This is a genomic window from Celeribacter sp. (assembly GCF_048261515.1).
Lineage (GTDB): Bacteria > Pseudomonadota > Alphaproteobacteria > Rhodobacterales > Rhodobacteraceae > Celeribacter.
In genome coordinates, this window is the sequence record NZ_JBLXFZ010000003.1 from 56,641 (window position 1) to 112,865 (window position 56,225).

The 56,225-nt window shown below is 60.8% G+C and carries 51 protein-coding genes, 1 tRNA gene and 1 pseudogene (2 of these 53 only partly in view); 28 read left to right on the forward strand and 25 right to left on the reverse strand.

What is annotated here, in order from left to right; genetic code table 11:
* The 5 genes from hydA to ACN0SC_RS07325 form a co-directional block, all read left to right on the forward strand.
* Positions 1-534 carry the 3' end of a dihydropyrimidinase gene (hydA, locus tag ACN0SC_RS07305; protein WP_417249010.1) on the forward strand. The gene continues 921 nt to the left of window position 1, outside the view, so the window shows 534 of its 1,455 coding nt (coding positions 922-1,455); the start codon falls outside the window, past its left edge; its stop codon occupies positions 532-534.
* 69 nt (positions 535-603) lie between these two features.
* Positions 604-1,380, forward strand: coding sequence for an ABC transporter ATP-binding protein (locus ACN0SC_RS07310; protein WP_417249011.1), 777 nt, complete (start codon positions 604-606; stop codon positions 1,378-1,380).
* A 79-nt stretch (positions 1,381-1,459) separates the two neighbouring features.
* Positions 1,460-2,323, forward strand: a complete 864-nt coding sequence (locus ACN0SC_RS07315; protein ID WP_417249012.1) for an ABC transporter permease — start codon at positions 1,460-1,462, stop codon at positions 2,321-2,323.
* The gene (locus ACN0SC_RS07320; RefSeq protein ID WP_417249013.1) at positions 2,320-3,156 is read left to right on the forward strand and encodes an ABC transporter permease; all 837 of its coding nucleotides are present in this window, start codon (positions 2,320-2,322) and stop codon (positions 3,154-3,156) included. The genes ACN0SC_RS07315 and ACN0SC_RS07320 overlap by 4 nt, the downstream gene beginning before the upstream one ends.
* An 82-nt stretch (positions 3,157-3,238) precedes the next feature.
* Positions 3,239-4,231, forward strand: coding sequence for an ABC transporter substrate-binding protein (locus ACN0SC_RS07325; RefSeq protein WP_417249014.1), 993 nt, complete (start codon positions 3,239-3,241; stop codon positions 4,229-4,231).
* 154 nt (positions 4,232-4,385) lie between these two features.
* On the opposite strand, the gene ACN0SC_RS07330 is transcribed toward ACN0SC_RS07325, so the two are convergent.
* From ACN0SC_RS07330 to ACN0SC_RS07350, 5 genes are all read right to left on the reverse strand, one after another.
* Positions 4,386-5,138: an ABC transporter ATP-binding protein gene (locus tag ACN0SC_RS07330; RefSeq protein ID WP_417249015.1), complete on the reverse strand. Its 753-nt coding sequence runs from the start codon at positions 5,136-5,138 to the stop codon at positions 4,386-4,388.
* Positions 5,139-5,152: 14 nt separating this feature from the next.
* Positions 5,153-5,914: an ABC transporter ATP-binding protein gene (locus ACN0SC_RS07335; RefSeq protein ID WP_417249016.1), complete on the reverse strand. Its 762-nt coding sequence runs from the start codon at positions 5,912-5,914 to the stop codon at positions 5,153-5,155.
* Between the two features lie 23 nt (positions 5,915-5,937).
* Positions 5,938-7,161, reverse strand: a complete 1,224-nt coding sequence (locus ACN0SC_RS07340) for a branched-chain amino acid ABC transporter permease (protein WP_417249017.1) — start codon at positions 7,159-7,161, stop codon at positions 5,938-5,940.
* 3 nt (positions 7,162-7,164) lie between these two features.
* Complete coding sequence (locus tag ACN0SC_RS07345; RefSeq protein WP_417249018.1) at positions 7,165-8,196, reverse strand: branched-chain amino acid ABC transporter permease; 1,032 nt, start codon at positions 8,194-8,196, stop codon at positions 7,165-7,167.
* A gap of 184 nt (positions 8,197-8,380) precedes the next feature.
* Positions 8,381-9,724: a substrate-binding protein gene (locus ACN0SC_RS07350; RefSeq protein ID WP_417249019.1), complete on the reverse strand. Its 1,344-nt coding sequence runs from the start codon at positions 9,722-9,724 to the stop codon at positions 8,381-8,383.
* A gap of 279 nt (positions 9,725-10,003) precedes the next feature.
* Between ACN0SC_RS07350 and ACN0SC_RS07355 the strand changes: the two genes are divergently transcribed.
* The 11 genes from ACN0SC_RS07355 to ACN0SC_RS07405 all read left to right on the forward strand — a co-directional run bounded on the left by ACN0SC_RS07355 (position 10,004) and on the right by ACN0SC_RS07405 (position 21,863).
* Positions 10,004-11,446 carry a short-chain fatty acyl-CoA regulator family protein gene (locus ACN0SC_RS07355; RefSeq protein ID WP_417249020.1) on the forward strand — a complete coding sequence of 481 codons (1,443 nt, stop codon included), beginning with the start codon at positions 10,004-10,006 and terminating at the stop codon, positions 11,444-11,446.
* 72 nt (positions 11,447-11,518) lie between these two features.
* A complete protein-coding gene (locus ACN0SC_RS07360) occupies positions 11,519-11,899 on the forward strand; it encodes a response regulator transcription factor (protein ID WP_417249021.1) in 381 nt (126 codons plus the stop codon).
* Complete coding sequence (locus ACN0SC_RS07365; protein WP_417249022.1) at positions 11,892-12,314, forward strand: hypothetical protein; 423 nt, start codon at positions 11,892-11,894, stop codon at positions 12,312-12,314. Before ACN0SC_RS07360 ends, ACN0SC_RS07365 begins: the two co-directional genes overlap by 8 nt.
* A 3-nt stretch (positions 12,315-12,317) precedes the next feature.
* Entirely contained in the window at positions 12,318-15,056 is a 2,739-nt protein-coding gene (locus tag ACN0SC_RS07370; protein ID WP_417249023.1) for an ATP-binding protein, read from the forward strand.
* A gap of 158 nt (positions 15,057-15,214) precedes the next feature.
* The gene (locus ACN0SC_RS07375) at positions 15,215-16,459 is read left to right on the forward strand and encodes a FliM/FliN family flagellar motor C-terminal domain-containing protein (RefSeq protein WP_417249024.1); all 1,245 of its coding nucleotides are present in this window, start codon (positions 15,215-15,217) and stop codon (positions 16,457-16,459) included.
* Positions 16,460-16,544: 85 nt separating this feature from the next.
* Positions 16,545-16,670: a hypothetical protein gene (locus ACN0SC_RS07380; RefSeq protein WP_417249025.1), complete on the forward strand. Its 126-nt coding sequence runs from the start codon at positions 16,545-16,547 to the stop codon at positions 16,668-16,670.
* Positions 16,671-16,731: 61 nt separating this feature from the next.
* Positions 16,732-16,938 carry a hypothetical protein gene (locus tag ACN0SC_RS07385; protein WP_417249026.1) on the forward strand — a complete coding sequence of 69 codons (207 nt, stop codon included), beginning with the start codon at positions 16,732-16,734 and terminating at the stop codon, positions 16,936-16,938.
* A gap of 171 nt (positions 16,939-17,109) precedes the next feature.
* A complete protein-coding gene (locus ACN0SC_RS07390) occupies positions 17,110-19,098 on the forward strand; it encodes an enoyl-CoA hydratase-related protein (RefSeq protein WP_417249027.1) in 1,989 nt (662 codons plus the stop codon).
* Positions 19,099-19,521: 423 nt separating this feature from the next.
* Positions 19,522-20,511, forward strand: a complete 990-nt coding sequence (locus ACN0SC_RS07395; protein WP_417249028.1) for an XdhC family protein — start codon at positions 19,522-19,524, stop codon at positions 20,509-20,511.
* A gap of 68 nt (positions 20,512-20,579) precedes the next feature.
* The gene (locus ACN0SC_RS07400) at positions 20,580-21,059 is read left to right on the forward strand and encodes a (2Fe-2S)-binding protein (protein ID WP_417249029.1); all 480 of its coding nucleotides are present in this window, start codon (positions 20,580-20,582) and stop codon (positions 21,057-21,059) included.
* Between the two features lie 9 nt (positions 21,060-21,068).
* Positions 21,069-21,863 (forward strand): FAD binding domain-containing protein, encoded by a 795-nt coding sequence (locus ACN0SC_RS07405; protein ID WP_417249030.1) that lies wholly within the window; start codon positions 21,069-21,071, stop codon positions 21,861-21,863.
* 112 nt (positions 21,864-21,975) lie between these two features.
* On the opposite strand, the gene infC is transcribed toward ACN0SC_RS07405, so the two are convergent.
* Positions 21,976-22,521, reverse strand: a complete 546-nt coding sequence (gene infC / locus ACN0SC_RS07410; RefSeq protein WP_417249237.1) for a translation initiation factor IF-3 — start codon at positions 22,519-22,521, stop codon at positions 21,976-21,978.
* 192 nt (positions 22,522-22,713) lie between these two features.
* Here infC and ACN0SC_RS07415 point away from each other — a divergent pair, with 192 nt between their 5' ends.
* Positions 22,714-23,487 (forward strand): hypothetical protein, encoded by a 774-nt coding sequence (locus tag ACN0SC_RS07415; RefSeq protein WP_417249031.1) that lies wholly within the window; start codon positions 22,714-22,716, stop codon positions 23,485-23,487.
* Positions 23,488-23,617: 130 nt separating this feature from the next.
* On the opposite strand, the gene ACN0SC_RS07420 is transcribed toward ACN0SC_RS07415, so the two are convergent.
* The 5 genes and pseudogenes from ACN0SC_RS07420 to ACN0SC_RS07440 all read right to left on the reverse strand — a co-directional run bounded on the left by ACN0SC_RS07420 (position 23,618) and on the right by ACN0SC_RS07440 (position 27,731).
* Complete coding sequence (locus tag ACN0SC_RS07420) at positions 23,618-24,454, reverse strand: ferredoxin--NADP reductase (RefSeq protein WP_417249032.1); 837 nt, start codon at positions 24,452-24,454, stop codon at positions 23,618-23,620.
* Between the two features lie 113 nt (positions 24,455-24,567).
* Positions 24,568-24,942: a DUF934 domain-containing protein gene (locus ACN0SC_RS07425; RefSeq protein WP_417249238.1), complete on the reverse strand. Its 375-nt coding sequence runs from the start codon at positions 24,940-24,942 to the stop codon at positions 24,568-24,570.
* A gap of 75 nt (positions 24,943-25,017) precedes the next feature.
* Positions 25,018-25,767: pseudogene (locus tag ACN0SC_RS07430) on the reverse strand (phosphoadenylyl-sulfate reductase); the annotation flags it as partial.
* Positions 25,757-27,427, reverse strand: coding sequence for a nitrite/sulfite reductase (locus ACN0SC_RS07435; RefSeq protein WP_417249033.1), 1,671 nt, complete (start codon positions 27,425-27,427; stop codon positions 25,757-25,759). The gene ACN0SC_RS07435 and the pseudogene ACN0SC_RS07430, both read right to left, overlap by 11 nt.
* Positions 27,420-27,731, reverse strand: a complete 312-nt coding sequence (locus ACN0SC_RS07440; RefSeq protein ID WP_417249034.1) for a DUF2849 domain-containing protein — start codon at positions 27,729-27,731, stop codon at positions 27,420-27,422. Before ACN0SC_RS07440 ends, ACN0SC_RS07435 begins: the two co-directional genes overlap by 8 nt.
* A gap of 147 nt (positions 27,732-27,878) precedes the next feature.
* On the opposite strand from ACN0SC_RS07440, the gene ACN0SC_RS07445 reads away from it, so the two are divergent.
* Entirely contained in the window at positions 27,879-28,340 is a 462-nt protein-coding gene (locus ACN0SC_RS07445) for an Lrp/AsnC family transcriptional regulator (protein ID WP_417249035.1), read from the forward strand.
* A 27-nt stretch (positions 28,341-28,367) separates the two neighbouring features.
* On the opposite strand, the gene trpE is transcribed toward ACN0SC_RS07445, so the two are convergent.
* The 6 genes from trpE to fabI all read right to left on the reverse strand — a co-directional run bounded on the left by trpE (position 28,368) and on the right by fabI (position 35,219).
* Positions 28,368-29,882 (reverse strand): anthranilate synthase component I, encoded by a 1,515-nt coding sequence (gene trpE, locus ACN0SC_RS07450; RefSeq protein ID WP_417249036.1) that lies wholly within the window; start codon positions 29,880-29,882, stop codon positions 28,368-28,370.
* A gap of 31 nt (positions 29,883-29,913) precedes the next feature.
* The gene (locus ACN0SC_RS07455; RefSeq protein ID WP_417249037.1) at positions 29,914-31,764 is read right to left on the reverse strand and encodes a peptidyl-prolyl cis-trans isomerase; all 1,851 of its coding nucleotides are present in this window, start codon (positions 31,762-31,764) and stop codon (positions 29,914-29,916) included.
* A 142-nt stretch (positions 31,765-31,906) separates the two neighbouring features.
* Positions 31,907-33,103 (reverse strand): aminotransferase, encoded by a 1,197-nt coding sequence (locus ACN0SC_RS07460; RefSeq protein ID WP_417249038.1) that lies wholly within the window; start codon positions 33,101-33,103, stop codon positions 31,907-31,909.
* 170 nt (positions 33,104-33,273) lie between these two features.
* Positions 33,274-33,777, reverse strand: a complete 504-nt coding sequence (gene gpt, locus ACN0SC_RS07465) for a xanthine phosphoribosyltransferase (RefSeq protein WP_417249039.1) — start codon at positions 33,775-33,777, stop codon at positions 33,274-33,276.
* Positions 33,778-33,789: 12 nt separating this feature from the next.
* Complete coding sequence (locus tag ACN0SC_RS07470) at positions 33,790-34,407, reverse strand: LysE family translocator (RefSeq protein WP_417249040.1); 618 nt, start codon at positions 34,405-34,407, stop codon at positions 33,790-33,792.
* A gap of 8 nt (positions 34,408-34,415) precedes the next feature.
* On the reverse strand, positions 34,416-35,219 hold the full coding sequence (gene fabI / locus ACN0SC_RS07475) for an enoyl-ACP reductase FabI (RefSeq protein ID WP_417249041.1): 804 nt from the start codon (positions 35,217-35,219) through the stop codon (positions 34,416-34,418).
* A gap of 206 nt (positions 35,220-35,425) precedes the next feature.
* Between fabI and pdxH the strand changes: the two genes are divergently transcribed.
* The 5 genes from pdxH to ACN0SC_RS07500 all read left to right on the forward strand — a co-directional run bounded on the left by pdxH (position 35,426) and on the right by ACN0SC_RS07500 (position 41,986).
* Positions 35,426-36,043 (forward strand): pyridoxamine 5'-phosphate oxidase, encoded by a 618-nt coding sequence (gene pdxH, locus ACN0SC_RS07480; protein ID WP_417249042.1) that lies wholly within the window; start codon positions 35,426-35,428, stop codon positions 36,041-36,043.
* 153 nt (positions 36,044-36,196) lie between these two features.
* Positions 36,197-36,760, forward strand: a complete 564-nt coding sequence (locus ACN0SC_RS07485; RefSeq protein ID WP_417249043.1) for a cold-shock protein — start codon at positions 36,197-36,199, stop codon at positions 36,758-36,760.
* 76 nt (positions 36,761-36,836) lie between these two features.
* Positions 36,837-37,274, forward strand: a complete 438-nt coding sequence (locus tag ACN0SC_RS07490) for a DUF192 domain-containing protein (protein WP_417249044.1) — start codon at positions 36,837-36,839, stop codon at positions 37,272-37,274.
* Between the two features lie 54 nt (positions 37,275-37,328).
* A tRNA-Pro gene (locus ACN0SC_RS07495) sits at positions 37,329-37,405 on the forward strand.
* Between the two features lie 906 nt (positions 37,406-38,311).
* Entirely contained in the window at positions 38,312-41,986 is a 3,675-nt protein-coding gene (locus ACN0SC_RS07500) for a vitamin B12-dependent ribonucleotide reductase (RefSeq protein ID WP_417249045.1), read from the forward strand.
* Between the two features lie 297 nt (positions 41,987-42,283).
* Here ACN0SC_RS07500 and ACN0SC_RS07505 read toward each other — a convergent pair whose 3' ends face one another.
* Positions 42,284-43,093, reverse strand: a complete 810-nt coding sequence (locus ACN0SC_RS07505) for a hypothetical protein (RefSeq protein ID WP_417249046.1) — start codon at positions 43,091-43,093, stop codon at positions 42,284-42,286.
* A 211-nt stretch (positions 43,094-43,304) separates the two neighbouring features.
* Between ACN0SC_RS07505 and ACN0SC_RS07510 the strand changes: the two genes are divergently transcribed.
* Entirely contained in the window at positions 43,305-43,688 is a 384-nt protein-coding gene (locus ACN0SC_RS07510; protein WP_417249047.1) for a hypothetical protein, read from the forward strand.
* Between the two features lie 95 nt (positions 43,689-43,783).
* On the opposite strand, the gene ilvN is transcribed toward ACN0SC_RS07510, so the two are convergent.
* The 4 genes from ilvN to ACN0SC_RS07530 form a co-directional block, all read right to left on the reverse strand.
* The gene (gene ilvN / locus ACN0SC_RS07515) at positions 43,784-44,353 is read right to left on the reverse strand and encodes an acetolactate synthase small subunit (RefSeq protein ID WP_417249048.1); all 570 of its coding nucleotides are present in this window, start codon (positions 44,351-44,353) and stop codon (positions 43,784-43,786) included.
* 14 nt (positions 44,354-44,367) lie between these two features.
* Positions 44,368-46,116 (reverse strand): acetolactate synthase 3 large subunit, encoded by a 1,749-nt coding sequence (locus tag ACN0SC_RS07520; RefSeq protein ID WP_417249049.1) that lies wholly within the window; start codon positions 46,114-46,116, stop codon positions 44,368-44,370.
* A gap of 385 nt (positions 46,117-46,501) precedes the next feature.
* Positions 46,502-47,149 (reverse strand): response regulator transcription factor, encoded by a 648-nt coding sequence (locus ACN0SC_RS07525; protein WP_417249050.1) that lies wholly within the window; start codon positions 47,147-47,149, stop codon positions 46,502-46,504.
* Positions 47,146-48,594 (reverse strand): cache domain-containing protein, encoded by a 1,449-nt coding sequence (locus ACN0SC_RS07530; RefSeq protein WP_417249051.1) that lies wholly within the window; start codon positions 48,592-48,594, stop codon positions 47,146-47,148. The genes ACN0SC_RS07525 and ACN0SC_RS07530 overlap by 4 nt, the downstream gene beginning before the upstream one ends.
* A 482-nt stretch (positions 48,595-49,076) precedes the next feature.
* On the opposite strand from ACN0SC_RS07530, the gene ACN0SC_RS07535 reads away from it, so the two are divergent.
* The 4 genes from ACN0SC_RS07535 to ACN0SC_RS07550 all read left to right on the forward strand — a co-directional run bounded on the left by ACN0SC_RS07535 (position 49,077) and on the right by ACN0SC_RS07550 (position 54,217).
* Positions 49,077-50,174, forward strand: coding sequence for a TRAP transporter substrate-binding protein (locus ACN0SC_RS07535; RefSeq protein ID WP_417249052.1), 1,098 nt, complete (start codon positions 49,077-49,079; stop codon positions 50,172-50,174).
* A gap of 156 nt (positions 50,175-50,330) precedes the next feature.
* The gene (locus ACN0SC_RS07540; RefSeq protein ID WP_417249053.1) at positions 50,331-51,260 is read left to right on the forward strand and encodes a TRAP transporter small permease subunit; all 930 of its coding nucleotides are present in this window, start codon (positions 50,331-50,333) and stop codon (positions 51,258-51,260) included.
* Positions 51,261-51,281: 21 nt separating this feature from the next.
* On the forward strand, positions 51,282-53,636 hold the full coding sequence (locus ACN0SC_RS07545) for a TRAP transporter large permease (RefSeq protein ID WP_417249054.1): 2,355 nt from the start codon (positions 51,282-51,284) through the stop codon (positions 53,634-53,636).
* A gap of 173 nt (positions 53,637-53,809) precedes the next feature.
* Positions 53,810-54,217: a hypothetical protein gene (locus ACN0SC_RS07550; RefSeq protein WP_417249055.1), complete on the forward strand. Its 408-nt coding sequence runs from the start codon at positions 53,810-53,812 to the stop codon at positions 54,215-54,217.
* Positions 54,218-54,256: 39 nt separating this feature from the next.
* Here ACN0SC_RS07550 and ACN0SC_RS07555 read toward each other — a convergent pair whose 3' ends face one another.
* The 3 genes from ACN0SC_RS07555 to ACN0SC_RS07565 form a co-directional block, all read right to left on the reverse strand.
* Positions 54,257-55,075 carry an arginyltransferase gene (locus ACN0SC_RS07555; RefSeq protein ID WP_417249056.1) on the reverse strand — a complete coding sequence of 273 codons (819 nt, stop codon included), beginning with the start codon at positions 55,073-55,075 and terminating at the stop codon, positions 54,257-54,259.
* Between the two features lie 225 nt (positions 55,076-55,300).
* Positions 55,301-55,777: an RDD family protein gene (locus tag ACN0SC_RS07560; RefSeq protein WP_417249057.1), complete on the reverse strand. Its 477-nt coding sequence runs from the start codon at positions 55,775-55,777 to the stop codon at positions 55,301-55,303.
* A gap of 229 nt (positions 55,778-56,006) precedes the next feature.
* On the reverse strand, positions 56,007-56,225 hold the 3' end of the coding sequence (locus ACN0SC_RS07565; RefSeq protein WP_417249058.1) for a DUF2852 domain-containing protein. 234 nt of this gene lie beyond the right edge of the window; 219 of the gene's 453 nt are visible here — the last part of the coding sequence; the start codon falls outside the window, past its right edge; its stop codon occupies positions 56,007-56,009.

Here is a 56,225-nt window from a genome sequence, read left to right on the forward strand (position 1 = left end):
TCCTGCGTGGCGACCGACCACTGTGCCTTTACCACCGATCAGAAACGCTACGGCGTTGGCGACTTCTCGAAGATCCCGAACGGGACGGGCGGTCTAGAAGACCGCTTGCCTGTGCTGTGGACCAAGGGTGTCGAGACAGGGCGGATCACGATGAACGAATTTGTCGCCGTGACCTCCACCAACATTGCCAAGATCCTGAACTGTTACCCGAAAAAAGGCGCGATCCTTGTCGGCTCCGATGCAGATATCGTGGTGATGGACCCCAATGCGAGCAAGGTGATTTCCGCCGATACACAGGCCTCCGCGATTGACTATAATGTCTTTGAGGGGATCGAAGTGACCGCGACACCGCGCTACGTTCTGACACGCGGCTATGTGGCTGTTGATAAAGGGGAATTGAAGGCCAAAGAGGGTCACGGGAAGTTCGTGGCGCGTGAGGCCAATGCAACGGTCAACACGGCGCTGTCGAAGTGGAAAGACCTCACTGCACCGCGCCCTGTGGAGCGCACTGGCATTCCTGCAACGGGCGTATAAGCCTGAGTAACCAACGGGACAAACCGCGGCCTGTGAAACATGCAGGCCGCGACAGGGACGGGACAACTCATGAAAAAACCAGTGATCGACGCAAAGGGCGTTGACCTCACATTCCAGACGAACGACGGGCCGGTTCACGCGCTCAAGGGGGTCGATCTGGAGATCAACAAGGGGGACTTTGTCTCCTTCATCGGGCCTTCGGGTTGTGGCAAGACGACCTTTCTGCGCTGTATCGCGGCGCTGGAAACGCCCACAGGCGGGACGCTCACGGTCAACGGGATGAGCCCCGACGAGGCGCGAAAGTCACGCGCATACGGCTATGTCTTTCAGGCGGCGGGTCTCTATCCGTGGCGCACAATTGCGGGAAATGTGAAACTTCCGCTCGAAATTATGGGGTATTCCAAAGCTGAGCAGGAAGAACGTGTTCGAAAAGTGCTAGAACTCGTGGACCTCGACGGCTTTGGCAAGAAGTTCCCTTGGCAGCTTTCAGGCGGGATGCAGCAACGTGCCTCCATCGCCCGTGCGCTGGCTTTCGACGCCGATATCCTGCTGATGGACGAGCCTTTCGGGGCGCTCGACGAGATCGTGCGCGACAAGCTCAACGAGGAAGTTCTCGACCTCTGGGCGCGCACGGAAAAGACCATTGCCTTCGTCACCCACTCCATTCCCGAAGCGGTGTATCTCTCCACGAAGATCGTGGTGATGAGCCCGCGTCCGGGGCGGATTACGGATGTGATCGAAAGCCCTCTGCCCAAGGAACGCCCGCTCGAAATTCGCGACACACCCGAATTCATCGAGATCGCGCACCGCGTGCGTGAGGGCCTCAGAGCGGGGCACGAAGAATGAGATTTGAGCGGTCGGATATGCGTCTGACATGCGTCGGACATCTGTCGGGCACCTGTCGGGCAAAGCGGGGAGGGGTCGTATGAAGAACATCCTTCCCATTCTCACCGTCGTCGCGGCCATCGTCGCGCTTTGGTATGCGGCGGCCGTCTGGATGAACAGCCAGTGGACCTATGACCAAGCGGAACGGGCGGAGATTGAAGTGACCTTCTCGGAGCTTGTGAGCGACACGCTCACGCAGGAGCGTCCGAAACTGCCCGCGCCGCATCAGGTGATCGCGGAACTGTGGGACACCACGGTTGAGAAAAAGATCACCTCGAAACGCAGCCTCGTCTATCACGGCTGGATCACGCTTTCGGCCACGCTTGCGGGCTTCGGGATCGGCACGTTGGCGGGGATCGCGCTGGCTGTGGGGATCGTCCACAACCGCGCGATGGACCTTGGTGTGATGCCTTGGGCCATTGCCTCGCAAACGGTGCCCATCCTCGCAATCGCGCCGATGATCATTGTGGTGCTCAATTCGATGGGGATTTCGGGGTTGATCCCGAAGGCGATTATCGCCGCCTATCTCTCCTTCTTCCCCGTGGTCGTGGGCATGGTGAAGGGGCTGCGTGCGCCTGACGCGATGCAGCTTGACCTGCTCAAGACCTATCACGCCAGCGGCGGCGAGACCTTCCGCAAACTGCGTCTGCCTTCGTCGATGCCCTATCTCTTCGCTTCTCTGAAGGTGGGGATCGCGGCGGCGCTTGTGGGGACGATTGTTGCCGAACTGCCTTCGGGTGCGGTGCGTGGCCTTGGTGCGCGTCTGCTTTCGGGCAGCTACTATGGCCAGACGATCCAGATCTGGTCGGCGCTCTTTGCCGCCGCCATACTCGCCGCGGTGCTGGTGATTATCGTGGGCGTGATAGAACGTGTGGTGCTTAAACGGATGGGGATGGCGCAATGACAGCGATGAAAGTTCTCCTTGTTCTGGCCATCTGGCTCGGCCTTTGGTGGTTCAACACGTGGCTGGCCAAGCGCGGACGCGGGGCGTGGATCGTGCCTGTAATCTTTGGCCTGACCCTGCTGGTGCTGTGGGAAATGGTGGTGCGGCTCTTCGGCGTCTCGTCCGTTATCCTGCCTGCGCCGAGTGCCATCTGGCTCAAGCTGATCTCGGAAGTGCCCACACTTTGGGAGGACTTTGTCCAGACCATCGTGAAGGGGGCGCTGACGGGTTACATCATCGGTTGCAGCGCGGCTTTCGTGACTGCCGTTCTTATCGACCGCTCGCCGTTCTTGCAGCGCGGCCTTCTGCCCGTGGGCAATTTCGTCGCCGCCCTTCCGATTGTGGGGATCGCACCGATCCTCGTGATGTGGTTCGGCTTTGACTGGCAGTCGAAGGCGGCAGTGGTCGTGATCATGGTCTTCTTCCCCGTTCTGGTGAACACGGTTGCGGGGCTACAGGCCACAAGCGCGATGCAGCGCGACCTGATGCGCACCTATAGCGCGGGCTACGGGCAGACATTGATGAAACTGCGTCTGCCTGCGGCCATGCCCTTTGTTTTCAACGGGCTTAAAATTGCGACAACACTGGCGCTTATCGGTGCAATTGTCGCAGAATTTTTCGGATCGCCCATCAAGGGGATGGGCTTTCGCATCTCTACCGAGGTCGGACGTCTGGGACTTGATATGGTCTGGGCAGAGATCGCGGTGGCAGCCGTCACGGGATCGGCCTTTTACGGGGCGGTGTCGCTGATCGAAAAAGGGGTGACCTTCTGGCATCCGTCACAGCGGGGATAGCACCCGCGCAATCAAAGCGGGGAGAACACCCGCGCAATCTATAAGGCGCAAAGACGCCGCAACAACAGTGGAGACGACAGACATGAAAAAGCTACTGACAAGCGCATTGGCGCTGGCAGCCATGACCGCAGGAGCCAATGCGGCCGACGAGCTGACGCTACAACTCAAGTGGGTGACGCAGGCGCAATTCGGCGGCTACTATGTGGCACTGGACAAGGGCTTCTACGACGAGGTTGATCTCGACGTGACGATCAAGCCGGGTGGCCCTGATATCGCGCCCGAACAGGTCATCGCAGGTGGTGGCGCCGATGTCATTACCACATGGATGGCAGCGGGTCTGGCGGCGCGTGAACGTGGTGTTCCGCTCGTCAATATCGCGCAGCCGTTCAAAGACGGCGGGCTTCAGCTGGCCTGTCTGAAATCGACAGGTATTGAGACCCCCGAAGATTTCAGAGGCCGCACACTCGGTGTCTGGTTCTACGGCAACGAATATCCGTTCTACGCATGGATGGCCAAACTCGGCATCCCGACCGATGGTAGCGAGGAAGGTGTCGAGGTTCTCAAGCAGGGCTTCAACGTTGATCCGCTCCTGCAAAAGCAGGCCGATTGTATCAGCGTGATGACCTACAACGAATATGGTCAGATCCTTGATGCGGGTATTTCGGAAGATGAACTCGTGACCTTCAACTACCTCGAACAAGGCGTCGGGATGTTGGAAGACGGTCTTTACGTGCTTGAAGAGTCCCTTGAAGATCCCGAAATGGTCGACAAGCTGGAGCGTTTCGTTGCCGCCTCGATGAAGGGTTGGAAATACGCGGAAGAGCATCCTGAAGAAGCCGCCGAGATCATTATCGACAACGACGAAACCGGCGCGCAGACGCTCAGCCACCAAGTCTACATGGCGAAAGAGGTTGCCAAGCTGACCGCACGCACTAACGGCGCGCTTGATCCGGCTGACTACGAACAAACCGTGGCTACGCTGCTTTCGGCCGTTTCCGACGACAACCCGGCGATCACCAAGGAGCCGGAAGGCATGGCCTACACGCTGGACATTTCGAACGCAGCGCTCGACTGATCCTTCTTTCGGATAAATGACATGGGAAGCCCCGCCGATCTGGCGGGGCTTTCGCGTTTGCTTTGGTCTGGTTTCGGGGGCAGGGGCGGGCGGCTCACATGAAAAAGGCCACGCGCGGGGCGTGGCCTTTTGGATGTTGTTTTGGGTGGTGGCGTCAGATCGCGAGGTATTCCGCGCGCAGTTGCTCGTTTTCCAACACTTCCTTTGCCGAGCCGTCATAGACCACGGTGCCCGTATCAAGGATCACAGCGCGATCAGCGAGGTTGAGCGCGCGCACGGCGTTTTGCTCGACCAGCACGGTTGTGATGCCCTGTTCCTTGATGATTCGCAGGGTCTTTTCGATCTCGTCAACGATCACGGGGGCGAGACCCTCGTAAGGTTCGTCGAGCAAGAGCACCTTGATGTCGCGGGCCAGAGCGCGGGCGATCGCCAGCATTTGCTGCTCCCCGCCAGACAGGGTGATGCCCTCCTGCTTGCGACGTTCGCGCAGGCGCGGGAAGAGGTCGTAGATGCGGTCGAGCGACCAGCCAATGGGCTCCACGATCTGCGCCAGTTGCAGGTTCTCCTCCACCGTCAGACCCGCGATGATGCGGCGGTCTTCGGGCACCAGTGCCACGCCTGCGACAGCGGCCTGATAGGAGGTCTTGTCATGCAGGTGTTCGTGGTCGAGCCAGACCTCGCCGTGGGTCAGTTGCGGCTCGTCGAGGCGGGCCAACGCGCGCAGGGTCGAGGTCTTGCCTGCCCCGTTGCGGCCCAGAAGGGCGAGGATTTCGCCCTCGTGGATGTTGAAGGAAACGCCCTGCACGATGTAGCTCTCGCCGTAATAGGCGTGGATGTCCCATGCCGAAAAGAACGCGGGCGCGGTTTCGGCGTGGTTGACGTTCGGGTTGAACTGTTTTTCTGCCATGTCTCTCGCGCTCCTCAGACCTGTTGGGTCTCACCCAGATAGGCCTCTTTGACCTTCGGGTTGCCTTTAATGTTATCGGGCGTGTCCTCGACGAGGGGGGTGCCCTGTGCAAGCACGGTGATGCGGTCGGCCAGTGAGAAGACCACGTGCATATCGTGCTCGATGATGGCGATGGTGATGTCGCGTTCTTCCTTGATCTGCTTGAGCAGGGCGATGGTGTTGTTGGTGTCCGCCCGTGCCATGCCCGCCGTGGGTTCGTCGAGCAGCAGAAGTTTCGGCTCCTGCACCAGACACATGGCAATCTCCAGCCGCCGCTTGTCACCGCGCGACATGGAGGAGGCGAGCATGTCGGTTTTGGAGGCCATGCCCATCTCGTCGAGCATGTCCTTGGCCTTCTGGATCAGTTCGGCTTCGTCCTCCATATGCTCCATCGCGTGCATTCTGAACGCCCCGTCGCGCTTGGCGAAGCAGGGGATCATCATGTTTTCCATCACGGTCAGATCACCGAAAATCTCGGGGGTCTGGAACACGCGGGAGATGCCCATCTGGTTGATTTCGTGGGGGGCGCGGCCCAGCACGCTTTCCCCGTTGAACATGACCGAACCCGTGTCGGGGATGAGCTTGCCCACGAGGCAGTTGAGCAGGGTGGATTTGCCCGCCCCGTTGGGGCCGATGATGGCGTGGACGGTGTTTTCCTCGACCGAGAGGTTCACATCGCCGAGCGCTTGCAGACCGCCGAAACGTTTGCCCACGCCTTTGACTTCAAGAATACCCATTCTTTTTCTCCTTTAGGCGGTGGTTACACGACGTGTTTTTCAGGGTCGGGGTGATGTTCGGGATCAGGATCGTCGAGCTTGTCCTTCGACTTCTTCCCGTTACGCAGGCGGTGCGACACGCGGGTAAGACCCTCGACCAGACCACCAGGAAGGAAGGTCACGACGAGCATGAAGGTAACACCCAGAGTGAGGTGCCAGCCCTCGCCTGTGAAGCGGGCAAAGATCCAAACCACCACGTCCTCCAGACCGTCGGGCAGCCAGTGGAACCAGCTGTGCAGGACGCTCTCGTTGATCTTGGAGAAGATGTTTTCGAGATACTTGATCACACCTGCGCCCAGAACCGGCCCCATGAGGGTGCCCGCGCCGCCGAGGATGGTCATGATGACGACCTCGCCTGAGGCGGTCCACAGCATGCGGTCGGCACCTGCCAGTGGGTCCATTGCCGCCAGAAGTCCGCCCGCGAGACCCGCATACATGCCCGAGATCACGAAGGCCGCGAGCGTGTAGGGTTTGGGGTCCAGACCCGTGTAGGTCATGCGTTGCTGGTTCGATTTCACCGCGCGCAGCATCATGCCGAAGGGCGAGCGGAAAATGCGGATCGCGATGTAGAAGGCGATGATCGCAACGATGGCGCAGAAGTAGTAACCTGTGTTGAAGGTGAACACGTGGCTGCCCAGTTCGAGCTTCGTGGAGGCGTTCATCGGGATGCCGAAGAAGTGCGTCACGGGCAGGGAACTTGTCTCGGGCGCGCCATCAAGGATGCGCGGATCGTTCAGGGTGAGCTGAAGGCCCGTCTCGCCGTTGGTCAGTGGGGTCAGCACCGAGTAGGCGAGTTTGTAGGACATCTGCGCGAAGGCCAGCGTGAGGATCGAGAAGTAGATCCCCGAGCGCCGCAAGCTGACATAGCCGATGAGTAGCGAGAAGAGCCCCGCCACGACGATGGCCAGCAGGATCGCGGGCACCACGTTCATGGTCAGCAATTTCATCATCCACACGGCAGCATAGGAGCCGACACCGAGGAAGGCCGCGTGGCCAAACGACAGGTAGCCCGTGAGGCCGAAGAGGATGTTGAAGCCCACGGCAAAGATGCCGAAGATCGCGATTTTCTGCATCAGGTCGGGATAGCCGCCGTTGAACTGGGCGAGCCCCGAACCTTCAGGGAAGGGCTGCATCATGAAGGGCGTGAGCAAGGTCAGCGCAATCACGATGAGCAGGAAGGAGGTGTCTTTCTTGTTTAGTCCGAGCATGTTTTAGTCCTCCATCACGCCTTTTTTGCCCATCAGACCGCGCGGACGGGTCAGAAGGATCACAATGGCGACGAGGTAGATGATGATTTGGTCGATGCCGGGGAAGATGGATTTGATCTCGTTCATCGACGAGAAGCTCTCCAAAATCCCGAGCAGGAAGCCAGCCGCGACAGCACCGGGCAGGGAGCCCATGCCGCCGACCACGACCACCACGAAACACAGCACGAGGAAGTCCATCCCCATGTGATAGTTGGGCGACAGGATCGGCGCATACATCACACCCGCCACACCCGCAACGGCGGCAGCGAGGCCGAACATCAGGGTAAAGCGGCGGTCGATGTTGATGCCGAGCAGCCCCACCGTTTCGCGGTCGGCCATGCCAGCGCGCACGACCATCCCGAAGGTGGTGAACCGCAGGAAGCTGAACACGCCGCCAATGACCACGGCTGCAAAGAGGAAATAGATCAGACGCCAGTAGGGGTAGATGATCTGATTGGCCTCGAAGCCGAGCATCGCGCCGAAGTCGAACGATCCCTTGAATGCCTCAGGGGCGGGGGTCGAGATCGGGTTGGCGCCGAAGAAATACTTGATGACCTCTTGCAACACGATGGCCAGGCCGAAGGTCACGAGGATCTGGTCGGCGTGGGGGCGTTTGTAGAAGTGCTTGATCAACCCGCGTTCCATGATGAAGCCCACGGCAATCATGATCGGGATCGAAAACAGGATGGCCAGTGGCACCGCCCAGTCGATTATCGCGTGGCCGAAATCATGGCCGAACCACGCCTCCACATAGGGGGTTTTGACCACGGCGGGGTTGCCGAGGAAGTCGGTTTTGTCTGGATCAACCGTCTCGAAGGACAGGTTGAGCAGGTGCGACAGCGTCACGGCACAAAAGGCGCCAATCATGAAGATCGCGCCATGGGCAAAGTTCACCACGCCGAGCGTGCCGAAGATCAGCGTCAGCCCGAGTGCGATCAGTGCATAAGCCGAGCCCTTGTCGAGCCCGTTGAGCAATTGAAGAAGGATCGTCTCCATTGTCCCCACCTAACGGTTTGAGGTTGTTTTTATGGTCGAAACCCCTGTTGCCGTCGCCGTTTTCGGCGCGGGGGAAGGGGGTGCTGGAACCGCGTTTGGCGCGGCTCCAGCGGTATTTTGCCTGATTGCGTGATGCGCGTGATCCGTAGACGGGCCGCGCGCATCCCTTTGCAGGCGGAGCGGATTAGGCCCCGTCGTTGCACTCGCCCAGAGCACCACCCGCAAACATCGGGTGCTCGGGGTCATAGGTCACCTGAGCAGCAGGGGTGACTTCGACAACTTCGAGAAGGTCATACTCGGAGGTCGGGTTCTCTTTCCCGCGCACAACCAGCACGTCTTTGAAGCACTGGTGATCTTCGGCGCGGTAGAGCGTCTTGCCGTTGCCCAGACCGTCGAATTCGAAGCCTTCGAGCGCTTCGACAACCGCGCAGGGGTTGAAGGAGCCCGCACGTGCCACGGCGTCTGCGTAGAGCAGGGTCTGGCAATAGGTGGTGTGAGCGGCCTGCGACGGCGGGAAGCCGTATTTGGTGCCGAAGGATTTGACGAAGGCTTTGGACGCATCGTCTTGCAGCGACCAGTGCCAGTTGGTGGAGCCAAGGATGCCCTTGATGTTCTCACCAGCACCACGAGCCATCAGACGCGAGAAGAGCGGCACGACGATTTCGAAGTTCTTGTTGTTGACCATTTTCTCGCGCAGACCGAACTGAACGGCGTTGGTCAGCGAGTTCACCATGTCCCCACCGTAGTGGTTGAGTACGAGAACATCGGCGTCTGTTTGCAGAACGGGGGTGATGTAGGACGAGAAGTCACCCGCGCCGAGCGGCGTGCGGACGGTTTTGACCGTTTCCCAACCGAGGGCTTCGGTTGCGGCGACGATCGACTCTTCCTGTGTCCAGCCCCAAGTGTAGTCGGCGGTCAGGTGATAGGCCTTGCGATCCGCGCCATAGCGGGCGGCAAGCACGGGCGCGAGAGCCGCACCGGACATGTAGGCGTTGAAGAAGTGACGGAAGCCGTTGGCTTTCTTGTCTTTACCCGTGGTGTCGTTGGAGTGGGTCAGGCCAGACATGAAGATGATGCCAGCTTCCTGACACAGGCTCTGCACAGCCACAGCCACACCGGAGCTTGAGCCGCCAGTGATCATGATGGCGCCGTCTTTTTCGATCATGGATTTCGCAGAGGCGCGGGCCGCATCCGATTTGGTCTGCGTGTCGCCCGTGACGTATTCGACCTTGTGGCCCATGATGCCGTTACCTTCGAGCGCCTTGGAGCTGAAGGTGTTGAGCATGCCGCCGTCGCCTTCGCCGTTGAGGTGCTCGACTGCCAGCTCATATGCGCGCAGCTCGTCGGCACCCTCGTCGGCGTAGGCGCCAGACTGGGGAACGTTGAAGCCGAGTGTGACCGAGCCGCCATCGGGTTCATTGGTGAACGCTTGGGCGCCGGACGTGAAAATCGTGGGCAGCGCGAGACCAGCGCCAGCGACGGCACCGGTTCTTAGGACGCCGCGACGCGTGAGGTTGGTTTTGGACATATTTATCCTCCCTAGTGGTTTTATTTCGCATCCTCCCGCCTCCTCCGCGGTGGGTGCGAACCCTGAGCGACCCGTTGGACGGGCTTTTACAGGATGGGAAGAGTATGCGGGGGATCGGGAAAACTTCTCAACAACCCGCTTGGACTAAATGATTTTTTTGTTAACAATTACACAATGCAACGGTATGCATTGTAAAAAGCTTTTCGCGCAGTTGCAGCAATTTGCCTTTGCTAATGCAGAAAGGCGCTGAAAACACTTGATAATGGAGGGCCGCCCGACATGCCCCGCACATCGTTAACAGGAAGCCGTATCCGCGAACGCCGCACCCTCAAGGCGATCAAGCAGGCCGATCTGGCGCGTCGCGTGGGAATTTCGCCCGCCTATCTCAATTTGATCGAACACAATCGCCGCAGAATCGGGGGCAAATTGCTTGTCGATCTGGCGCGCGAGTTGGAAACGGATGTGTTGTCGCTGACCGAGGGGGCGCAGGCACCGCTGGTTGAGGGGCTGCGTGCGGCGGCGGCTGAAGCGGTTGGCGTGAGTGAGGCGCCCGAGACCGACCGCACGGAGGAGTTCGCAGGCCGCTTCCCTGGATGGGCGGCGCTCTTGGTACATCAACGCGGGCGGCTGGAGGCGCTGGAGAGGCGTGTCGAGGCTTTGAGTGACCGTTTGGCACATGACCCGTTTCTCTCGGATGCGTTGCACGACCTGTTGTCGACGGTGACGGCGGTGCGTTCGACGGCGGGCATTCTGAACACGGGTGACGATATTGACCCCGAGTGGCGCGCGCGGTTCCATCGGAACCTCTATGAAGACAGTCAACGCCTCGCCGAAGGGGCGCAATCGCTTGTGACCTATCTCGACACCATAGGGGAGAGCGAGATCAGCGCATCGACACCGCTTGACGAGGTGGAGGCGTGGTTGGCGGCGCGGGGATATGCGCTTGAAGCGGAGCGGGCGGCAGCATCGAAAGGCGGCACCGCTAAAGGGAGCGTGACGAAAGGGAGTGCCGCGACGGGGGAGAAGGGCGGCGCGGACGCACCGTCGCTCGGCGCGGCTTCCACGGAGAAACCCTCTCCCGCGCTCACGACCCAAGCGGCCCGCGAGTTGGCAGCACTTTGGGAGGAGCGCGCGCGTCAGGATGCGGCGGCCTTGCCTTTGCCGTTGATCGAGGACGCCTTGGGCGCGCAGGGGCTCGACCCGCTTGCTCTGGCGCGTGCGGGGGATGTGCCATTGGACGTGGCGATGCGGCGGCTGGCCACCCTGCCGCCTGACGGGGTGCGTGCCAACGTGGGGCTTGTCCAATGCGATGGCTCGGGAATGCTGACCTTCCGCAAGCCGCTCGACGGTTTCTCTCTGCCGCGCTTCGGGGCGGCCTGTCCGCTCTGGCCGCTCTATCAGGCGCTTCTGCGTCCTATGGTGCCGCTGCGCCGTGTGCTTGAAGTGCCTGGCCAGCCCGCGCGGCGTTTTCTCACTTATGCCATCTGTCGTCCGCGCGAGGGGGGCGGGTTCGACGCGCCGCAGATCGTCGAGGCCACGATGATGTTCGTGCCAATCGAGGCGGTGGACGAGCGTGAACGAGCCGCCGCGGGTGAAGCGGCGTTGGAGGTCGGTTCGACCTGCCGTGTGTGTCCGCGCAGCGATTGCGCCGCGCGCCGCGAGCCGTCGATGGTGGTGGGCGAGGGGCCGCAACCCGTGGGGCAGGGCGGCATAGAGGGGTGAGATGGCGGGAGTCTTTGACAACAGGGGCGCTTCGGCGCGATAAGGTAGGCGAGTAGGGAGAGAGGAACACCGATGGGCAAACGCGTTCTGCTGATCGAGGATGAGCCGAACATCATCGAGGCGATCCGGTTTATTCTGTCGCGTGACGGATGGACGGTAGAGACCCATTCCGATGGGGGCACCGCCGTGGATGCGGTGAATGCGAAAGCACCCGACATCGTCATTCTCGACGTCATGTTGCCCAATAAATCGGGGTTCGACATTCTTCGGGAATTGCGCAATTCGCCCGACCATGCGGCGCGCCCTGTGATGATGCTCACTGCACGTGGCCAGCAAAAGGACCGCGATATGGCCGAGGCGTCGGGTGTGTCCGTGTTCATGACCAAACCGTTTTCAAACTCCGATATGCTGGAGGCCGTGCGCGCACTTGCGGGCCAGACGGGCGATGCCTGAGAGCCGTGTTCCGCTCTATCTGGCGCGCGAGGGATATCGCCTGCGTCGCCTGATTGACGCGCAACGCTTCTTGCCTGCCGTGATCTTCGTGCTGTTCGTGCTGCCTTTGTTGTGGGGCGGCACGGAGACGGGGCGCCCCGTTGGTGACGGGCTGCGGGCGACGATCCATGTCTTCGTCGTCTGGGCCATTGGCATTGTTATCATGGTGGGGCTTTCGATTGCCCTGCGCAGGAAGGAAGCGCTCGCCCCCGAGATCACCGCCGCGCGCGCCTATGATGTTTTCGAGAGCGATGTGGATGTAATAGCGGGCGGCGCAGGCCTCTCGGGTCTAGCGGGCAGTGCGGGCACGTCGCCCCCACCGAACACATCGGACACCAGTCCAGACACGCCCGACACCGCACGCGACGAGGGTTGATCCATGCTGACCTTCAACGTCCTTGTGCTCGTCTGTTTCAGCTATGCCAGCTTTCTGTTCATTGTGGCATTCTGGGCGGAGAAGCGGGCCGAACGGGGACGTTTGGGCTGGCTGCGCTCGCCCGTGGTCTACACGCTGTCTCTGTCGATCTATTGCACGGCGTGGACCTTTTACGGCGCGGTGGGCTATGCGGCGCGGTCTGGGTTGGAGTTCGTGACGATCTACCTTGGCCCCTCTGTGGTGATGTTCGGTTGGTGGTGGGTGCTGCGCAAGCTGGTGCGGATTGGCCGCACGCAGCGGATCACCTCCGTGGCCGACCTGATTTCCTCGCGCTATGGCAAGTCCAATACCTTGGGCGTTTTGGTGACGCTGCTCGCGGTGGTTGGCACTACGCCCTATATTGCGCTGCAACTTCAATCGGTTGCTCTGTCGTTCGCGGTCTTTGGCCTGCATGAACCCGACGGGATGATCGTGCCCGACCTCGACAAGACCGCGCTATGGGTGGCGGGGGGGCTGACGCTTTTCACCATCCTTTTCGGCACGCGCAACCTCGACGCCAACGAGCGCCATCACGGGGTGGTCACGGCCATCGCGCTGGAAGCCGTGGTCAAGTTCATCGCCTTGATCGCTGTGGGCATATTCGTCGTCTGGGGGATTGGCGGGGGAATGGGCGAGACACTGGCGAAAATCGACGCCTCACCGCTGGCGCAGCAGAGCATCGACGGGACGCGCTGGGTCACGCTGACGCTTCTGTCAGGGGCGGCTTTTCTGACCCTGCCTCGGATGTTTCAGGTGCTTGTGGTTGAGAACCCCGACGAAAGCCACCTTTTCACCGCAGGCTGGGCCTTTCCGCTCTACGTCTTCGGCATGTCGCTCTTTGTCATCCCGATTGCGGTGATGGGGCTCAATGTGCTGCCTGCTGGATCGAACCCCGATATGTTCGTGCTGACCCTTCCACTGAATTACGACAAGCAGGCTCTGGCCGCGCTGTCGTTTCTTGGCGGGTTTTCCTCGGCCACCTCGATGGTGATTGTCGCGGCGATTGCGCTGTCCACGATGGTGTCGAACCACATTGTCATGCCGATCTGGCTGTCGAGCCGCATGGACGGTGCGACGGTCTCGGGCGATGTGCGTTCGGTTGTGCTGCTGTCGCGGCGGCTGTCTATCGCGGGGGTGCTGGGGCTTGGCTATCTCTACTTCAAGTTCTCTGGCGGCTCCGAGGCGCTGGCCTCCATCGGTATGATTTCGTTTACGGGCGTTGCACAGGTGTTGCCCGCGATGATCGGTGGAATTTTCTGGCGCGGGGCGACGCGGGTTGGCGCGATTGCGGGGATCGTTGTGGGCTTTGTGATTTGGGCCTATGCGCTCTTCCTGCCCTCCTTTGGCGCGGGGGCGGGCTATACGGAGGCCTTCCTTGCCAACGGGCCGTTTGATTGGCACTGGCTCCGCCCGCAGGCGCTTTTCGGGGTGGAGCATCTCGATCCCGTGGTTCATGCTGTCGGGTGGTCGCTGTCGATCAATAGCCTGTTTTTCGTGATCGGGTCGCTTTTGTCCTTCCCGCGTCCTTTGGAGCGGTTGCAGGGGGCGCAATTCGTCAATGTCTTCGAGCATACGGGCCAGACGCGACGCTGGGCGCAGGATGTGGCGGAGGCCGAAGATCTTCTGGTGATGGCGCAGCGCATCCTTGGTCCCGTCGAGGCGCAACGGCTGTTTCAGGCGGAGGCGGAAGTTCAGGGAAAGCAGGGCTATCTCCCTGATACGACACCGCTTTTCATCGACAAGCTTGAGCGGGAGCTGGCGGGATCGGTAGGGGCTGCGACGGCCCATGCGATGCTAGGGCAACTGGCGGCGGGGACGGTGGTCTCGGTCGAAGATCTGATGGCTGTGGCCGACGAGACCGCGCAGATCATGGAGTATTCCAGCCAGTTGGAGGCCAAGTCCGACGAACTGGCACGCACCGCGCGGCAATTGCGCGAGGCCAACGAGAAACTCACCGCAGTGTCGATCCAGAAGGACGCCTTCCTGAGTCAGATTTCCCACGAATTGCGCACACCGATGACCTCGATCCGCGCCTTCTCCGAGATCTTGCGTGATAGCGGGCGCGGTGAGGAGGCGATGGACGCGGAGAACCTTGAACGTTTCTCCAGCATCATTCACGACGAGGCGCGGCGTCTGACGCGGTTGCTCGACGACCTGTTGGACCTGTCGGTTCTGGAGAACGGTCAGGTGACGCTCAACTGGACGCGCACGAACCTGCATGACGTGCTCAACCGCGCGGTTCTGGCCACGAGCCAAGGGCCGCTCTCGGGAGGCGAGGAGGGCGCGCAGGGCAGGGATGCAGGGTTGATCATCCACCGCACGGAATTGTCGGAACATATCGCCATCGAGACAGATGCCGACCGTCTTGCGCAGGTCTTCATCAACCTGATTACCAACACGCGCAAATATTGCGATGCCTCGGTGCCCGAATTGTATATCTCGGCGCGGCGCTTGGGAGAGGATCGGTTGCAGATCGACTTCGTGGACAATGGCACGGGCATTCCCAAGGAAAAGCAGGGGATGATTTTCGAGAAATTCTCGCGGCTTACCGACCATGCCAAGGCGGGTGGCGCGGGGCTTGGACTGGCGATTTGCCGTGAGATCATGGCAAATCTTGGCGGCTCGATCAGCTACCTGCCAGGGCAGGGCGGTGCGGCCTTCCGCCTCGAATTGCCACGGCGGCGCCTTCGTTCCGAGGGGTAGGTCCGCGCGCGTGGTGTCGGAGTGTGGCTCCGTGATCGGTGCGAAAATGTGGAAAAACCTCCACGGATCAAGGATTTCTTTACTTCATGGGGTCACAAATGACGGGAGTCCAACCGTTCAGGGGCCACAAGGTCCGCCGGAGTTCCAGCCGCACACCCATGTCCGACGCAGACATCATCTCAGCCCTCAAACGCAAAGCGGGCGCGGGCCGCCCCCCGCCTGAAGTCAGCCCCATGTCTCCGACAAAGGCAATACGCATCGGCTTTGCCAAGGCGGCGGAAGAGGTGATGGAGCTGGTTCTGGAGGTCGTGGAGGTGGGCGAGCAGCGCCTGTCCGTTGCCGCCGTGACCGAGCAAGTGCCCGAGTTCCCGCTGATGGCGCTTCTGGAGGGGCCGAATGAGCAGTTCGGTTTGATGGTCTTCGATCACAACGCGACCGCCGCCGTGGTGGAGCAGCAGACAACGGGCGCAGTCCTGCCGCTATCGCCAGAGGAGCGTCCCGCCTCGGCCACGGATGCGGTGATGTGCACCGATCTCATCAACCACATGCTCGAAGGGTTCGAGGCACAGATCGCGGAGGCCGTGGAGCCGCCTGAGGTCGCGGGTTTCCGATATGCCGCGCGGTTGCAGGAGGCGCGCTCGATCGCGCTGGCCTTCGATGATGTGCCCTATCGTGTCTATGATGTCATCGTGTCGCTCGGTCGTGTCGGGCGGCGGGGTCAGATACAGTTGGTTCTGCCGTTTCATCCGCCAAAGCCCAAGCCCGCGCATGGGGAGACGAGCGAATGGACCCACCAGTTCCAGAGCGTTGTGATGGGGACAGAGGCCTGTCTCGATACGGTTATGCATCGTATCCGCACAACCCTGTCGGATATCGAGACATGGGAGGCGGGCACGATGATCCCGATCCCGCGCGAGGCGCTTTCGCGGGTCGAGTTGCGCGCCAGCGACGGGCGTCTGGTTTCGCGCGGGCGGATCGGTCAGGTAAGCGGCTACCGTGCCCTGCGCATTGATATGGCGGCGGATGAGGGCGGAGAGGCGCTTGACGCCCGTCCTGCGCCTATGGCGGGCGAGGGCTTCGGCGCTTTGGCGGAAGAGGAAGGTGGCGGTCTGGCGGCATTGCCCGAGATTGATGGTGATCTGCCTGATCTCGGCAACATGGAGGGCGACGGAAGCGGTGTGGTGGACGGCGGCCTTGCTGGGGACATGAGTGGCGAGGTTGGCGCGGATACGGGTGGTGATCTGCCTGATCTGGACGACCTGCCGCCGTTGGGAGATGCTTCTGATCAAGGCGAATTGGGCGCGGATGCGGAGAGTGAGATGAGCGGCGATCTTCCCGATCTGGGAGATTTCCCGCCCATGGGGGAGGTCTCTGATCTCGGTGAACTGTCTGATCTGTCGTGACGCGGGAGGCCCTTCTTCGTGGCGGTTTGATCTGGATTAAGGCCCCGTCCGCGACATGGTGGCATAGTGGGTATTGAGAGAGCCGATGACCATCCCGCTTTCCAGCAACGACCAAGGACATCGAGCGATGGTTGACGTTGGCCTTTCTGGCCAGATCACTGGCTCAGGACACGCGGCGCGTGCCGCCGTAGTCGCAAGCGGGGAAATGTGATACCCTCGTATCCATGCGAGACGGCGGGATCGCGTTGCAAGAGTGAAAGGGAGGAACCATCATGACTGGCAAATCCAAGAGTGAAATTGACGCCATTGTGGATGCAATCGTCAATGACGAGGACACCGCCCGCGCGCTCAAATCCCGCTTGCACGAGGATGATCCTGAACAAACGTCGGAGGCCGCAGTGAGGCGGGCTGCCCCCGTGCAGGCACCTGCCGCCGATCGCGGCGATGACGCCGATCTGTGGGACAACCTGCCTGTCTAGCGCCCCCTGCGCTTGCCCTTACATCATCCTATGTCCGTAACCTGCGCCGCGCGCGTAACAATATCCTTGCACCGCCAAGGGCTTGCGCGCCATTATAGGCCAGACACGGGGCAAGATTGAGGGTTCACGGTGGCAGGCCACGCGCGCGACGACAATTCGCAACCCCCTTTGGTGACGCGGAAAACAGACGGCGATGTCGCCGTCCTGACCCTGTCGCGCCCTTTTCGGAATACTCTTAATGCGGCGATGCGGGCGGCTCTTCTGGAGGCCGTGACCGATTGCGCAGGCGACGCGGCGATCTCGGCCATTGTGATTGCGAGCGCGGGGCGCGGGTTCAGCGTGGGCCGTGCGGAAGCGGAAATCACCGCGCGCGAGGGCGATGCGGAACCCACGCTCACCACCCTTTGTACCGCAATTGCCGACAGCCCCAAACCCGTGGTCGTCACGCTCAAGGATGCGGTGTTCGAGGCGGGGTTGGCCGTTGCTCTGGCGGCGGATGTGCGGGTTGCGGGGCCAACGGCGCGGATGTGGTGCCCTGATGTAAGCTACGGCCTCGTGCCAGATGCGGGCGTGATCGTACGCGCTTTGTCCTTGGGCGGTATCGAGGCCGCCCGCGAATTGGTGATCAAGGCCGCTCCTCTGGACGCGAAGACAGCGCATGGATTGGGGCTGATTGACCACATCGCGAGTGAGGTGCCTGTGCGGCTTGCTGTTGAAAAAGCGAAAGAACTGGGCGCGAAAGGCTCAGGCGGCAAGGCTGCGCAGGAGATCGCTTTGACGGATATGGCCGGCGCTGTTCGATCCGCAGCTGCTTTGGTCAAAGAGATGGAGGGGCAGAGGTTGAATGCTCCCCGCCGTGCCGCCGCTGTGATCGAGGCGGCGCTTCTCCTGCCATTTGCTGCGGCGGTGTCGGGGGGCGATGTGGCGCGCGACGATCTTCGGGCGACGGCGCAAACACGCGCGCTTCTCCATATGCATTTCACATCGCGTAAAGCGACACGCCCGCGCGGGTTCACAGTGACGAAATCGGATGCGGTCAAGACCGTGGGCATTTCGGGCACGGGGAATATGGCGCTTGGACTGGCGATTGCCGCGCTGGATCATGGGTTGGAAGTGCGCCTGCGCGCGCCTGACGGTGATGTGGCGCAGGCGGATCTGGCGCGGTTGCATGAGGTTTACGCAAAAGGTGTGGCGGCTGGTCGCTTGGATGCGGCAGGGGCCGAAGCGCGGCTCAATCGGCTCCAGATCGGCGCGGCTCGGGAGGTTCTGTCGTCGGCGCAGGTGGTCTTCGAGGCGACAACGGGAAGCCTTGCGGCGCGGATAGAGGCCTTGGTCGCGGCGGAGGCGGATTTGCCCGCCGAGGTGCCTTTGGCCACCGTGGCCGACCGTGGCTATGAGGAGATGTTGGCGCGTGTGAGCCATCCCGAGCGGCTCTGCGTGGCACATGCTTTTGCGCCCGCGCAGATTTCACCGCTGGTCGAATTGGCGCGATTCCCCGAGACCAACGACAGGACAATGGCGCGCTTCCACTCCGCGTTGAACGCCATGGGCAAGCGCGTGGTGACGCTCGCGGCGCGTGACGGGTTGGTGGCAAACACCGTGCAGATGGCCACCTTCGAGGCGGTCGATGTGCTGCTCTTGATGGGCGCGCGCCCGCACGAAATCGACGCGGCGATGCAGGCCTGCGGTCGGGCCAAGGGGCCATGCGCCACGATGGATGCGCTCGGCCTGGCCCGTTTTCGCGGCGCGGTGGCGGCGCAACTGGCGGCAGAAGGTCTGACCTTTTTCGACGGGCGAGGCCGCGATGAGGAAGCCTGCGATGAGATCGACTACTTGCGTCGCGCGCACGGGCTGGAGGCGACCAACGTGTCACGCGCGGAGATCATCGGACGGATTTGCCTCGCCGAAGCCAATGCCGGCGCGCGGCTCTGGGAGGAAGGCGTGGTGGCGCATCCTGTCGAGATCGACACCATCATGGTCGGTGCCGCAGGGTATCCGCGCGAGGAGGGCGGGCCGATGCAATGGGCGGACGCTTTCACCCCGCTTCAGGCGGAAAAGGCGTTGCGGCATTATGAGAAGGCCGCGCCAGATATCTGGGCGCCTGCGGCAATTTGGCATGAGCTGATCCGCGACGGGAAGACGTTCAGCGACTTCAATTAAATCAATGGGTTATTAGGTATGTTGTCACTCAAGGTCCGATTTTGGCGGGCATTGGGTCGGGATCAATATGCGCAAAGTTGAATGGATTGATCCATGTCAAGGAGTGCGCCCGCGCCATGGCCTATTCCACTCGTGAACGCAAAGACACGGTCGGCAGTCAGTCCGCGTCATTGCATTCCTCCCGCGGGCCTCCTTCCAGTCGTCCGCGTCGTATCCTGCCTTTTGTGCGTGGGCAGAATACCTTACTGGCGCTCGAGGGTTATTGCGTTTCACCTCGGGCGCCATTTTTTCTCCCCCGTTCCGATACTTCGTTCCCTGCGGCAGATTGTGCGTGTGCGCCCAAGGGCTGTGATGGCATGGCGGGCGCTGTGGCGTTGCGTGGTAGGGCTGCGGCGTTAGATTGAAGGGAGAGGAGACTTTCGCATGACGCAGACTGGCGACGCCATATTGGAGACCGCGGCCCGATGGGCGCGCGCCGAGGGTGGTGCGGCCTTGGCTACGGTGGTGCAGACATGGGGCAGCGCGCCGCGCCCCGTGGGCAGCCAGATGGCGATCTCGGCAGCGGGCGATATGGCGGGGTCGGTTTCGGGCGGTTGCGTCGAGGGCGTGGTCGTGACCGAGGCCATGGAGATGATCGAAAAGGGTGCAGACACCCCGCGCATCATGGAATTCGGCGTGGCCAACGAAGATGCCTTCGCGGTTGGTCTGGCCTGTGGCGGCACAATCCGTGTGATGATCGAGCGCATCGGCGCGGGGCTTTCCATAGAGACATTGGACGCGATCACCGAGGCGCGCCGTGAGCGGCGGCCCGTGGGCTACCGCGTGGATCCTGTGACTGGGGCGGGAGATCTGGTCGGCCCGATGGATTACCCCGAACGGTTTGTGTCGGGAAAGTCGGGGTTTGAGCCCGTCGAGGGGGAGGAAGAGGGCGCATTTATCACCGTCTACGCTCCTCCCGCGCGCATTGCTATTGTGGGCGCGGTGCATGTGGCGCAGGCGCTCGTGCCAATGGCGCGGATCGCAGGGTTCGACGTGCAGCTTATCGACCCGCGCGGGGCATTCGCCTCGCAGGTGCGCTTTCCTGACGAGGTGGTTTCCGACGAATGGCCCGACGGGGCGCTTACGGCCTACGGTCTGGATGCCCGCACGGCGGTGGTCACGCTGACGCATGATCCGAAGCTGGACGATCCTGCGCTTATGGTGGCGCTGCGCTCTGAGGCTTTCTACGTCGGCTCACTGGGATCGCGGCGCACACATGCGAAACGGGTCGAACGACTGACACAGGCGGGGCTGGATGCGGCGCAAATCGCGCGGCTGCACGCGCCCGTGGGGCTGGACATCAAGGCCGCGACACCCGCCGAGATTGCGGTGTCGATCCTTGCGCAGATTATTGAGGACTTGCGCAGGTTATGAGGCGCGGGGCGCGGGTTTGGCCGCGGGCGCTTTTGTGATCTGCTGAGGGAGAAGAGGGAGAACACGGGATGGCAACACTCACGCTCAATATCAACGGGGCTTCGGTGACGGGGCCCGTCGAGGGGCGCACCCTGCTCGTCGATTTCCTGCGCGCGGCGGGGCTGACGGGGACGCATGTCGGCTGCGAGACCAGCCAGTGCGGTGCCTGCACCGTGCATCTCGACGGTGCGCCCGTGAAGGCCTGTTCTGTCTTTGCAATGGAATGCGAGGGCGGTGCGGTGACGACGATCGAGGGCATGGCCGATGGCGATGACCTCTCGCCGATTCAGGCGGCTTTCAAGGAACATCACGGGTTGCAATGCGGTTTCTGCACGCCAGGCATGGTGATGTCGGCGGCAAGCCTGTTGAAAGAGAACCCCAAACCCGACGAAGCGGCGATCCGTGCCCATCTGGAGGGCAATATCTGCCGCTGCACGGGCTACCACAATATCGTCAAGGCGATCATGGCGGCGAGCGGACAGGATGTCTCCGCCGTGGCTGAAAGGTAGGGGTGGGCCATGTATGATTTCGATCTGATCCGGCCTAAGACTTTGGCCGAGGCGCTGGAGGCGCTCAAGGATGAGGACGCTCAGGCGCTTTCTGGTGGGCAAACCCTGATCCCGACGCTGAAGGCGCGACTGGCGATGCCTGCTGCGCTTGTGTGTCTTTCGGGGCTTGAGGAGATTTCGGGGCTGTCGCGCGATGATGCGGGGCGGTTGTGTATCGGTGCGGCGACGACTCATGCGACGGTCGCGCGCGAAGCGGCAAGCGTGTTTCCCGCGCTGGCCGCGCTTGCGGGCGGGATCGGGGATGCGGCGGTGCGCACGCGCGGCACCATTGGCGGGTCGGTGGCCAACAATGACCCATCCGCCTGTTTCCCCGCCGCTGTGCTTGCTTCGGGGGGGGAGATTGTCACGCCTACGCGCAGCATCACGGCGGATGACTTCTTCACGGGCTTGTTCGAGACGGTACTGGAGGAGGGCGAGATCATTACGGAGATCCGCTTCCCAGTGCCTGTCCGTGCGGCCTATGCCAAATTCGAACAACCCGCCTCGCGCTTTGCCCTTGTCGGCGTCTTCGTGGCGCAGTTCGACGATGGCGTGCGGGTCGCGGTGACGGGTGCGAGCGGGGACGGGGTGTTCCGTTGGGAGGCGGCAGAGGCGGCGCTTTCGACCGAGTTCTCCGTGCTGGCGCTCAACGGTCTTGCTGCGCCAGATGCGGATCGGATGCTGTCGGACCCGCATGGCTCGGCAGAGTATCGCGCGCATCTCGTGACGGTCATGACCAGACGTGCGGCGGCGCTGGCGGGCTAAGGCGCGCGTAGGGCGGTGACAAACGAAAAGCCCCCGAAACCAGTGGCTTCGGGGGCAACCCTGTCAGACTCGGCGTCTGGTGCAGCGGCCCGTTGGTCGGGCCTACCGCGTGTTATTTCGGAAGTGGGCCGACCATCATGATCATCTGACGGCCTTCCATCTTCGGCATGTTCTCGACCTTGCCGATTTCCTTGATATCCTCGGCGACGCGCTCAAGAAGCTGGCGACCAAGATCCTGGTGCGCCATTTCACGGCCGCGGAAGCGCATGGTGACTTTCACCTTGTCGCCTTTTTCAAGGAATTTGTAGACGTTACGCATCTTGACCTCGTAATCGTGGGTGTCCGTACCAGGACGGAATTTCACCTCTTTGATTTCGATGATCTTCTGCTTTTTGCGGGCCTCGGATTCACGCTTCTGCTGTTCGTATTTGAACTTGCCGAAATCCATGATCTTACACACGGGCGGCGTTGCATTGGGCGAGATTTCCACGAGGTCGAGACCTGCTGCGGCGGCCATTTCCATGGCGCGGGCGGGAGTCACGACGCCGACATTTTCTCCTTCCGCCCCGATCAGGCGGATTTCAGGTGATCTGATCTTGTCGTTGATACGGGGACCAGTGTCACGGGTCGGCGGGGCTCTGTGTGGACGGCGGGCTATGGCGCGCTCCTATTCGTGGTTTACGTTATGATGCGGGAAAATAGGGCGAACGCGCGGGGCTTTCAACCGCAAACTCGGCGGTCGTCCGCGAGTTGGCTCAGTTTGCCTAAAATGCGCTTTTATTCGCAGGTGCAGCATGGCATATCGTCGCCTCAGGAAAGATTATATTCCGTTTTCATGTGAGGAAGACCAATGACCAAACGTTTCGTGACCGGTGCAATCATCACCAGCCTGGCGCTGACTCTGTCTGCGTGTAAAGAGGACGAGGCGAAATCCGCGGCCGAAGATACTGCCGCTGCGACGGAAACTGCCGCAGAAGAGACAGCAGAGGCTGCGTCTGACGCTGCTGAGACGGCTGTTGAAACCGTGGAAGATGCCGCCGAAGGTGTGGCTGACGCCGCTGAAGGTCTTCTTGATGCGGCCAAGGACGCTGCTGATGACGTGAAAGACGCGGCCGAAGAAATGGCCAGCGATGCGGCTGAAACCGTGACCGATGCCGCTGGCGAGGCAACCGAGGCTGCCGAAGACGCAATGGATGCGGCTGCCGATATGGCCGATGACGCGGCTGACGCTGCCGAGGGCGCTGTCGAAGGTGCTGCTGACATGGCTGACGATGCCGCAGACGCTGCCGCTGACATGGCTGACGACGCAACGGACGCTGCTGCCGACATGGTCGATGACGCTGCCGACGCTGCAACGGAAGGTGCCGCCGACATGGCTGAAGACATGGCCGATGATGCCGCTGCCGCTGTTGGCGACGCTGCTCCTGCCTTCAGCCTCGACGCTGCGAAGGAACTTCTGACGGTTGAGAACTTCAACCTCGATGCGGCCACCGCGATGCTCGAAAGCGCACCGATTGGCGAGGATGCGAAAGCCACGATCGTCACCGCGATGAGCCGTGCCAAGGATAACCCCGAGCTGCTCGGTGCTGTTCTCGAACGCGCACGTCAACTGCTCGACATGTAAGATTTAAAGGGCAGGGCGCTCGTCGCCCTGCCGCTCACCAGCGCCGTCTTTGCTGGTCAAATACTCAAAAGAAAACCCCGCCTGTTATGGGCGGGGTTTTTCATTTTAGGGTCTGAGAGAGCGGCGTGGATCAGTCCACGAAGGCCTTCTCGACCACGTATTCTTTTGGCTCGGAATTGGCCCCTTCGCGCAGGCCGAAGCCGTCGAGAATGGCCATGATGTCCTTGTTGAACGCAAGGTTGCCGCAGACCATGCCGCGGTCGGTCTCGGGGTTGATCGGCGCGATGCCGAGATCTTCGAAGACCTTGCCAGACTTGAGGTTGTCGGTGACGCGGCCCATGTGGTGGAACTCCTCGCGGGTCGTCGTCGGGTAGTAGCGCAGCTTGCCATCCTCGATTTCGGAGAGGATTTCGTCGCTCTTGATATGTTCGACCAACTGGCGACCGTATTCCAATTCACTCACCTCGCGGCAGGTGTGCATCAAGATCACTTCGTCGTATTTCTCGTAGACTTCGGGTTCGCGCATCAGCGAGGCGAAGGGGGCAATCCCCGTGCCTGTGGCGAAGAACCACAACCGCTTGCCCGGAAGCAGCGCATCGACCACCAGCGTGCCCACGGGTTTGGGGCGCAGGATGATCTGATCACCAGGTTTGATGTGTTGCAGGCGCGAGGTCAGCGGACCGTCGGGCACCTTGATTGAGTAGAATTCCAGATGCTCTTCCCAGTTGGGTGAGGCAATGGAATAGGCGCGCAGCAGAGGCTTGGCCTTGCCGGTCTTCGGGTTCACGTCCCCCATCAGCCCGATCATCACGAATTCGCCCGAGCGGAAGCGCAGGCTTTGCGGGCGTTCGACCTTGAAGGAGAACAGCCGGTCGTTCCAGTGTTTCACCTCCAACACCGTGGTGGCGTCGGGCAGGGTGGGGACGGTTTTTGCTTTTGCTTCGGTCACTGTGCTCAACTCGGTCATATCGTGTCTCGACGCTCTTTAATGGGGGATGGTGGACGCATCAATGATCCAGATCAGTCCGGATCATTGTGCGCGTGGCTTCCATAAGCGCGCGCTTGCGTCCTTGTGACGGTTCAGGCGGATTTGCGCAAGCGCGACTGGTAGTCGCGGGCCTGCCAATCGGCGCGGGCGAGCCATTGTGCCTCGGGTTGGCGTGTGGCCAGTTCGGGCGAGATTTCGACCTCGTCAAACCCCGACCGACGCGCCATGGCGTATTGATCCGCGATCACGTAGCCGCATGCGCGTAGCCGCCCAGTGAACCCGCCCGCACGCAGCAGACGCGCCAGTGTAAACCCGCGCCCGTCCGAGAAGGTTGGGAAGTCGATGCGGATGGCGTCGGCGTTGTGATATTGCGCCAGCGTTGCGGTGTCCGTGTCGGATGGCAGGTCGATCCAGTCGCCCGTGTAGGTCTCTTTGGTGAAGCCTGCGTCAGTCACGATGACGTTCATCTGGGTATCCCCCGTGTCGGTCTCGGTTTCGGTATGGGTGTCTGCGGGCGTCACCGCGATCTCGTCCACGGGCGGCAGTGGGCCGCGCACGATCTTGCCGTCGACGATGTGGATGCCGCACTCTTCCTTCTTGCTGCCACGCCAGCGACCCGCGCGCGGATCTTCGCCCTCCTTGACGGGCGAGGTGCAGGGTGCGCAGCCAATCGAAGGATAGCCCTTGGCTACCAGCGGGTGACGGGGCAGGCGGTTGTTGATCATATACTCTTGAAGGTCTTCGCGTGCCCAATAGGCCAGCGGATTGATCTTGATCCGCGTGTCGGCCTCGTTCTCGAAGAAATCGAGTGTGCCGCGCTTGCCGCCCTGAAAGCGTTTGCGCCCTGAAATCCATGCGTCAAACCCGCCAAGCGCGGATTGCAACGGTACGGTTTTACGTAGGTCACAGCAGGCATCGGTGTCGCGTTGGTGCAGCAGCCCGTCGGGGTCATGCGCGGCCAGTGTGGTGGCATTGGGGCGGATGCGGCGCACATCGCGCAGGTCGAGTTTTTTGATCAGGTCGAGCTGATACTCGATGGTCTCGGGAAAGAGCATTTCCGTGTCGATGAAGATCACGGGCGTGTCGGGTTTCATCACCGAGATCATGTGCAACAGCACAACGCTTTCCGCCCCGAAGGACGACACTAGCGCGATCCGCCCCAGTTCCGCATCCCGCAACGCCAGTTCCAGAACGGAGGTGGCGGAGTGGTTGTGATAGCGGTCGTTGAGCCGCGCGACACGTTCGTCGATCGTGCCGTATTCGCTCAGAAGTCTGTCGGCCTCATGCGGCATTGGCGCTGTCCTTGGCTGGCGCATAGAGCGCCTCTTTGAACGGTTCCATTCCAAGACGGCGGTAGGTTTCGAGGAAGGTTTCCTCGGCACTCACGCGCAAATCCAGATAGGCGTGGATCAGTCGCTCAATGGCGGGCACGATCTCGTCATAGGCAAAGCCCGGCCCCGTGCGGGTGCCGATCACGGTTGTCTCCGTGCCATCGCCGCCCAGCGTGATCTGGTAGTTCTCCACACCTGCGCGGTCGAGGCCGAGAATACCGATGTGGCCCACGTGGTGGTGCCCACAGGCGTTGATGCAGCCCGAAATCTTGACCTTCAGCGGGCCGATCTCATGCTCCAGTTTCAATTCGTCGAAACGGGTTGCGATCTTTTGGGCAACGGGGATCGAGCGGGCCGTGGCCAGCGCGCAATAGTCCATGCCGGGACAGGCGATGATGTCGGAGACAAGCCCGATATTGGCCGTCGCCAGACCCGCCGCCGTGAGCACCTTGTGCAGGGCGGGCAGGTCGGATTTGTGGACATGGGGCAGAATGACGTTCTGCTCGTGGGAAATGCGCAGCTCGTCATGTCCCCAGTCGCGGGCGGCCTGCGCCAGCACGCGCATCTGGTCGGCGGACACGTCGCCAGGGGTCTTGCCATGCGCCTTGGTCGACACAGTGACAATCGCGTAGCCCTCAGCTTTATGCGCGGCGAGGTTGGTGTCTGCCCATGAGCGGAACACGGGGTCGCTGCCATAGGCGCGGTCAAAGGTGCCGGTGGCTTTCGTGGCAAAGGCGGGCGGGGCGAAATAGGGTTCGATCTCGGCCAACACATCGAGTGCTGTCTCGTCGAACAGCCCGCGGATCGCGTTGAACCGTTCGGCCACACGGACGCGGATGTCGTCGATGCCATGCTCGTGGACGGTGATCTTGATCCGAGCCTTATACTTGTTGTCGCGCCGCCCGATGGAGTTCCAGACCGAAATCGTCGCCTCCAGATAGGGCAGAAGGTCGACCATTGGCACAAACTCGGATAGCACCTTGCCCACCATCGGTGTGCGGCCAAGCCCGCCGCCAACGATCACTTCCGCACCCAGCACATCGCCGCGACGTTTGAGCACCAAGCCGATGTCATTGGCGCGCACCACGGCGCGGTCGGCTGTTGCGCCTGTCACGGCGATCTTGAACTTGCGCGGCAGGAACTGGAACTCGGGGTGATCGGTGGACCATTGGCGGATCAACTCGGCCACGGGGCGCGGGTCGGTCGCCTCGTCTGCGGCGGCACCTGCGAAGTGGTCGGCGGTCACGTTGCGGATCGTGTTTCCGCTCGTCTGGGTCGCGTGCATCTCCACATCGGCCAGCGCGTCGAGAATGTCGGGTACATCCTTGAGCTTGGGCCAGTTGTACTGGATGTTCTGGCGCGTGGTGAAATGGCCGTAGCCCTTGTCCCACTTCTCCGCGATGAAGGCGAGTTGATCCATCTGGTTGGGGTTGAGCGTGCCATAGGGAATAGCCACGCGCAGCATATAGGCGTGCAATTGCAGGTAGAGACCGTTCATCAGGCGCAGCGGACGGAATTCCTCCTCGGTCAGGCTACCGTCGATGCGGCGTTCGACCTGTGCGCGGAACTGGGCGCAACGGGCGCGGACAAAGCTCTCGTCGAAGTCGTTGTATTTATACATTGGCTTCTTCCTCAAATTGCTTGCCGTGGGCGTAGTTGGACGGCCCCTTGCGGCGGAAGTCCTCGCGGAAATGGCTGGGTTCGGGCTGGCCGTTCTCGCCTGCAACCGCATCGGCGAGATAGGGGCCCACAACAAAAAGATCGGCCTCCGCCTCTTTCAGTGCGGCCTCGGCGGCTTCCTGTTCGACATAAAGCGTTGCCTCGCGCAATTCGCGGACCCAGTGACCGTTCTCGGCGAGATAGATCACGTCGCCCTCAAGCAGTGCGTTGGCGGTGACGACTTTTGGTGTAAAGGGACGTGCCATGCTGGCCTCACATTTCGCTTGCGATTTCTTGTCGCTAATTTAGAACATTGTTCCTGTATTTGGACAGTCCTGCGGGGGATTAAGGAAGTTTGTTCTGCGTGCGGAGAGGGTTCGGGTCGGCATTCCATGAAACGGGAGAAAAGCGAAATGACAGTCCAACTCGACGCTATGGATCGGAAAATCCTGCGCGAGCTTCAACGCGATGCAAGCCAGTCGCTCGATGAAATTGCCAAAACAGTGGGCTCTTCGAAGACGCCCGTTTGGAATCGCATCCGCAAAATGCGCGAGGGTGGGGTGATCGGCCACGAGACGGTTATCCTCGACGCCGACGCGCTCGGGCTGGAGGCTTGTTTCTTCGTTCTGGTCAAGACGAACGCTCATGACGCGGATTGGCAAGACACCTTCCTCAAGGTGCTTCAGGCGCGGCCCGAGGTTCTGGAGGCGCATCGGCTGGCGGGGGAGATCGACTATATCCTCAAGGTCCGTGTGGCCAATGCGAAGGCCTACGACACCTTCTATCAGGCGCTGATTTCAGAGGTCTCGATCTACAACGTGACCGCGCTTCTTTCGATGGAAGAGATCAAATACACGACACAATTGCCCGTCTGATCGGGAATGGGCGCGGGCGCGGTTTGATCAGGTGTTGCCGCGCCGCGCGAAACGACCTGCATCGCGGGCGGCCGCGCGCAAGGCGTTGGATTTGTTGACGGTTTCCTCGAACTCAAGCTGCGGATCTGAGTCGTAGACGACCCCGCCACCCGCTTGGATATAGAGCTTCTCGTCCTTGAGAACGCCTGTGCGCAGGGCGATGCACATGTCCATGTCGCCGTTCGCGGAGAAGTAGCCAACACCACCGCCATAGACGCCGCGCTTTTCGGGCTCCAATTCGTCGATGATCTCCATCGCACGGACCTTCGGCGCGCCTGAGACCGTGCCCGCAGGCAAGCCAGCGAGCAGGGCAGAGAGCGCGTCCTCGTCGTCTTTCAACTCGCCCACCACGTTGGAGACGATGTGCATGACGTGGGAATAGCGTTCGATGATGAATTCTTCGGTCGGGCGCACGGTGCCGATTTTCGAGACCTTGCCCGTATCGTTGCGGCCCAGATCGAGCAGCATCAGGTGCTCGGCCAATTCCTTCTTGTCGGCCAGAAGATCGGCCTCAAGCGCCTTGTCCTCGGCGGGGGTCGCGCCACGTTTGCGGGTGCCTGCGATCGGGCGGATCGTAACCTCGCCATCAAAGACGCGCACGAGAATTTCGGGGCTTGCGCCGACGATCTGGAACCCGCCGAAGTTGAAGAAGAACATGAACGGCGAGGGGTTGGTGCGGCGCAGAGAGCGGTAGAGCGCGAAGGGCGGCAGGGGAAACTCCTGCGTCCAGCGCTGCGCGGGGACAACTTGGAAAATGTCACCCGCCTTGATGTATTCTTTCGCCTTTTCAACGGCTTGTTTATAGCCGTCCTGCGTGAAGTTGGACACTGGCGCAGGGGCTTCCCATTCCTGTCCGAGATCGGCGGATGCGCCCGAGGGCGCGCGGTCGAGATCGCGCAGGGCATCCATGACGCGCTCGGCGGCCTGCGCGTAGGCGGCCTTGGCCGATTGGCCGTCCTTGACCCATGCGGGCGAAACGATGATCACTTCACCCTTTACCCCGTCGAGAACGGCCACAACCGTCGGGCGCATCAGCACCGCGTCGGGCAGGCCGATGGGGTCGGGGTTCACATCGGGCAGATGCTCAACGAGCCGGATCATGTCATAGCCGAGATAGCCGAACAGCCCCGCCGACGCCGCAGGCAGTTCGTCGGGCAATTCGATGCGGCTTTCGTCGATAAGCGCACGGATGGCGGCGAGGGGATCTCCGTCGAGCGGGGTAAACGTGTCCGCGTCAAACCGTGCGTCGCGGTTGATGGACGAGGTCTTCCCGTCGCATTTCCAGATCACGTCGGGTTTCATCCCGATGATCGAATAGCGCCCGCGCACCTCGCCCCCCGTCACGCTTTCGAGCATGAAGCTGTCCGTGCGCGCGCCCGCGAGTTTGAGCATAATCGAGACGGGCGTGTCGAGGTCGGCGGCCACCTTGGCGTAGACGACCTGATTGCGACCCGCGTTATAGGCGGTCTCGAATGCGTCGAAGGACGGGGTGATCGTGGCCATGGCTTAAGTCTTCCTCGCGGTCTCTGATCGCTTAGGGCATCTGTGCGTGAACGGCGCTCACGGCGGTCTGGTTGACGGAAACGCCTTCGCTTTCGCGCAGACGGGCAGCAAAGGCCGATATCACATCCTGCGCGGCACCTTGCCCGGCTTGTTCGGCGTATGTCGCGGAAATGGCTTCGATTTCCTCGTTCTTCTCGGGGGCGGCAACTCGGGTGATCAATGCCACAACCACGCGATCCTCGCCCTCGATCACGGTCGTCGCGCCTTCGGCTACACCAGGAGAGAAGACTGCGTCGATGAAGCCTTCGGGCATGGTGGCGACGAAATCGCGGCGGGTAATCTCTTCGAAGGTTTCCAGCGGCAGACCAAGGGTGGAGAGCGCCGTGCCGGAGGCCACTTCGGTCTCAAGCTCCTCGGCGCGTGCGCGCAGGCGGGTCATTGTCTCGGAGGCAATCCAGTCGGCGATGACCTGATCGCGAACCTCGTCGAGCGGGCGCAGGGTCGCGGGCACAATCCCGTTGAGGCGCAGCGCAAACACACCGCCATCGGAAAGCTCGATGATCTCGGGGTAGTCGTCCTCGGTCACGGAGCGCGCGGCCTCGGCGAAGGCTTCATAGGCGGCGATGTCGTCCTCGGAGGCATTGGTCCAGTTGATTTGGTCCAGTACCATTTCGGTCTCTTTGGCGAGGTCTTCGAGGGTGTAGCCCTCGGCCAGCATGTTGTCGAATTCCTCAAGACGCGCGGCGATATCGCGACGAGCGGCATCGGTGGCAAGCTCTACAGCAAGGTCGTCGCGGGCTTCCTCGAAGGGGGTCTCGCTCGCCTCAAGAATGCCGTTGATGCGGAAAATCGCGGGGCCGAGGTCGGTCATTGCGGGGCCGACGACGCCTATATCGTCTATTTCGAAGACGACCTCAGCGGCGGCACCGAGGTCGGTGGCGGTTACATCGCCCAAATCCGTGTCGATCAACTCCAGCCCGCGGGCCTCGACTTCGGCGGCAAAATCGCTCTCGCCCGCCGTAATGCGGTCGGCGGCGGCCTGCGCGTTTTCTTCCGTGTCGAACACCAGACGCTCCACGAGGCGGCGTTCGGGGCGTTTGAACTGTGCGATGTTCTCGTCATAAAGCTCGCGCAGGAGGGTCTCGTCGACCTCGACACTGTCGGAGAGCATCGCGGGGGAGAGCCAAGCGTAGGTGATGTCGCGGGCTTCGGGCGCGGTGTAGGCTGCGGCGTTGGCCTCGTAATAGGCGTTGATCTGCTCCTCGTCGGGCGTGCCAACGGGTGTTTCCAGATTTGCAGCCGTTAGCGTGGCGGTCTCGATGGAGCGGCGCTCGCCGAGCCATTCGGTGATTACCTTGGAATAGGTCTCAGGCATGGTCACGCCCGTGGCCAGAGCCCCTTGCAACAGCGCGCGCGCCGCGTCGATGCGCACGCCAGCCTCGAATTCGGTGCGGCTCATGCCTGTGCGCTCAAGCGCCAGATCGTAAAGCTCGGGGTCGAAGGAACCGTCTATCCCCTGAAAGGCGGGGGTGGCCAGAATTTCGCGGCGCACGGCGTCGTCGCCGATGGAAATCCCGATCCGCCCCGCTTCGCCATCAAGTGCCGCGCGGGTCAGCAGCCCGTCGAGCACAGTGTTGGTGAAACCAAAGGCTTCGGCCTCCTGAATGGTGACTTGCACGCCCGTTTGCGCCTCGAAGGCGGCAATCTCGTTTTGCAGGGCGCGCGCGTAGGTGTTTACGTCCACCTCTTCGTCACCCACGGAGGCGACCGAGCTGACCGATCCGCCGAAATTGGTCGCGCCAAATCCGCCGAGGCTGATGATCAACAGACCCAGAATGCCCCAAACCACCATTTTTCCGCCTGAACCCTTGCCGCTCGCCATCTCGGTTTCTCCCCTTTTTCTGTGCCGAAATGTCTAGGCGGTTCGTGGCAGGCCTGCAAGGCGGATCGCACCGAATTGACTGGGCGTGGACACGGTTTTCGCCCAAGGGGCGATGCAGGGCAGGTCAACTGCGCGGTGAGGCTTAGCCTTCGAAGGCTGCAAGCCGCGAGATCAGCGTGTTCAGACCGTCACAATCGAGATTTGCGAAAGCGATGCGCAGGTCGCGATCCCCGCGCTTATCGCCCTCGGGGACGAAGAAAGACGCGGGCAGGAGCAGCACGCCAGCCTTCTCCACCAGTTCGCGGGCAATCTCGGATGACGGGCGCGCGAAGGGATGGGAGACATAGGCGAAGAAACCGCCTGTGCTGTGCAGTTTCCAGCCCTTCGCGGCCAGAGGCGCGAACCCGTCTTCGAGGGCGCGGCGACGTGCGAGGATTTCAGCGCGTTCTTCGGCGAGCCATGCGTCCAGTGTCTCGATTCCTTGCAGGGCGGCGTGTTGGCCGATCTGCGCGGGGCAGATCGTCACCGTGTCGAGATATTTCTCCACCTGTGCGAGGCGGGCGGGGGAGGCCGTCAGCGCGCCGACGCGATGGCCTGTGAGGCGGTAGGCTTTGGAGAAGGAGTAGATCTGCACGAATGTGTCGCGCCAGTCGGGCTGGCGGAAGAGGATGTGCTGTGCGCCATCACGTGCATCAAAATCGCGATAGGTTTCATCCACGACAAGCGTGATCCCCGCCTCGCGGGCCAGTGCGTAGAATTTGGTGAGCAGTTCCGAGGGGTATTCGATGCCTGCGGGGTTGTTGGGCGTGACCAGAACAATGGCACGGGTGCGCGGTCCGATCAGACGAGCAGCGTCCTCAATATCGGGCAGCATGTCCGCGCCCACGGGTAGGGGCATCGCGCGCACGCCTTGCATATCGCACCACATTTTATGATTGAAATACCACGGGGTTGGGAGAATGACTTCGTCCCCCGCGGCGGCGATTGTGGACATCACGGCGGTGAAAGCCTCGTTGGCGCCCGATGTGATTGCGACATCGTCTTGCTCAATCGTGCCGCCATAGATCGCGGACCATCGCGCCGCCACGGCGGAGCGCAGCGCAGGCAGGCCAAGCACGGGGCCGTAAAGGTGGGCTGCGTCGTCCTCAAGTGCAAACCGCGCCATCTCTTTTCGCAAGGCAAGTGGCGGCGGGGCCATCGGAGCGGCTTGGGAGACATTGAGTAACGGCATTTCGGCGGAAAACTCACGCCCCTCCAACCAGCTTTGCGCCTCCACGATGGGGGAGCGGGTGGTGCGGGCCATGGGGGCGGCAATGGGAAGGGAAATGTCGTTACTCATATGGGGTCTCCTTTGCGGCCCAAGATACCGCGCAGGAGGGGAGGTTCAACGCGAAAGACCACAAGCTCAATCAATGAGTTGTGACGACATGAGAAAAGCCGCAGCAGATGCCGCGGCTTTGATCTTTTCGAAAGTGTGCAGGCGGCTTCGCTGTGCTGCGCCGTGAGGTTTCAGTCCTTGCCGCGATAGGGCTGCACATATTGCAGCGCCATATCCCATGGGAAGAAAATCCACGTGTCTTGGCTCACTTCCGTGATGAAGGTGTCCACCTGCGCGCGGCCTTGGGGCTTGGCATAGACGGTGGCGAAATGGGCGTTCGGGTAAAGCTCGCGCACCAGTTCCAGCGTCTTGCCACTGTCCACGAGGTCGTCGATCACGAGGATGCCCGTGCCGTCGCCCATCATCTCGGCGTCGGGCGATTTGAGCACCATGGCTTCCGACTGGTCCTGATGATCGTAAGATTTGACGGAGATCGTATCGACGGTGCGGATGTCCAGCTCGCGTGCGGCGATCATGGCAGGGGCCATGCCGCCACGGGTGATCGCCACGACCGCGCGCCATGCGCCGTCATCGGGCCCCTTGCCGTCGAGCCGCCACGCCAGCGCGCGGCTGTCTCGGTGGATCTGGTCCCAAGAGACGTGGAAGCCTTTTTCGTGGGGCAAGCGGTCGGTCATGGCTACTGTTCCTTAGCTGAGGACAAGTTTTGCAGAAAGCGCGGCGAGCAAAGCGCCAAATACGCGATCAAAAATGGTTTTGAGGCTCATATAGGCACGTCGCGTGCGTTCGAGCGAGAAGATTCGTGACACAACAATGCTCCACCCGCAGTCGTTCACAAAGACGATGGCCAGCACAGCAACATAGGCCCATGCGGGGGCATCGGCGGGCATGAAGGTCAGGAAAACCGTGCCGAAAAACAGCGCGGGTTTGGGGTTGGCCAGTTGCGTGACCAGACCAAGGCGCATCAGGCCCAAGGGGGAGAGGTTCTCTTTGCCCTCGGGCATTTCCGTCACCATGGGTTCAGGTGCGTGTTTCCAGATTTTATATGCGATATAAAGGAGATAACCCGCGCCGATGATCTTGAATACGATGAGGACACGGGGGGCGATCTGGAAAAGGAAGGCGAGGCCGAAAAGGGCGGCCACTGCCCAAATCACTGCGCCCGTTCCCAAGCCGATGGAGAGATAGATGGCGCGCGTCAGCCCCTCCCGCAGGGCTGTGCGCGCCGCCATCAGCACGGCAGGGCCAGGCGACATGGCGGCGGCAAGATGCACGAAGTAAATGGCAACCAGAGCAGCGAGCGTCATGCGCGTCTTTACCCCTTGGTCATATCGGGGGCGTCGATCGCCTTCATGCCGACGACGTGGTAGCCGCTGTCGACGTGATGGGTTTCGCCCGTGACACCCGAAGAGAGATCGGAGAGCAGATAGAGCGCGGATTTGCCCACATCGTCGATGGTCACGGTGCGGCGTAGCGGCGCGTTATACTCGTTCCATTTCAGGATATAACGGAAGTCGCCGATGCCAGAGGCGGCAAGCGTCTTGATCGGGCCCGCGGAAATGGCGTTACAGCGGATGCCGTCCTTGCCCACGTCCTCGGCGATGTAGCGCACGGAGGCTTCAAGCGCGGCCTTGCACAGGCCTTGAACGTGGTAGTTCGGCATGACCTTTTCGGAGCCATAATAGGTGAGCGTGAGAAGCGATCCACCGTCGGGCATCATCTTCACCGCGCGTTGGCAAGCAGCGGTGAACGAGTAGACGGAGATATCCATCGACATTTTGAAGTTGGCCCGCGAGGTGTCGACATAGCGACCGCGAAGCTCGGATTTGTCGGAGAAGCCAATGGCGTGGACAACGAAGTCCAACTTGCCCCAGCGTTTCTCGATTTCCGCGAAAAGCGCATCCATGCTCTCTTCGGAGGAGACATCGCATTCGACCATGAAGTCGGAGCCGACTTGCGCGGCCAGAGGCTCCACGCGCTTTTTGAGCTGTTCGCCCTGGTAGGAGAAACACATCTCCGCACCGTTCTCGGCCAGCGCCTTGGCAATGCCCCATGCAATGGATTTGTCATTGGCCAGGCCCATAATGAGGCCGCGCTTGCCTTCCATAAGGTTCGTCATGGTCGGTCCTTCCACCCTTGGTCTTTTTCGGTTTCCAAGGCTTATGCGTTTTGCGCAGCACTCGCAAGCGCGAGCGCGCGAAGGGACGCTTGAGACGTACTTGGGCGCAGGCAGGGATTGAAGCGGGGAAGCGGCGCAGGTAGTCAGGGACAAGTCCTGCGCGGATGGAATGGTCCGCCGCGCAAAGATCGACGGAGTGCGCGGGCATGGACAATTCACAGACCAAACGCAAAGGCATTTTCGCAGGCGACGATCCGTTCGAGATCGCGCGCGCATGGCTGACGGAGGCCGAGGCGCATGAGCCGAGCGATCCCAATGCCATCGCGCTTTCGACGGTGGATGCGGCAGGTATGCCCAATGTGCGCATGGTGTTGCTCAAAGAGATCGCCGAGGACGCCTTTGTTTTCTACACAAATTACGAAAGTGCGAAGGGTGTTGAGATCGAGGCCAGTGGTAAGGCGGCCTTCGTTATGCATTGGAAGAGCCTTGAGCGGCAGATCCGCGTGCGTGGCCATGTCACACGCGAGACGGCGGAAAAGTCGGATGCCTATTACAAGAGCCGCGCGCTCGGATCGCGCATCGGTGCATGGGCTTCGGATCAATCTCGCCCTCTTGCGTCGAAAGCCGCGTTGATGGAGCGGGTAGCGAAAGAGGGGCTGCGTCACGGTCCCAATCCCGCGCGCCCGCCATTCTGGGGCGGCTATCGGATTGAGCCTGTCGAAATCGAATTTTGGGCGGCGGGTGATTTCCGACTCCACGACCGTTACCGTTGGACTCGTGCCTATCTTTCAGACGAATGGACTATTTCGCGCTTGAATCCATAGCGTTTCGCTACAACTAACGTACTACCCTGTCCAAAAAGGCAGGGTTTGGCGTCTTGCATAGAGCGCTAAACTCACTCACTCATTAGGTCGGGATGAGTAGGGCATTTAGCCCTGTAACAAGGAACGGGGCGTTTAAAGCCCTGTAGAACGCATATGACAGAAGAAAGTTTTCGGACCGTTTCGGGTTTTGTGAAATGGTTCGACCCTGTGAGGGGATTTGGGTTTGTCGTTGAAGACGAAGGTGGGCCCGATATTCTGCTCCACGCCAATGTTTTACGTAATTTCGGTCAAAGCTCCGTGGCCGACAACGCGCGCGTGCGGCTAACAGTTCAGAAAACGGATCGCGGCACACAAGCCTCCGAAGTGTTGGAGATTGCGCCGCCAGAGACCTCCGACGGTCCTCCATTGGAAGATCTCGGCGCGATCGAAGGTGGCACGGAAGATTTGCCTTTGGTGCCTGCCCGCGTGAAATGGTTCGATAAGGCCAAAGGGTTCGGATTTGCCAATATATTCGGACGCCCCGAAGATGTGTTTGTTCACATCGAGGTCTTGCGTCGCTCTGGTCTGGCTGATCTGATGCCTGGCGAGGCGGTAGGCCTGCGTGTGATCGATGGCCGTCGGGGCCTGATGGCCGCGCAGGTGACTGCATGGGATGTGGCGGTGCGCGAAGATGGCAATGCTTTTGAAACTGACCCCATGGGCGACGACGACCAATAGGGCGCACGCACGATGGATAGCGAGAGCTGCGCGTGGCGCGGCTCTCTCAGTTTGTCTCACCGTTGGTGGTGTGGGGATGGCCTTGGCGCAAGAGGTCGTGGCCTGCGCACCCGACGAGGTGCTGATCCGTGGTGACTTCGGCGAGATGCGCTTTGACATCTCCGTGGCCGATGACGCCTTGGAGCGCGGCGAGGGGCTGATGCATGTACCAGTCATGCCGCGAACGGAAGGGATGCTCTTTGTCTACGAGCGGCCGCAACAGGTGGCCTTCTGGATGAAAAACACCCTGATCCCGCTCGACATGATCTTTGTCGACGGGCGCGGAGTGGTCTTGCAAATCCATGAAAACGCCGTGCCAGGTGATCTGACCCCGATCCCGTCGCATTCGGACGAAGTGGTGGCGGTTCTCGAGATCAATGGCGGCATGAGTTCGATGCTCGGCCTCGAAATTGGCGACCGGCTGGCGCACCCTGCCTTTGGTGCAGAGGCCGCCTTACCCTGCGCAGCTGAATAAGGTGCAAAATCCCTCTTTTCTTTAGCGGCGCACCATTATAGGAGAGGGGCAGGTCGGGGCGTGGCGCAGTCTGGTAGCGCACCTGTTTTGGGTACAGGGGGTCGTGAGTTCGAATCTCGCCGCCCCGACCAATTTCCACACATCGTCAGAAAAACTTGGTGAACTGCCGCACAGCCGAGGCGTCTGTCGTGGCGCGGCACATCTATATGTCGTGCGCGTGACAGCGGAGCTTGTGGCGAAATTGATTCGACTACGCCCGTTGAACGGGGCGAGGGTGCCAAATGGGCAAAAGGGTGCCGCACGGGCGCGCGGCGGACCTGCTTTCTGCGGGTTTTATTGGGGTTTAGCGCAGTGTGTGACCGCTTTGCCCGCCTTTTGACCACTAGATGTAGTGCTAGGCTGCTCCTGCGTCACACGGGCCATGCGTGTGCCTGATGCAACATTTTTTGGCACAGCAAGTTGTCCACAGGCCCTCAGGTAGTGCGTGAAACGCGCGCGCGAAAGTGGCGGAAAACAAAGAAGATTTCGAATGGTGTTAACCCTTTCGAATCGCGCCTGCCTGTGGGCAGTTTTGGTCAACATAAAAGGTTCAAAAATTCTAAAAAATGTCCGTTGACCACGAGGGCAATCACGCTGCACATTGTGTGGGCCGAATGGTTGGCTACTACATTTAGTGTCAGTCGCGGCGAGGGACAGGGGCCAGACACTCCTGTTCCGATCAGCGCCATAATCCGTGGCCTAAGGGGCGATAACAGCCCCGCGACGATGCTCCGCACGGGGCTGGGGCGCAGGTCGAAGCGGGTCAAAAACAAAAGCGCGCGGTCGGAATAGGCATTTTGGAACGACCTTGAGAACATGGACACGGTTGCGGCCCTCTGGAGGGGCGCGGGCAGTTTTGCCCTGTTGTCCTGTATGCCCCTCGCATCCGCGACCGCCGCGATGACACAAGATGTAGCGTCAGCTCCCGAAATGGGCCGTGAGGTGTCCGAGGGTCGGTGAACGGGTCGCAAGTTATTTAGAGAGACGGGGCAAGAGACATGAAAATCGAACGTCAGTTCACAAAGGCAGGCAAAGACGCATACGCCGAGATCAACTTCACCATCACATCGTCGGAGATTCGCAATCCCGATGGCACCGTGGTGTTCAAGCTCGACGAGTGCGAGGTGCCCACGAAGTGGAGTCAGGTTGCCTCCGACGTGATCGCGCAGAAGTATTTCCGCAAGGCTGGCGTTCCTGCTGCGCTAAAAAAGGTCAAGGAGAAGGGCGTGCCCTCCTTCCTGTGGCGCTCCGTTCCCGACGAAAAGAAACTGGCCGATTTGCCCGAGGCCGAGCGTTTCGGCGGTGAGACCTCCGCCAAGCAGGTTTTCGACCGTCTCGCAGGCGCATGGTGCTACTGGGGCTGGAAGGGCGGCTATTTCACCTCCGAGGAGGACGCCCGCGCCTATTACGACGAAATGCGCTTCATGCTGGCCGCACAGATGGGCGCGCCCAACTCGCCGCAGTGGTTCAACACGGGTCTGCACTGGGCCTATGGCATCGACGGTCCGGGGCAGGGGCACTACTACGTTGACCACGAAACCAAAGAGCTGACCCGTTCGACCTCCGCCTACGAGCATCCGCAGCCCCACGCCTGCTTCATTCAGTCTGTCGCCGATGATCTGGTCTCCGACGGCGGGATCATGGACCTGTGGGTGCGTGAGGCGCGTCTGTTCAAATATGGTTCGGGCACGGGCACCAACTTCTCCTCCCTGCGCGGGGCGAACGAGCCTCTGTCGGGCGGTGGTAAATCTTCGGGCCTGATGGGTTTCCTCAAGATTGGCGACCGCGCCGCTGGGGCGATCAAGTCGGGCGGCACCACGCGCCGCGCGGCGAAGATGGTGATCTGCGACATGGATCACCCCGACATCGAGGAATTCGTGAACTGGAAGGTGATCGAAGAGCAGAAAGTGGCCTCTATCGTCGCTGGCTCCAAGATGCACGAGCGCCAGCTCAACGAGATTTTCACTGCGATCCGCGAGTGGGACGGGGCCGAGGCGGATGCCTTCGATCCTTCCAAGAACCCCGCGCTGAAGGCCGCGATCAAATCGGCCAAACAGGTTGCGATCCCCGAGACCTACGTCAAGCGCGTGCTCGATTACGCCAAGCAGGGCTATGGCTCGATCGAATTCCCGACCTATGACACCGATTGGGACAGCGAGGCCTATGCTTCCGTTTCGGGTCAGAACTCGAACAACTCCGTGCGGGTGACGGATGCCTTCCTCAAGGCGGTCAAGGATGACGCCGACTGGGAACTGATCCGCCGCACCGATGGCAAAGTCGCCAAGACCGTCAAGGCGCGCGATCTGTGGCAGGACGTTGGCCACGCCGCATGGGCCTGCGCCGATCCGGGCATCCAGTTCCACGACACCGTCAACGCATGGCACACATGCCCTGAAGATGGCGCGATCCGTGGCTCCAACCCCTGTTCGGAATATATGTTCCTCGATGACACGGCCTGTAACCTCGCGTCGATGAACTTGCTGACTTTCCTGCGTGACGGCGTGTTTGACGCGGATCGCTACATGCACGCAACGCGCCTTTGGACGCTGACGCTCGAAATCTCCGTGATGATGGCGCAGTTCCCCTCCAAAGAGATCGCTCAACTCTCCTACGACTTCCGCACGCTGGGTCTTGGTTATGCCAACATCGGCGGTCTGCTGATGAATATGGGATTTGGCTACGACAGCGACGAAGGCCGCGCGATGACGGGCGCGCTGACTGCGATCATGACGGGTGTGTCCTATGCGACCTCCGCCGAGATTGCGGGCGAATTGGGAGCCTTCGACAAGTTCGACAAGAACCGCGACCACATGCTCCGCGTCATCCGTAATCACCGCAACGCGGCCTATGGCAAGACCACTGGCTACGAGGGTCTCAACATCAAGCCCGTGGCACTCGATCACGCCAATTGCCCCGATGCGCGTCTGGTAGAGCTGTCCAAAGCGGCATGGGATGACGCGCTGGAGCTTGGCGAGAAGCACGGCTATCGCAACGCGCAGGTTTCCGTGATCGCGCCGACAGGCACCATCGGCCTCGTGATGGACTGTGACACCACTGGGATCGAGCCCGACTTCGCGCTGGTGAAGTTCAAGAAACTCGCAGGCGGCGGCTACTTCAAGATCATCAACCGCTCGGTGCCCGCAGCCCTCGAAAAGCTCGGCTATTCCAGCTCGCAGATCGAGGAGATTGTCTCCTACGCGGTCGGTCACGGCACCATCGGCAATGCGCCGGGTATCAACCACACGGCTCTGATCGGCCACGGTTTCGGGACCGCACAGATCGAGAAGATCGAAGCGGCGCTGCCCTCGGCCTTCGACATCCGCTTCGTCTTCAACCAGTGGACACTGGGTGAGGAGTTCTGCACGGGCACGCTTGGTATCCCTGCTGAGAAGCTCAACGATCCGAGCTTCGACCTTCTGCGGTCTCTGGGTTTCACCAAGCAGGACATCGAAGCGGCCAATGACCACGTATGCGGGACCATGACGCTGGAAGGCGCGCCGCACCTCAAGGAAGAGCACTATTCGATCTTCGACTGTGCGAACCCCTGCGGGAAGAAGGGCAAACGCTACCTCGGTGTGGACAGCCACATCACCATGATGGCCGCCGCGCAGAGCTTCATCTCGGGCGCGATCTCCAAGACGATCAACATGCCCAATGATGCGACCATCGAGGACTGCCTGAGCGCCTATGAGCTGAGCTGGTCGCTCGGCATCAAGGCCAACGCGCTCTACCGTGACGGCTCCAAACTGTCGCAACCGCTTGCGACTGCACTGATCGAGGACGACGAAGAGGCCGAAGAAGTGCTCGCCTCTGGTTCCCCCGACGAGAAAGCCAAGGTGCTCGCCGAGAAGATCGTCGAGAAGGTAATCGTCAAGGAAGTCGCGCGTGGCCGTGAGAAGCTCCCCGAGCGTCGCAAAGGCTACACGCAGAAGGCTGTGGTCGGTGGACATAAGGTCTATCTGCGGACGGGCGAATATGCGGACGGCAACCTCGGTGAGATCTTCATTGACATGCACAAGGAAGGCGCGGGCTTCCGTGCGATGATGAACAACTTCGCCATCGCTGTCTCCGTGGGCCTGCAATATGGCGTGCCGCTTGAGGAGTTCGTTGACGCTTTCACCTTCACCAAGTTCGAACCTGCGGGCATGGTGCAAGGCAACGACAGCATCAAGAACGCCACCTCGATCCTCGACTATATCTTCCGCGAATTGGCCGTCTCCTACCTCGACCGCACCGATCTCGCCCATGTCAAACCGCAAGGCGCGTCTTTTGACGATCTGGGCCGTGGCGAGGAAGAGGGAAAGTCCAACGTGACCGAGCCGACCGAGGCGGCCTCCGTCAAATCGCTCGAAGTGCTCAAGCAGATTTCCTCTACGGGCTACCTGCGCAAGCGGATGCCGCAGGAGTTGATGGTGCTTCAGGGCGGCGCAACAGTGGCGCTGCACGGCGGAGCAGATGCGCAAGCCATGCAGGCGCTGGCACCCGAAGTGCAGACCGCACCCGCCGCCGAGACCTCAGTCGGCACAGGCGCCGTGTCGATGGATGCGCGCACCAAAGCAAAGATGCAGGGCTACGAAGGCGAGGCCTGTGGCGAATGCGGAAACTACACGCTGGTGCGCAACGGCACCTGCATGAAGTGCAACACCTGCGGCGCGACTTCGGGCTGCTCGTGATTTGAGATTGGCGGCGCGCGGAGGATCGTTACACGCGCGCCACCACAAAAGATCTGTCCCGCCGACCTCACTTGGCGGGATGGGGTGGGGGGCCTCTCAATCGACCCGAGAGGCTCCGTTAGGGTTCGAATAGAACACCTTTCTGGAGTGGGTGCGCTCACTCCCGACGTGGATCAGGCCGCAGGCAATAAACCACTGGGCGGTATCAATCACGAGCCTGATCAGCGAAACTGGGCCCCTTCGGGGGCCCTTCTTCTTTTGGTGGGGCGGGGTCGTGTGTGGGGCACGGCGCGGGGATTAAACGTGCGGCTGCCAGTTCTCGAAAAATTCGCGTTGCAGCGGATCAAGATGTTTGACTTCGCAATGGCCGATACGTTTGCGGTAGTGGCGGTACTCCGCCATGCCTCCGCGCAGGCGCTCAAGGAGTGCGGGGACAATCTGGCGCTGGTCGGGGCGTTGGCTCTGCGTCGCCACCAAGGTGCCAGGGTAGAAGAAGGGCAATCCGCGCAGCCCCGTTTCAAAGAGGCAATAATACATCAGCGGCGAATAGGACGAGCTCGTCACAAGAGAAAACGCGTCCGTGTGGCCGAAGAACATCCCCGTATAGACCCGATCCCGCCAATGGGTTGACTGGCCCGAGTCTCGCGCAAATTCGTAGGAGACCGCGCATTTGAACACCTTCACCCCGTTGTCGAGTGTGTGGATCCGTGCGAGGCGGCGTATGACGCTGGTGTTGTTGCGGGTGTCGCCAATGTAATAGCCGTACAGCCCGTCGGGCAGGCGGTTCCGCCTGTCTTTCCAAATCTTGTTTATGATCGGGGAAATGTCGGCCTTGGACCGCAGGTCGAAGAGTGTGGAGCGTCTGATGTCGGAGAGCGGCTCGTTGATAATTCTCGATGACACAGAGAAACGGTCGCAGATGCGGGTCAGCACATCGGGCGGGGGAAAACTCTCGCCCGCGAGATAGCGATTGAACTGCGTGCGGTTGAGAGAGATGTCACGGCACACGGATGCAACGGAAGGAGCTTCTTTAACAAGCTCGGCAAGATTCCGCGAAAAATGCCGTCGAATTTCGGCGGGCGTCTCGCTGTGGCGCAAAGATGACACGTGTGTGGTCCCCAAATCCCGTGAAAGCAACTCCAGAAACGTTTTAGTTGACACAAATTGTGTCATATGGCCTGCTAAGGTGACACAAAACCATATTATCGCAAACACATTCATAAGCTAGTGCGTTTGTCTTTCGGATCAATTTAGGAGATTGGCTGAACAGTTTTTCCCGACCAAACACGCCTTAGACTGGTATGAAGGAATAAAGAGTATGCTTGGCATCGTCATCTGGACCGACAAAACGGCCTCGTCCTCCTTGATCTACTGTTCTGACGGACGGGATCTCGCTTATGCGGACGGGGGGCTTGGTCTGACCGCGCAGGTCGGCACATTGGTTCAAGTCGATCTCTCGGAACAAGGGAAGGGCTTTCGCAAGTGTACAAGCGTGCGCAATCTCGGTGTCGCTACCGCGCCCGACGTGTTGCATCGCCTCACGGCAAATGGCGGCTCCTATGATGTCAGCGATGATTTCGAGTGGATGGAGCGCGACGCGCCTGCCGATCGCGGGGCGCGTTCCGTAGATGTGGCCAATTCCGCCCCTCTAGCGTCTCGACCGCGTGCCGTAGAATGCATTAGGGCAGGCGACGACATCTGATCCGTGTGATCCTCACATCGCGCTCAGGCTTTATAGAAAAACCGCCCGCATCAGAAAATGCGGGCGGTTTTCGTATCTGGAGCTAGGAGCGGTTCCTAGGCGTTCTGACCGCCACGGGCCAGAGCCGCAACGCCGGTGCGGGCGGTTTCGATCAATCCCAAAGGACGCATAAGGTCGGCGAAAGCGTCGATTTTCTCCGAAGTGCCCGTCATCTCGAACACGAAGCTCTCAAGCGTGCTGTCGACCACATTGGCGCGGAAAATCTCCGCCAGACGCAGGGCTTCGATGCGGTCGTTGCCCTTACCCGCCACCTTGAACAGCGCCAGTTCGCGCTCGATGGAGGGGCCTTCGACGGTGAGGTCGTGGACCTCGTGGACGGGCACGATGCGACCCACCTGCGCCTTGATCTGTTCGATCACGTCGCGGGTACCCGTGGTCACGATGGTGATGCGGCTGAGGTGGCTGTCGTGGTTGACCTCGGCCACAGTCAGGCTTTCGATGTTGAAACCGCGCCCCGAGAACAACCCGATCACGCGGGCCAGAACCCCCGCCTCGTTGTCGACCAGAACGGCCAGCGTGTGCTTTTCGATCACTTCCGCGTGGTAATCGCGTAGGTCGTAGGCGGAGTGGCTCGACGAGCCTTTTTCGATTTTTAGAGCAGACATCTGTTTCTCTCCCCTTACACCAGAACCGCGCCGTCGGATTTGATCACGCCATCCGTGGCGGCGTCTCCGAGCAGCATTTCATTGTGCGGCTTGCCCGACGGGATCATCGGGAAGCAGTTTTCGTGCTTCTCGACGAGACAATCCATAATCACGGGACCGTCGTGCTTGATCATTTCCATCAGCGCGTCGTCGAGGTCTTTCGGGTCGGAGACCTGAATGCCCTTCGCTCCGAAGGCTTCGGCCAGTTTCACGAAATCGGGCAGGGCCTCGGACCAGCTCGACGAATAGCGCTCTCCGTGCAGAAGCTGTTGCCACTGGCGCACCATGCCGAGACGTTCGTTGTTCAGGATCAGCTGTTTGACGGGCAGGTTGTACTGCATTGCCGTGCCCATTTCCTGCATGTTCATCAGCCAGCTTGCCTCGCCCGCGACATTGACAACAAGGCTGTCGGGGTGCGCCATTTGAACGCCGATAGAGGCAGGGAAGCCGTAACCCATCGTGCCCAAGCCGCCGCTCGTCATCCAGCGATTTGGATCTTCGAAGCCGAGGAACTGTGCGGCCCACATCTGGTGCTGGCCGACCTCGGTGGTGACATAGCGATCCATGCCCTTGGTCAGCGCTTCAAGGCGTTGCAGGGCGTATTGCGGTTTGATGATCGTCTCTGAGGGTGTGTAGTTGAGGCAGCGCACTTCGCGCCACTGGTCAATCTGTTCGGACCATGCGGAGATGTCAGCGGTCTTGCGTCCGCGCGATTTCCAAACCTTCAGAACGTCTTCGAGCACATGCGCCACATCGCCCACAACGGGCACGTCAACGTGGATCACCTTGTTGATCGAGGAGGGGTCGATGTCGACGTGGATCTTGGTCGAGGCAGGCGAGAAATCTTCGATGCGGCCCGTGATACGGTCGTCGAAACGCGCGCCGATGTTGATCATCAGGTCGCAGTCGTGCATCGCCATGTTGGCCTCGTAGAGACCGTGCATCCCCAGCATCCCCAGCCAGTTCTTACCCGAGGCGGGGTAGGCGCCCAGACCCATCAGCGTCGAGGTGATCGGGAAGCCCGTGGCATCGACCAGCTCACGCAGCAACTGGCTGGCGGCAGGGCCGGAGTTGATCACGCCGCCACCCGTGTAGAACACGGGGCGCTCGGCCTTTTCGATCAGCGCAACGATATCGTTGATCTGTTCGATCGAGGCCTTGAGCTTGGGCTTGTAGTGGGTGGGCTTGGCCTTCTGCGGGCCTTGGTAGGTGCCTTCGGCAAACTGCACGTCTTTGGGCAGGTCGACGAGAACGGGGCCGGGACGCCCCGTGCGCGCGACATAGAAGGCCTTGTGCAGCGTTTCGGCCAGATCAGCGGTATCCTTGACCAGCCAGTTGTGCTTGGTGCAGGGGCGGGTGATGCCGACGGTATCGGCCTCCTGAAACCCGTCCGTGCCGATCATGAATGTCGGCACCTGACCCGAGAGAACGACCAGTGGAATACTGTCGAGCAGCGCGTCGGTCAGACCTGTCACCGCGTTGGTCGCGCCCGGACCGGAGGTCACAAGCGCGCAACCGACCTTGCCCGTAGAGCGCGCATAGCCTTCGGCGGCGTGGACCGCAGCCTGCTCGTGGCGCACGAGGATGTGTCGGATGTCGTTTTGCTGAAAAATCGCGTCATAGATGGGTAGCACGGCACCGCCGGGGTAGCCGAATACCGTGTCCACACCCTGATCCTTCAGGGCCTGAACCACCATCTGTGCGCCGGTCATCTGACGTGTCATCTTTTCATCATCCTCTTACGCGTCAATCTGTGTTTCGCTGGGTCCTCCGCGTGACCCGTTTCAGCAATAAAAAAGCCCCCGAATTCGGGGGCGCATGGGAACCGATATGGTCAACCTCGTTAAAGGCCCATGCGCGAAATCCCTACAAGTACGACGATGTTAATCGACATCGGTTGGCTCCTGTTGCTTAGGCGGAATTTAGGATCGGGCGCAGGGGGCGTCAACCGCAAAATTACCAGTTTGGCGAATAAAGTGTCGCAATCCGCCCTGTCTGGCGAAACAAAGTTATCAATACTGACCTGTTTCGCCCCTTCGCGGCGCGTTTGTCGGGGGCTGCACTGTCTTTTGTCTCAATGTGTCTGGGCGTTTGAGTGGGGTGGCCCCTTCAGAACGCGCCTGTGCCTTGCAATACGCCATGTTCAAGCGCGTAGCGGGTGAGACCTGCGGTAGAGGAGATGCCGAGCTTTCGCTTGATGTTCTTGCGGTGCGTCTCGACGGTACGCACGGAGATGTCGAGGCTGGCGGCAACATCCTTGTTCGACTTGCCTTGCGCCAGTTCCAGCAGGATCGTCTGCTCGCGCCCAGTGAGCGGCTCGCGCCCGTCGCGGGTGCGCGGGTTGATCGCGGCCTGCGCGCCTGTGCAAAGGTATCGCTCGTTGCGCAGAACCGTGTCGATGGCGTCTTTCACATCATCGGTCGGCACGTCCTTGAGGACATATCCCATGGCGCCGTGGCTGAGCGCCGCCGAGATATATTCGGGGCTGTCATGCATCGAGAGGATGAGGATGCGGGTTTCGGGGGCGCGTTCGAGAATGATCTCCGTCGCGGTCAGCCCGCCAATTTGCGGCATGTTGAGATCTAGCAGGATCACGTCAGGGGCCAGTTCGTCAATGCGTGCCACCGCTTCTTCGCCGTTACACAGGCAGGCCACCACTTCGATATCGTCGAATGTCTCAAGGAGCGCGCGGATACCTTCGGCGACCATCGGGTGATCATCGACAATCAGGATACGTTTGCGGCTTTGACTGTTCATTCAGCGGCACTCCTTGGTTGGGTGGTATGGGAAATGGTTTCTTGCGAGCGTTCTGGCGCGACAGGGCCTCCGCTTGCGGGTGGAAGGATATGTTTCAGCGGCACGGTTGCGTCAATAACCGTGCCTGGGGCGCCCTGACGGATGGTAAGTGTTCCGTCGAGTTGCTCCATGCGCTCGGCCATGTTGCGCAGGCCCAGCCCGCGGCTTTTGTCGTCCCCGATCCCGCAGCCGTTGTCCATCACCTGCAAAGTCGCCCCTGTGCGGTGGCCCGCCAGCTTCACCGTGACATGAGAGGCATCCGCGTGGCGCTCGATATTGGTGAGCGCCTCCTGTGCGACGCGGTAGAGGGCGATCTTGGCCTCCTCGTCGAGGCGGTTTCTGAACACCACGGTCTCGATCACGGTCTCAATGCCCGTGCGCTTTTGAAATTCTTCGGTGAGATGTTGCAGGGCAGGGCCGAGGCCGAGGTCGTCAAGCAGGCCCGGGCGTAGATCGCGGGAGATGCGGCGCACCTCCTGAATGGTCTGGCCCAGCATGTCGAGGCTTTTGTCCACGCTCTCGGGTGCTTTCGGATCGCCAGACTTCAGGCGGCGACGCGCCAGTTCGAGGGCATAGCGCGCGCCCACGAGCATCTGGCTGATCCCGTCGTGCAATTCGCGCGCCACACGCCCGCGCTCCTCTTCCTGCGTGTCGAAAATCCGCTGGGTCAGTTCCTTGAGCTTGGCGTCAGCGAGGCGGCGCTCGCGGATGGTGATCGTCAAGCCGGACAGAAAGACCAGAAGGATCGCAGCCAGCGCGATGGCGAAGATATAGAGGAAGGTGCGCCGCACCCGTTCCTCCACTTGCGCACGCGAGGCGGCGACCGAGTTGAGCACATCATCAAGGAAGACACCCGTGCCGATGGCCCATTTCCAGTCCTGAAGTCCGATGACATAGGAGATCATCTGCGCCTCTTCGCCCGTCGAGGGCTTGGGCCACAGGTAGCTGTGGTATCCGCCGCCCTCGCGCGCCTTTTCGATCAATGTGTCAACGATGGGCGTGCCTTCGCTGTCGGCCAGTCCCGCCCAGTTGCGGGTGATCAATTCGGTCTGGCGCGGGGCGACGAGGTTGGTGCCGTCATAGTCGTAGACAAAGAAATAGCCCTCCGTGCCATAGGTCATCGCCGCGAGGGTCTGAGTGACGCGGAGCATGGCGGCGGTGTCATCGGGGGGCGCGGGGTTGTAGGTGGCGGAGATAGAGGCGCGGGCGAGTTGCACGTAGTTGCGCAGTTCCGCCTGTTTTGCCTTGACCATCTGGCGTTCCAGATCGGCAATCTCGCGATTGGCCATCGTGCGTGATTGGTGAGCCACAAGTAAGGAGATGGCCGCCACCGCCAAAATCAGCGGCACCGTGGCCAGCGCGAAAAGCTTGCGCGCGTAGGTGATCTGGAAACGAGGCAGGCGCATTGGCGGCTCGCGATCGGTCATATGTTGCTGTCGGCATGCGGTGGCCGACGGGGTTCAGTTGCGCTCATAGCGACTTTTTTTCTCCGAATCGAACAATAATGTGACCCGCGCCATGGCCTGCGGGCCCATGCAGCGGGTGCAACTGCGTGGAATTTGCCGTGAATCGTAGGGGAGACTACGCGCGCTTGCGCTAGTGAATCTGGTGTTCGCAAGCGAAATGTCGAAGAAATATGCGCCATTTCAGTGGTTTGCCTGAAATTTGGGAGGTGCTGCGTAGTGTTGGGTATTTATTCGGCGCAGGTGCCTCGCTAACGTTGCGGTGCGAGCTGGCCTTTTTTGGTCCGCGCGCACGGGAGGAACTATCGACGAAAGAGGACGCGGGTCCATCGTTCAGGCGAGGATCGGCTCCTTGACGGAACTTCCTCCCATGCGTGCGGTGAAGGTCGGTGACACACCCATAGAAACTCGGGAGGATTACCTCTATGGATCGACGTTCTTTTCTGAAAACTTCCGCGCTTGGTGGCGCATCCGCTGCGGCCGCGTCCACGCTGGCCGCTCCGGTCTATGCGCAAGGCAAACGCACGCTGACCATGGTCACGACATGGCCGCGCGGTCTTGCAGGCGTCTGGGACTCTGTTGAACGCTTTTCGGCCAACGTCAGCGCGCTCACAGACGGGCAGTTGACGATTGACGCCAAAGCCGCAGGCGAGCTTGTTGGTGGCCTTGAAGTGTTCGACGCCGTGACCGCTGGTCAGGCCGACATGTATCACGGCTGCGAATATTACTTCACTGGTCAGCACCCCGCGCTGGCATATTTCACCACCGTGCCCTTCGGCATGACCGCACCGGAAATGATGGTGTGGTACTATTCCATGGGCGGCATGGAGCTTCACCACAAGCTGGGTGAGATCTTCGGCCTCAAAGGCTTTATTGCCGGTCAGACCGGCGGTCAGGGCGGCGGTTGGTTCCGCAAGGAAATGACTTCGCCTTCCGACTTCCAGGGTCTGAAATTCCGTATGCCTGGTCTTGGCGGGGAAACCGTGTCGAAACTCGGCGCCTCCGTGCAGGTGCTTCCGGGCGGTGAAATCTACCAAGCCCTTTCCTCTGGCGCGCTTGACGGCACCGAATGGATCGGCCCGTGGTCGGATGAGAAGCTCGGCCTGCAAGAGGTCTGTGACTACTACTATCCCGCAGGCTTCCACGAGCCAGGTGCAGCACTTTGTGTCACCACCAACCTCGAAGTCTTCGAGAGCCTGACACCCGCACAGCAAAAAGCTATCGAGCTTGCGACTGGCGAGTGCCATCAGCACAACTACGCGCTGTTCGTCGCCAACAACGGTCCTGCGCTGCAACGTCTTATCCAAGGCGGCACGCAGATCAAGGAGTTCTCCGACGACATCTGGACTGCCTTCGGCAACGCCGCCAAGGAAGTGCTCGACGGTTACATGGACGACGAGATCTTCGCCGAAATCCGCACCTCCTACGAGGCAGCAATGACGGCAACCTCGGGTTGGATGGGTCGTTCCGACGGCACCTACACGCCGCAGCGTGACCGCGTGATGTCGGCTCATTCGGAATGATGATCCGGTAGATTGAAAAACAGGGAATGCGCGCGGTTTTCGCGCGCATTTTCGTCCGTGGGTCGGGAGTGTTTCGCAACGCCAGCTCACACAGACTGACAGACATGAAACTGGGAACCGTCCGCGCGGATGCGGGTCGGGAAGGGGACAGACGAGATGGAAGATCAGGCCGGCACGTCTTTTCTGGGGCTAATGGTGGACGCGGTGGTAAGCCTCGTTGTCAACCTCGGCCTCGGGTTCTGGCACATCATTTACGCGCTAACACATCCAGGGCTTTGGCTCGATTGGTCGGATAAGGAAAGCCTGCTGCGCTTTGTCTATTACGGCGGCTCGAAAGAGTTCTTGTTCGCCTTTTTCGACGTTGTGATCCTGCTTACATTGATCGGCTTTTTCTATCGGCCCTTCCTGTGGGCGATGGTGCGCGGGCTTGAGAAAATCTCCAATACCACGGGGCGAATGGCTGCGTGGTTCGGCCTTGTGATGGTGCTGCAACAGATCATTGTCGTGTTTTTGCAGTCGATCTTCCGTCAGGGTGAAATCACCATTTCACCGTTCGGGGGCGGGTTCACCGAAACCGTTGGCTGGTTCTCCGAGAGCCTCAAATTCGAGAACGCAATGGTTGTGGCCCTTTGTGTCTCCTACGCCTTTGTACAGGGCAGCCATGTGCGGGTGGACCTGATCTATGCGGGCGTCCAGCATCGCACCAAACGCGCCATCGACATGTTCGGGTCGATCTTCTTCATGCTGCCCGTTGCGCTTCTGACGTGGATGTATGCGTGGTTCTTCCTGTGGCGTCACCTGATCACGCCCAAGGTCTCGGCTTCCGACACATTGGATCGGATGCTGATGAAAGCGCGGATCGTGAAGTGGAACGTGGAAACCGTGTCGTCGTCCCCCAACGGGTTCAATGGTTACTTCCTGTTCAAAATCCTGATTTTGGGTTTCCTCGCTCTGGTGATCTTGCAGGCATTGGCCTTTTTCTACCGCTCCTTCCTCGAATACGTCGAGGGTGAGGAGAGCGAAGGCAAATATCTAGACAAAGACACGCTCGGCGAAGGTGAAGAAACCTTTGAAGGCACGTATTAATTCGAGCGAAGGAACAGACACATGCTTTTCGGACTTGATGGCGTAGAAATCGGCCTCATCATCGTATTCCTTTGCCTCTTCGGCGGTATTCTCACGGGCTTTCCAGTGGCGTTTGCCATTGGTGGCGCGGGGTTGTTGTCCTTTGGCATTATCGCGGCACTCGACAGCGCGGGCATCCTTGTCCATCAGGCGCTGGACACGGGCAGCCAAGCCTATCGACAACTGGTCGATAGCGGGGTGAATCCCTCGACGATCTCGCCTTTCAGGTATCCTGAACTGCCCACTGTGATGCAGCCGCTCTTTGAGGGCGGATGGGAGCGCGCGGTGGATCGCAACCTCTCCTTCATCGTGAACCGTATGAACGAACGTGTCTTCGCGGGGGCCTCTATCGAGACGCTTCTGGCGGTGCTGATGTTCGTGATGATGGGGATCACGCTGGAACGCTCGAAAATCGCCAACGACCTTCTGACCACAATGGCGCGTGTCTTCGGCCCGCTTCCTGGTGGTCTGGCTGTGTCGGTGGTGATCGTGGGGGCCTTCCTCGCGGCCTCGACGGGGATCGTCGGTGCGACCGTTGTGACCATGGGGCTTTTGTCCCTGCCGACTATGCTGCGTCACGGGTATTCGCCTCAGCTCGCCACGGGGGTGATTGCCGCCTCAGGGACGCTTGGCCAGATCATTCCGCCTTCCATCGTGATCGTGCTTCTGGGCACGCTGGCGGGTGATCTCTATTCTTCGGCACAGGAAGCGCGCGCGCAGGCGTTCGGTTGTTCCGATGCCCTGACTTATCTCGGTGAACCCGCCGTTGTGTCCGTGGGTACGCTGTTTCAGGCGGCGATGTTGCCAGGTATCCTGCTTGCAGGTCTCTACGCGCTCTATGCCTTCGGCTACGCGCTGTTCAATCCCTCGAAGGCACCGCCCGTGCGTTTCGAGCATACCTCTCACGAGACGATCACGCGCCGTGATGCGCTGTTGTGGTTCCTCGCGGTGCCCGTGCTTCTCATCGGCGGCGCGATTGCTTCGGGTCAGGTGGGCGTCACAGGTTCGCAGGTCATTCACGTGAACCAGTTCACCGAAGCGGGCGAGCGAGCTTCCTTGCGCACCAATGTGTCCGAGAGCTGTCAGGCGGCCATGATCGATCTGCACGGCGAAGAGGCGTGGAATACCGCCGTGGCCGAACAGGCAGCGATCGAGGCTTCTGGTGGGGCCGAGCAAAGTGTCGAGCGCACTCCTGAGCAGATCGAGGCGCTGACTCTTGAAGCGATCGCCGACGCACCGCTTCTGGGTACGGGGCTTGTCACGGTGATGGTACTTCTCGCGCTGGCCTTGGCTTTCGCGCGTGGCGTGGCACCTTCTGCTGATCCGCGCGCGCTCATCGTTGGGGCCATCGGGATTGTGTTGGTGCTGATGCTTGATGCGTTGGTGGTCAGTCCTCTGACCACGCACGGCACGGCCTTCGTGATCTATCTGATCCCCTTCGGGCTGATCGCCTATGGAATGGTCGCTGCGGCCAAATTCCTCTCCAAGAACGAGTTGTTCCGTGTGGTCTTCCCTCCCTTGGTTTTGATCGTTGCGGTGCTTGGCTCCATCCTTGGCGGTGTGACCAACCCGACCCCCGCAGCGGCGCTCGGGGCAGGGGGCGCGCTTTTGCTCGCCGCTTACCGCAAGCTGTCGGATCACCACAAATCAGGCAAGATCATCCTTGGCGCAGCCTTCGCTGTCTTGGTCATGATCATTATCGGGGCGAATTTCGACCTGCGTCTGGGCCGTGGCGATGTGCCGTTTGAGGATTGGGTGGCCTATCTCGTGGCGCTCGGAGCCTACTACTACGCCATGTTCGGCATTCTCTATGCCTGCTGGGTGCTGTTCTCGGACGGCACGTTGGGCATCGTGGTGCGGGAAACGGCGAAGGTTACGTCGATGGTCTTTACCATCCTGATCGGGTCGCAATTGCTCAACCTCGTGGTCATTTCCTTTGGCGGTGAGCACTACATCCAGCAATTCCTGCGCAGCTTCGACAACGAGTTCACGGTGTTCCTCATCGTGATGGCGGTGCTGTTCATGCTCGGCTTTGTGCTCGACTTCCTTGAGATCATCTACATCGTGGTGCCCATCGTTGGCCCCGTCATCTACGGCGGCACGATGGATCCCAAATGGGTGACGATCATGATCGCGGTGAACCTGCAAACCTCCTTCCTCACGCCGCCCTTCGGCTTTGCGCTCTTCTACCTGCGCGGCGTGGCGCCCAAGGAGGTGACGACGGGCCACATCTACAAGGGCATCATTCCCTTCGTGCTTATTCAGGTGGTCGGCATCGCGACACTCTGGGCCTTCCCGTCCATTGTGACTATCGTGCCGAACCTGATCGGCCACTAGGCGGGCAGGGGCCTATCAGCCCCGCCGCCACCTGATCCGGATTGGGCCCTGTCGGTATCGACGGGGCCTTTTCTTTTGGGCTTGATTTAATTCCGATAAAAAGACTAAGGAAATAGCGGTGCGCCAGTGTCGTGCATCGCAAACGCTCAAAACCGATCAGGGGAATCGTGTCCATGTCCTATCTCAACCTGCGTCCCGCTGGTGCCGCAACCGTCGGAGATTTTGCCTCCCTCTCGCCTGAGGACCGATTTCTTGTCTCGCTCTTTCGTGGGGATGCGAGCGCGCGCGCTGACAGCGATATCGCGCGGATCGCGGGGCAGCTTCTGGCCATGTTGCACAGCCACGGACGCCGCCCGCTTCTGACGCACTCCGCGAAATGCGGCTGCGTGGGGGCGGATGAGGCGGTCTTTGTGCAATTCGTCGGCCTCGCTGCTGAAGGTCAGCGCGAGGATGCCACGCTCATGGCACTGCTTATGGTGCGTGCGGAGGTGGCACCTCTGGCGGTGTCGCTGGCCGAGCAGTTGGGACTTCTGGTGCGCACGCTCGCCCGCGTCGACGCCTTGGCCGTGCCCTATCACTGAGGGCACGCGCGTGTTTGCGGGCGGCGGTGAGGCCGACCTTCAGAGTTCGGGCAGATCGATCTTCGACACCTGCGCCGCGATCGGCTCGCTCTCCAGTGGGTGCAGGTCGGAGGAATAATCGGCATCGGGTTCATAGGGTTCCCATTGGCCGCCGCGATGTACTTCCAAGGCAGAGAAGCGGGCCTTGTAGCCCATCTTCGGCGATCCGGGCACCCAGTAGCCAAGATAGACATAGGGCAGCCCCGCCTCGCGGGCGATGTCGATATGGTCGAGAATGATATAGGTGCCGATGCTGTCTTTCACGAAGTCGGGATCGTAGAAGGAATAGACCATCGACAGCCCGTCATCGAGAATATCGGTCAGGCAGGTCGCCACCAGTTTGCGCGGCGTGCCGCTCTTGGAGGGAGTATAATATTCGATCACGCGGGTGCGGATCGGTGTCTCCTCGATCATCGCGGCAAATTCGAACACATCCATATCCGCCATCCCGCCATCGGCGTGACGGGTTTCGAGATAGGTGCGGAAAAGTTCGTATTGCGTCTCGGTCGCCCAAGGCGCGGTTGAGGCGCGTTTGAGATAGGCGTTGCGGTTCTTGGCGCGGCGCTGGCTCTTGGACGGTTTGAAATCCGCCACACGGATGCGCGCGGACATGCAGGCCGAGCAATCGGCGCAGGTCGGGCGGTAGAGCACATTCTGCGAGCGACGGAACCCTTGCTTGGACAGCGCGTCATTGAGTTTCTCGGCTGTGTCGCCCTGCAACGCCGTGAACAGCTTCCGCTCTGTGCGCCCTTCGAGATAAGGACACGGCTGTGGCGCCGTGACGTAGAATTGTGGGGCAATGGGAAGTGTATGACGCATAGGGCGGGAGGGGCTCTTGGCAGGGCTTTTGTGATGTCGGTGTAATGGCTATGGCCGCGAGACTAACCAATAGCGCGCGACGCGCCAAGCCCTAGCCTTTTGCAAATGCAGAAACGTGGCGGGCAGAGGCGCGGTTGCGCGGGCGAAATTTCCTCAAATGCCACGCATACGGCCCCGCGCGGGATGCAGCGGGGCCGTTGCTTTCGCAAGACAGGTTGGGAGGGGTCAGAAGCGCGAGGGCTTGTTGATCGCCGTGGAGCCGAGGATCAGGTCCGACAGGCTTTGCTTGCGCGCTGTGGTCAGCATCAGTACCACCGAGACGACCTGCGGCAGGAAGAACATGCCCCAAGCGGTGAAGAGCGCGGTGTGGATGAAGGCCAAGCCCAGATCGAACTTCTCACCCTTGGAGGTGCGGAACTCGATGCCCATGAGGTGCATACCTGGCGTGGCCGAGCCGTTGGCGATGGTCACAACGCGGTAGGCAAAGGAGACAACCGCGACGATGAACGGGAAAAAGAAGATCCCGATAAAGGCCGTCAACGGCACCACGAGAGCCGAAAGGATCACGATCGCCACGAGGTCCACGATAAACGCCAGCAGGCGTTTGAACGGCACGCTGTCGTAAAAGGCAGGTTGGGTTTCGGGGTCGGGGAGGCCCCATGAAGGGTCATTGTCATACATATGCGGGTTCACGGTTTTCATCTGTCCTGTCCTGAAAGATAGGCCATTGCGGCCCCTATGTCGCCCCTCGTTCGGGGGCGTGTCGGTGAATAGTGCCGCCCGCGGTGAACGGGTTTCGCGGGCGGCGGGGCGGCGGTCTGGTGTGAGGCCGCGCCGCTCGGAGGGGAGGGGATGCGAGAGGATCGACGCGGGGTCGTGGTCGTGGCGGCGCGCAGGGGAGGAGCTGCGCACCCGCCACGATCAGATCCCGTCAGGCGTCTTCTTTCTTGCCCTCGTCGTCGGGTGTCACTTCGTCATCGGCCTGCTTGGCGCGATCTTCCATGAACTGGTCGAACTCGGCCTTGTCTTTGGCCGCGCGCAGACGCTCAAGGAAGGCTTCGAAGCTGTCCTGTTCCTCTTCAAGACGGCGCAGGGTTTCGGTCTTGTAGGCGTCGAAGGCCGAGTTGCCCGACGATTTCATCGCATAGAC

Bases quoted from the DNA above. Each gene is read 5' to 3' on its own strand.
- ACN0SC_RS07310 (WP_417249011.1), top strand. From the start codon at position 604: ATGAAAAAACCAGTGATCGACGCAAAGGGCGTTGACCTCACATTCCAG.
- ACN0SC_RS07315 (WP_417249012.1), top strand. From the start codon at position 1,460: ATGAAGAACATCCTTCCCATTCTCACCGTCGTCGCGGCCATCGTCGCG.
- ACN0SC_RS07320 (WP_417249013.1), top strand. From the start codon at position 2,320: ATGACAGCGATGAAAGTTCTCCTTGTTCTGGCCATCTGGCTCGGCCTT.
- ACN0SC_RS07325 (WP_417249014.1), top strand. From the start codon at position 3,239: ATGAAAAAGCTACTGACAAGCGCATTGGCGCTGGCAGCCATGACCGCA.
- ACN0SC_RS07330 (WP_417249015.1), bottom strand. From the start codon at position 5,138: ATGGCAGAAAAACAGTTCAACCCGAACGTCAACCACGCCGAAACCGCG.
- ACN0SC_RS07335 (WP_417249016.1), bottom strand. From the start codon at position 5,914: ATGGGTATTCTTGAAGTCAAAGGCGTGGGCAAACGTTTCGGCGGTCTG.
- ACN0SC_RS07340 (WP_417249017.1), bottom strand. From the start codon at position 7,161: ATGCTCGGACTAAACAAGAAAGACACCTCCTTCCTGCTCATCGTGATT.
- ACN0SC_RS07345 (WP_417249018.1), bottom strand. From the start codon at position 8,196: ATGGAGACGATCCTTCTTCAATTGCTCAACGGGCTCGACAAGGGCTCG.
- ACN0SC_RS07350 (WP_417249019.1), bottom strand. From the start codon at position 9,724: ATGTCCAAAACCAACCTCACGCGTCGCGGCGTCCTAAGAACCGGTGCC.
- ACN0SC_RS07355 (WP_417249020.1), top strand. From the start codon at position 10,004: ATGCCCCGCACATCGTTAACAGGAAGCCGTATCCGCGAACGCCGCACC.
- ACN0SC_RS07360 (WP_417249021.1), top strand. From the start codon at position 11,519: ATGGGCAAACGCGTTCTGCTGATCGAGGATGAGCCGAACATCATCGAG.
- ACN0SC_RS07365 (WP_417249022.1), top strand. From the start codon at position 11,892: ATGCCTGAGAGCCGTGTTCCGCTCTATCTGGCGCGCGAGGGATATCGC.
- ACN0SC_RS07370 (WP_417249023.1), top strand. From the start codon at position 12,318: ATGCTGACCTTCAACGTCCTTGTGCTCGTCTGTTTCAGCTATGCCAGC.
- ACN0SC_RS07375 (WP_417249024.1), top strand. From the start codon at position 15,215: ATGTCCGACGCAGACATCATCTCAGCCCTCAAACGCAAAGCGGGCGCG.
- ACN0SC_RS07380 (WP_417249025.1), top strand. From the start codon at position 16,545: ATGACCATCCCGCTTTCCAGCAACGACCAAGGACATCGAGCGATGGTT.
- ACN0SC_RS07385 (WP_417249026.1), top strand. From the start codon at position 16,732: ATGACTGGCAAATCCAAGAGTGAAATTGACGCCATTGTGGATGCAATC.
- ACN0SC_RS07395 (WP_417249028.1), top strand. From the start codon at position 19,522: ATGACGCAGACTGGCGACGCCATATTGGAGACCGCGGCCCGATGGGCG.
- ACN0SC_RS07400 (WP_417249029.1), top strand. From the start codon at position 20,580: ATGGCAACACTCACGCTCAATATCAACGGGGCTTCGGTGACGGGGCCC.
- ACN0SC_RS07405 (WP_417249030.1), top strand. From the start codon at position 21,069: ATGTATGATTTCGATCTGATCCGGCCTAAGACTTTGGCCGAGGCGCTG.
- ACN0SC_RS07415 (WP_417249031.1), top strand. From the start codon at position 22,714: ATGACCAAACGTTTCGTGACCGGTGCAATCATCACCAGCCTGGCGCTG.
- ACN0SC_RS07420 (WP_417249032.1), bottom strand. From the start codon at position 24,454: ATGACCGAGTTGAGCACAGTGACCGAAGCAAAAGCAAAAACCGTCCCC.
- ACN0SC_RS07425 (WP_417249238.1), bottom strand. From the start codon at position 24,942: ATGAACGTCATCGTGACTGACGCAGGCTTCACCAAAGAGACCTACACG.
- ACN0SC_RS07435 (WP_417249033.1), bottom strand. From the start codon at position 27,427: ATGTATAAATACAACGACTTCGACGAGAGCTTTGTCCGCGCCCGTTGC.
- ACN0SC_RS07440 (WP_417249034.1), bottom strand. From the start codon at position 27,731: ATGGCACGTCCCTTTACACCAAAAGTCGTCACCGCCAACGCACTGCTT.
- ACN0SC_RS07445 (WP_417249035.1), top strand. From the start codon at position 27,879: ATGACAGTCCAACTCGACGCTATGGATCGGAAAATCCTGCGCGAGCTT.
- trpE (WP_417249036.1), bottom strand. From the start codon at position 29,882: ATGGCCACGATCACCCCGTCCTTCGACGCATTCGAGACCGCCTATAAC.
- ACN0SC_RS07455 (WP_417249037.1), bottom strand. From the start codon at position 31,764: ATGGCGAGCGGCAAGGGTTCAGGCGGAAAAATGGTGGTTTGGGGCATT.
- ACN0SC_RS07460 (WP_417249038.1), bottom strand. From the start codon at position 33,103: ATGAGTAACGACATTTCCCTTCCCATTGCCGCCCCCATGGCCCGCACC.
- gpt (WP_417249039.1), bottom strand. From the start codon at position 33,777: ATGACCGACCGCTTGCCCCACGAAAAAGGCTTCCACGTCTCTTGGGAC.
- ACN0SC_RS07470 (WP_417249040.1), bottom strand. From the start codon at position 34,407: ATGACGCTCGCTGCTCTGGTTGCCATTTACTTCGTGCATCTTGCCGCC.
- fabI (WP_417249041.1), bottom strand. From the start codon at position 35,219: ATGACGAACCTTATGGAAGGCAAGCGCGGCCTCATTATGGGCCTGGCC.
- pdxH (WP_417249042.1), top strand. From the start codon at position 35,426: ATGGACAATTCACAGACCAAACGCAAAGGCATTTTCGCAGGCGACGAT.
- ACN0SC_RS07485 (WP_417249043.1), top strand. From the start codon at position 36,197: ATGACAGAAGAAAGTTTTCGGACCGTTTCGGGTTTTGTGAAATGGTTC.
- ACN0SC_RS07490 (WP_417249044.1), top strand. From the start codon at position 36,837: ATGGCCTTGGCGCAAGAGGTCGTGGCCTGCGCACCCGACGAGGTGCTG.
- ACN0SC_RS07500 (WP_417249045.1), top strand. From the start codon at position 38,312: ATGAAAATCGAACGTCAGTTCACAAAGGCAGGCAAAGACGCATACGCC.
- ACN0SC_RS07510 (WP_417249047.1), top strand. From the start codon at position 43,305: ATGCTTGGCATCGTCATCTGGACCGACAAAACGGCCTCGTCCTCCTTG.
- ilvN (WP_417249048.1), bottom strand. From the start codon at position 44,353: ATGTCTGCTCTAAAAATCGAAAAAGGCTCGTCGAGCCACTCCGCCTAC.
- ACN0SC_RS07520 (WP_417249049.1), bottom strand. From the start codon at position 46,116: ATGACACGTCAGATGACCGGCGCACAGATGGTGGTTCAGGCCCTGAAG.
- ACN0SC_RS07525 (WP_417249050.1), bottom strand. From the start codon at position 47,149: ATGAACAGTCAAAGCCGCAAACGTATCCTGATTGTCGATGATCACCCG.
- ACN0SC_RS07530 (WP_417249051.1), bottom strand. From the start codon at position 48,594: ATGCGCCTGCCTCGTTTCCAGATCACCTACGCGCGCAAGCTTTTCGCG.
- ACN0SC_RS07535 (WP_417249052.1), top strand. From the start codon at position 49,077: ATGGATCGACGTTCTTTTCTGAAAACTTCCGCGCTTGGTGGCGCATCC.
- ACN0SC_RS07540 (WP_417249053.1), top strand. From the start codon at position 50,331: ATGGAAGATCAGGCCGGCACGTCTTTTCTGGGGCTAATGGTGGACGCG.
- ACN0SC_RS07545 (WP_417249054.1), top strand. From the start codon at position 51,282: ATGCTTTTCGGACTTGATGGCGTAGAAATCGGCCTCATCATCGTATTC.
- ACN0SC_RS07550 (WP_417249055.1), top strand. From the start codon at position 53,810: ATGTCCTATCTCAACCTGCGTCCCGCTGGTGCCGCAACCGTCGGAGAT.
- ACN0SC_RS07555 (WP_417249056.1), bottom strand. From the start codon at position 55,075: ATGCGTCATACACTTCCCATTGCCCCACAATTCTACGTCACGGCGCCA.
- ACN0SC_RS07560 (WP_417249057.1), bottom strand. From the start codon at position 55,777: ATGAAAACCGTGAACCCGCATATGTATGACAATGACCCTTCATGGGGC.